Annotated in this window: 51 protein-coding genes, 2 rRNA genes, 4 pseudogenes and 1 other annotated feature (2 of these 58 running past the window's edge); of the genes and pseudogenes, 38 read left to right on the top strand and 19 right to left on the bottom strand. The window is 38.9% G+C overall.

The genetic code is table 11. The annotated features are described in order from the left end of the window. Positions 1 to 125, bottom strand: partial view of a TetR/AcrR family transcriptional regulator gene (locus tag NSR00_RS09900; RefSeq protein ID WP_063388407.1) — the start only. 460 nt of this gene lie to the left of the window's left edge; only the first 125 of its 585 coding nucleotides appear in the window; it begins with the start codon at positions 123 to 125; its stop codon lies beyond the left edge, outside the window. 225 nt (positions 126 to 350) lie between these two features. On the opposite strand from NSR00_RS09900, the gene NSR00_RS09895 reads away from it, so the two are divergent. Together NSR00_RS09895 and NSR00_RS09890 are read left to right on the top strand one after the other, a co-directional pair. Next, the gene (locus NSR00_RS09895) at positions 351 to 671 is read left to right on the top strand and encodes a MazG nucleotide pyrophosphohydrolase domain-containing protein (RefSeq protein ID WP_063388408.1); all 321 of its coding nucleotides are present in this window, start codon (positions 351 to 353) and stop codon (positions 669 to 671) included. Between the two features lie 1,058 nt (positions 672 to 1,729). Beyond that, entirely contained in the window at positions 1,730 to 2,782 is a 1,053-nt protein-coding gene (locus NSR00_RS09890) for a 2,3-butanediol dehydrogenase (RefSeq protein ID WP_340788411.1), read from the top strand. A gap of 239 nt (positions 2,783 to 3,021) precedes the next feature. Here the strand turns inward: NSR00_RS09890 and NSR00_RS09885 are convergent. After that, positions 3,022 to 4,041 (bottom strand): annotated as a pseudogene (locus tag NSR00_RS09885) (class II aldolase/adducin family protein); the annotation flags it as partial. A 460-nt stretch (positions 4,042 to 4,501) separates the two neighbouring features. On the opposite strand from NSR00_RS09885, the gene NSR00_RS09880 reads away from it, so the two are divergent. The 6 genes and pseudogenes from NSR00_RS09880 to NSR00_RS09855 all read left to right on the top strand — a co-directional run. Then, positions 4,502 to 5,020, top strand: a complete 519-nt coding sequence (locus tag NSR00_RS09880; protein WP_144598223.1) for a general stress protein — start codon at positions 4,502 to 4,504, stop codon at positions 5,018 to 5,020. A 30-nt stretch (positions 5,021 to 5,050) separates the two neighbouring features. Beyond that, on the top strand, positions 5,051 to 5,881 hold the full coding sequence (locus NSR00_RS09875) for a DUF1835 domain-containing protein (protein WP_340788409.1): 831 nt from the start codon (positions 5,051 to 5,053) through the stop codon (positions 5,879 to 5,881). Between the two features lie 14 nt (positions 5,882 to 5,895). Further along, the gene (locus NSR00_RS09870; RefSeq protein WP_044895977.1) at positions 5,896 to 6,222 is read left to right on the top strand and encodes a YnfA family protein; all 327 of its coding nucleotides are present in this window, start codon (positions 5,896 to 5,898) and stop codon (positions 6,220 to 6,222) included. Between the two features lie 535 nt (positions 6,223 to 6,757). Beyond that, complete coding sequence (locus tag NSR00_RS09865) at positions 6,758 to 8,473, top strand: M56 family metallopeptidase (RefSeq protein ID WP_340788402.1); 1,716 nt, start codon at positions 6,758 to 6,760, stop codon at positions 8,471 to 8,473. Positions 8,474 to 8,933: 460 nt separating this feature from the next. Next, positions 8,934 to 10,289, top strand: a complete 1,356-nt coding sequence (locus NSR00_RS09860) for an MFS transporter (protein ID WP_063388360.1) — start codon at positions 8,934 to 8,936, stop codon at positions 10,287 to 10,289. A gap of 405 nt (positions 10,290 to 10,694) precedes the next feature. Beyond that, a pseudogene (locus NSR00_RS09855) lies at positions 10,695 to 10,772 on the top strand (DinB family protein); the annotation flags it as partial. A 41-nt stretch (positions 10,773 to 10,813) separates the two neighbouring features. On the opposite strand, the gene NSR00_RS09850 reads toward NSR00_RS09855, so the two are convergent. Together NSR00_RS09850 and NSR00_RS09845 are read right to left on the bottom strand one after the other, a co-directional pair. Beyond that, entirely contained in the window at positions 10,814 to 11,302 is a 489-nt protein-coding gene (locus NSR00_RS09850) for a DUF1648 domain-containing protein (protein ID WP_063388359.1), read from the bottom strand. Positions 11,303 to 11,389: 87 nt separating this feature from the next. Then, entirely contained in the window at positions 11,390 to 12,016 is a 627-nt protein-coding gene (locus NSR00_RS09845; protein ID WP_130157412.1) for a hypothetical protein, read from the bottom strand. 254 nt (positions 12,017 to 12,270) lie between these two features. Here NSR00_RS09845 and NSR00_RS09840 point away from each other — a divergent pair, with 254 nt between their 5' ends. Next, entirely contained in the window at positions 12,271 to 13,029 is a 759-nt protein-coding gene (locus NSR00_RS09840; protein WP_340788396.1) for a MerR family transcriptional regulator, read from the top strand. A 667-nt stretch (positions 13,030 to 13,696) separates the two neighbouring features. Here NSR00_RS09840 and NSR00_RS09830 read toward each other — a convergent pair. From NSR00_RS09830 to NSR00_RS09805, 6 genes are all read right to left on the bottom strand, one after another. Then, positions 13,697 to 13,984 (bottom strand): helix-turn-helix domain-containing protein, encoded by a 288-nt coding sequence (locus NSR00_RS09830; protein WP_340788393.1) that lies wholly within the window; start codon positions 13,982 to 13,984, stop codon positions 13,697 to 13,699. A 36-nt stretch (positions 13,985 to 14,020) separates the two neighbouring features. Further along, positions 14,021 to 14,425 (bottom strand): transposase, encoded by a 405-nt coding sequence (locus NSR00_RS09825; RefSeq protein WP_340788391.1) that lies wholly within the window; start codon positions 14,423 to 14,425, stop codon positions 14,021 to 14,023. A gap of 96 nt (positions 14,426 to 14,521) precedes the next feature. Then, positions 14,522 to 15,157, bottom strand: coding sequence for an FMN-dependent NADH-azoreductase (locus tag NSR00_RS09820; RefSeq protein WP_340788388.1), 636 nt, complete (start codon positions 15,155 to 15,157; stop codon positions 14,522 to 14,524). Between the two features lie 405 nt (positions 15,158 to 15,562). Continuing rightward, positions 15,563 to 15,766 (bottom strand): hypothetical protein, encoded by a 204-nt coding sequence (locus NSR00_RS09815; RefSeq protein ID WP_063386282.1) that lies wholly within the window; start codon positions 15,764 to 15,766, stop codon positions 15,563 to 15,565. A 6-nt stretch (positions 15,767 to 15,772) separates the two neighbouring features. Further along, positions 15,773 to 15,988, bottom strand: coding sequence for a hypothetical protein (locus NSR00_RS09810; RefSeq protein ID WP_063386281.1), 216 nt, complete (start codon positions 15,986 to 15,988; stop codon positions 15,773 to 15,775). Positions 15,989 to 16,704: 716 nt separating this feature from the next. After that, complete coding sequence (locus NSR00_RS09805) at positions 16,705 to 17,907, bottom strand: trans-sulfuration enzyme family protein (protein WP_375338759.1); 1,203 nt, start codon at positions 17,905 to 17,907, stop codon at positions 16,705 to 16,707. Positions 17,908 to 18,057: 150 nt separating this feature from the next. Between NSR00_RS09805 and NSR00_RS09800 the strand changes: the two genes are divergently transcribed. From NSR00_RS09800 to NSR00_RS09745, 12 genes and pseudogenes are all read left to right on the top strand, one after another. Beyond that, entirely contained in the window at positions 18,058 to 18,381 is a 324-nt protein-coding gene (locus NSR00_RS09800; protein ID WP_340788385.1) for an antibiotic biosynthesis monooxygenase family protein, read from the top strand. Positions 18,382 to 18,599: 218 nt separating this feature from the next. Continuing rightward, positions 18,600 to 19,574: a bile acid:sodium symporter family protein gene (locus tag NSR00_RS09795; protein WP_063386278.1), complete on the top strand. Its 975-nt coding sequence runs from the start codon at positions 18,600 to 18,602 to the stop codon at positions 19,572 to 19,574. A gap of 343 nt (positions 19,575 to 19,917) precedes the next feature. Continuing rightward, a pseudogene (locus NSR00_RS09790) lies at positions 19,918 to 20,352 on the top strand (phosphoglycerate dehydrogenase); the annotation flags it as partial. A gap of 43 nt (positions 20,353 to 20,395) precedes the next feature. Continuing rightward, positions 20,396 to 21,568 carry an MFS transporter gene (locus NSR00_RS09785; protein ID WP_340788381.1) on the top strand — a complete coding sequence of 391 codons (1,173 nt, stop codon included), beginning with the start codon at positions 20,396 to 20,398 and terminating at the stop codon, positions 21,566 to 21,568. 105 nt (positions 21,569 to 21,673) lie between these two features. Next, positions 21,674 to 22,597, top strand: a complete 924-nt coding sequence (glsA, locus tag NSR00_RS09780) for a glutaminase A (protein WP_066247321.1) — start codon at positions 21,674 to 21,676, stop codon at positions 22,595 to 22,597. Between the two features lie 21 nt (positions 22,598 to 22,618). Further along, positions 22,619 to 23,023 carry a cytosolic protein gene (locus NSR00_RS09775; RefSeq protein ID WP_340788379.1) on the top strand — a complete coding sequence of 135 codons (405 nt, stop codon included), beginning with the start codon at positions 22,619 to 22,621 and terminating at the stop codon, positions 23,021 to 23,023. A 357-nt stretch (positions 23,024 to 23,380) separates the two neighbouring features. Next, positions 23,381 to 24,622 (top strand): S1C family serine protease, encoded by a 1,242-nt coding sequence (locus tag NSR00_RS09770; protein WP_340788375.1) that lies wholly within the window; start codon positions 23,381 to 23,383, stop codon positions 24,620 to 24,622. A gap of 760 nt (positions 24,623 to 25,382) precedes the next feature. Further along, entirely contained in the window at positions 25,383 to 26,864 is a 1,482-nt protein-coding gene (locus tag NSR00_RS09765) for an aldehyde dehydrogenase family protein (protein ID WP_340788373.1), read from the top strand. Positions 26,865 to 27,159: 295 nt separating this feature from the next. Further along, a complete protein-coding gene (locus NSR00_RS09760) occupies positions 27,160 to 27,852 on the top strand; it encodes a TerC family protein (RefSeq protein ID WP_063386365.1) in 693 nt (230 codons plus the stop codon). Between the two features lie 497 nt (positions 27,853 to 28,349). Next, entirely contained in the window at positions 28,350 to 28,841 is a 492-nt protein-coding gene (locus NSR00_RS09755; protein ID WP_066247308.1) for a DoxX family protein, read from the top strand. A 58-nt stretch (positions 28,842 to 28,899) separates the two neighbouring features. Continuing rightward, positions 28,900 to 29,115: a binding site (T-box leader), on the top strand. Positions 29,116 to 29,172: 57 nt separating this feature from the next. Beyond that, positions 29,173 to 30,300 (top strand): glutamate 5-kinase, encoded by a 1,128-nt coding sequence (proB, locus tag NSR00_RS09750; protein WP_340788371.1) that lies wholly within the window; start codon positions 29,173 to 29,175, stop codon positions 30,298 to 30,300. Further along, positions 30,297 to 31,544 carry a glutamate-5-semialdehyde dehydrogenase gene (locus tag NSR00_RS09745; protein ID WP_340788368.1) on the top strand — a complete coding sequence of 416 codons (1,248 nt, stop codon included), beginning with the start codon at positions 30,297 to 30,299 and terminating at the stop codon, positions 31,542 to 31,544. Before proB ends, NSR00_RS09745 begins: the two co-directional genes overlap by 4 nt. 59 nt (positions 31,545 to 31,603) lie before the next feature. On the opposite strand, the gene NSR00_RS09740 is transcribed toward NSR00_RS09745, so the two are convergent. Continuing rightward, positions 31,604 to 32,155, bottom strand: coding sequence for a GNAT family N-acetyltransferase (locus NSR00_RS09740; RefSeq protein ID WP_340788365.1), 552 nt, complete (start codon positions 32,153 to 32,155; stop codon positions 31,604 to 31,606). A 594-nt stretch (positions 32,156 to 32,749) separates the two neighbouring features. Between NSR00_RS09740 and recX the strand changes: the two genes are divergently transcribed. Both recX and NSR00_RS09730 read left to right on the top strand, forming a co-directional pair. After that, positions 32,750 to 33,565 carry a recombination regulator RecX gene (gene recX, locus NSR00_RS09735; protein WP_340788362.1) on the top strand — a complete coding sequence of 272 codons (816 nt, stop codon included), beginning with the start codon at positions 32,750 to 32,752 and terminating at the stop codon, positions 33,563 to 33,565. Positions 33,566 to 33,568: 3 nt separating this feature from the next. Next, positions 33,569 to 33,901, top strand: a complete 333-nt coding sequence (locus NSR00_RS09730; RefSeq protein WP_063386265.1) for a YfhH family protein — start codon at positions 33,569 to 33,571, stop codon at positions 33,899 to 33,901. Between the two features lie 384 nt (positions 33,902 to 34,285). Here NSR00_RS09730 and NSR00_RS09725 read toward each other — a convergent pair whose 3' ends face one another. The 3 genes from NSR00_RS09725 to NSR00_RS09715 all read right to left on the bottom strand — a co-directional run bounded on the left by NSR00_RS09725 (position 34,286) and on the right by NSR00_RS09715 (position 35,711). Continuing rightward, the gene (locus tag NSR00_RS09725) at positions 34,286 to 34,441 is read right to left on the bottom strand and encodes a YpzG family protein (protein WP_082829369.1); all 156 of its coding nucleotides are present in this window, start codon (positions 34,439 to 34,441) and stop codon (positions 34,286 to 34,288) included. Between the two features lie 28 nt (positions 34,442 to 34,469). After that, positions 34,470 to 34,628 carry a small, acid-soluble spore protein K gene (locus tag NSR00_RS09720; RefSeq protein WP_063386264.1) on the bottom strand — a complete coding sequence of 53 codons (159 nt, stop codon included), beginning with the start codon at positions 34,626 to 34,628 and terminating at the stop codon, positions 34,470 to 34,472. 102 nt (positions 34,629 to 34,730) lie between these two features. Beyond that, positions 34,731 to 35,711: a metal-dependent hydrolase gene (locus NSR00_RS09715; protein WP_340788357.1), complete on the bottom strand. Its 981-nt coding sequence runs from the start codon at positions 35,709 to 35,711 to the stop codon at positions 34,731 to 34,733. A gap of 179 nt (positions 35,712 to 35,890) precedes the next feature. Between NSR00_RS09715 and mutY the strand changes: the two genes are divergently transcribed. Then, on the top strand, positions 35,891 to 36,997 hold the full coding sequence (mutY, locus tag NSR00_RS09710) for an A/G-specific adenine glycosylase (protein WP_340788354.1): 1,107 nt from the start codon (positions 35,891 to 35,893) through the stop codon (positions 36,995 to 36,997). A gap of 75 nt (positions 36,998 to 37,072) precedes the next feature. On the opposite strand, the gene NSR00_RS09705 is transcribed toward mutY, so the two are convergent. After that, positions 37,073 to 37,240, bottom strand: coding sequence for a cytosolic protein (locus NSR00_RS09705; protein ID WP_340789204.1), 168 nt, complete (start codon positions 37,238 to 37,240; stop codon positions 37,073 to 37,075). Between the two features lie 103 nt (positions 37,241 to 37,343). Between NSR00_RS09705 and fabL the strand changes: the two genes are divergently transcribed. Both fabL and NSR00_RS09695 read left to right on the top strand, forming a co-directional pair. Then, positions 37,344 to 38,093, top strand: coding sequence for an enoyl-[acyl-carrier-protein] reductase FabL (gene fabL, locus NSR00_RS09700; RefSeq protein ID WP_340788351.1), 750 nt, complete (start codon positions 37,344 to 37,346; stop codon positions 38,091 to 38,093). Positions 38,094 to 38,177: 84 nt separating this feature from the next. Then, a pseudogene (locus tag NSR00_RS09695) lies at positions 38,178 to 38,321 on the top strand (gamma-type small acid-soluble spore protein); the annotation flags it as partial. Between the two features lie 73 nt (positions 38,322 to 38,394). On the opposite strand, the gene NSR00_RS09690 reads toward NSR00_RS09695, so the two are convergent. Then, positions 38,395 to 39,210 carry an undecaprenyl-diphosphate phosphatase gene (locus tag NSR00_RS09690; RefSeq protein ID WP_144598206.1) on the bottom strand — a complete coding sequence of 272 codons (816 nt, stop codon included), beginning with the start codon at positions 39,208 to 39,210 and terminating at the stop codon, positions 38,395 to 38,397. 214 nt (positions 39,211 to 39,424) lie between these two features. Between NSR00_RS09690 and NSR00_RS09685 the strand changes: the two genes are divergently transcribed. From NSR00_RS09685 to NSR00_RS09670, 4 genes are all read left to right on the top strand, one after another. Next, the gene (locus NSR00_RS09685; RefSeq protein ID WP_232515610.1) at positions 39,425 to 39,697 is read left to right on the top strand and encodes a YgaB family protein; all 273 of its coding nucleotides are present in this window, start codon (positions 39,425 to 39,427) and stop codon (positions 39,695 to 39,697) included. Positions 39,698 to 39,801: 104 nt separating this feature from the next. Then, positions 39,802 to 40,329, top strand: coding sequence for a nucleoside tri-diphosphate phosphatase (gene ntdP, locus NSR00_RS09680; protein ID WP_340788349.1), 528 nt, complete (start codon positions 39,802 to 39,804; stop codon positions 40,327 to 40,329). Between the two features lie 705 nt (positions 40,330 to 41,034). After that, positions 41,035 to 42,783 (top strand): ABC transporter ATP-binding protein, encoded by a 1,749-nt coding sequence (locus NSR00_RS09675; RefSeq protein ID WP_340788346.1) that lies wholly within the window; start codon positions 41,035 to 41,037, stop codon positions 42,781 to 42,783. A gap of 178 nt (positions 42,784 to 42,961) precedes the next feature. Continuing rightward, positions 42,962 to 45,682, top strand: a complete 2,721-nt coding sequence (locus NSR00_RS09670) for a tetratricopeptide repeat protein (protein WP_340788344.1) — start codon at positions 42,962 to 42,964, stop codon at positions 45,680 to 45,682. A gap of 685 nt (positions 45,683 to 46,367) precedes the next feature. On the opposite strand, the gene NSR00_RS09665 is transcribed toward NSR00_RS09670, so the two are convergent. Together NSR00_RS09665 and NSR00_RS09660 are read right to left on the bottom strand one after the other, a co-directional pair. After that, entirely contained in the window at positions 46,368 to 47,441 is a 1,074-nt protein-coding gene (locus tag NSR00_RS09665; RefSeq protein WP_066247279.1) for an FUSC family protein, read from the bottom strand. Between the two features lie 339 nt (positions 47,442 to 47,780). Beyond that, positions 47,781 to 49,082, bottom strand: coding sequence for a glutamate-1-semialdehyde 2,1-aminomutase (locus NSR00_RS09660; RefSeq protein ID WP_130158649.1), 1,302 nt, complete (start codon positions 49,080 to 49,082; stop codon positions 47,781 to 47,783). Positions 49,083 to 49,244: 162 nt separating this feature from the next. Here NSR00_RS09660 and NSR00_RS09655 point away from each other — a divergent pair, with 162 nt between their 5' ends. The 6 genes from NSR00_RS09655 (at position 49,245) to perR (ending at position 53,618) form a co-directional block, all read left to right on the top strand. Next, positions 49,245 to 50,279 (top strand): ABC transporter ATP-binding protein, encoded by a 1,035-nt coding sequence (locus NSR00_RS09655; protein WP_063386255.1) that lies wholly within the window; start codon positions 49,245 to 49,247, stop codon positions 50,277 to 50,279. Further along, positions 50,272 to 51,063 (top strand): ABC transporter permease, encoded by a 792-nt coding sequence (locus NSR00_RS09650; protein ID WP_144598203.1) that lies wholly within the window; start codon positions 50,272 to 50,274, stop codon positions 51,061 to 51,063. Before NSR00_RS09655 ends, NSR00_RS09650 begins: the two co-directional genes overlap by 8 nt. 4 nt (positions 51,064 to 51,067) lie before the next feature. Next, positions 51,068 to 51,853: an ABC transporter permease gene (locus tag NSR00_RS09645; RefSeq protein ID WP_063386253.1), complete on the top strand. Its 786-nt coding sequence runs from the start codon at positions 51,068 to 51,070 to the stop codon at positions 51,851 to 51,853. Positions 51,854 to 51,991: 138 nt separating this feature from the next. Further along, positions 51,992 to 52,396: an ion channel gene (locus tag NSR00_RS09640; RefSeq protein ID WP_063386252.1), complete on the top strand. Its 405-nt coding sequence runs from the start codon at positions 51,992 to 51,994 to the stop codon at positions 52,394 to 52,396. Positions 52,397 to 52,457: 61 nt separating this feature from the next. Further along, complete coding sequence (gene bcp, locus NSR00_RS09635; protein WP_063386251.1) at positions 52,458 to 52,928, top strand: thioredoxin-dependent thiol peroxidase; 471 nt, start codon at positions 52,458 to 52,460, stop codon at positions 52,926 to 52,928. Between the two features lie 246 nt (positions 52,929 to 53,174). Next, positions 53,175 to 53,618, top strand: coding sequence for a peroxide-responsive transcriptional repressor PerR (perR, locus tag NSR00_RS09630; protein ID WP_186439264.1), 444 nt, complete (start codon positions 53,175 to 53,177; stop codon positions 53,616 to 53,618). A 24-nt stretch (positions 53,619 to 53,642) separates the two neighbouring features. On the opposite strand, the gene NSR00_RS09625 is transcribed toward perR, so the two are convergent. Then, positions 53,643 to 54,005: a YgzB family protein gene (locus NSR00_RS09625; RefSeq protein ID WP_311066455.1), complete on the bottom strand. Its 363-nt coding sequence runs from the start codon at positions 54,003 to 54,005 to the stop codon at positions 53,643 to 53,645. A 1,211-nt stretch (positions 54,006 to 55,216) separates the two neighbouring features. Here NSR00_RS09625 and NSR00_RS09620 point away from each other — a divergent pair. Further along, positions 55,217 to 56,770 (top strand): 16S ribosomal RNA (locus NSR00_RS09620). Between the two features lie 138 nt (positions 56,771 to 56,908). After that, positions 56,909 to 57,671 (top strand): 23S ribosomal RNA (locus NSR00_RS09615); it runs 2,207 nt beyond the window's last position. The 16S and 23S rRNA genes sit together here, the layout of an rRNA operon.

The following is a 57,671-nucleotide window of genomic DNA, read 5'->3' as shown; positions in this document are numbered from 1 at the left end:
CCCTGCGTAACCCCTGCCGTTTCGGCGACTGCCCTCAATGTGAACTTTTCAATTCCGTTTTTGACTAAACACTTCTTCGCGGAACGAATTAATTCATTTTTACTAATAACATTCGGCTTTGCCATATGATCACTCCTTATTAGTTATTCATATAACTAACTTAACTCAAAAAAATTTACCGTTTATTCACTGATTCATTTTAGATTATACAAAATTCTTGACAGTACCACAATATAAAATGGTCATAATTACTATCTTTTCAAAAGTCATTTGAATTCTCTAATTTGAATATTGACAAGAAAAGAGTTTTCATGTGACTCTTTTTAAGAGAGAAAGGGCAGGTGAACAAAATGGATATCAATGAGTTTCAACAATGGGTGAAGGAGTATTATGACAGCAGGGGCTGGGCTGAATTAGATATTTTTGTCCGCATTGGATTTTTAGCCGAAGAAACAGGGGAAGTTGCCCGAGCTATAAGAGCGCTTGAAATTGGCAGAGACAGACCAGACGAATCAACAGGTTCAGTTGAGGAAAATAAACAGGCATTAATCGAAGAGCTGGGAGATGTGTTAGGAAACATCATAGTGATTGCAAACAAATACAATATTCCTTTGGAAGAAGTATTTCATTCACATAAAAAGAAGCTGTTAGATCGTTATTCTACTGTTTAAGTTTTATGTCTTAAAAATTCCGTAATAAGGTAAAATTGCGGCATCGCTGTTTCACGTGGTGAACGGATTCTTCCGTATTCTTTGATGCCGCAAACGATTGTTGAATAGATTGTGAAATCCATTTCTTTTTATGGTCGACCAATTGCAAATAAACTTTCTTTTCCGGGCAATAGGGGGGATGCCCAATTTTCAAAAGTCATTAGCGATAAAAACGATTCCAAGGTTATTAGATAAAAGGCAGTGTTCGCATCAGAGGATGACGATTCTGCGTAAAACGGTCCCGAACTTATATAGCTTGATATTCACATAAGGGAGATGCCGTTTTTATTTGGTTATAAAAATTTTTGAAGTTTAACTGAAAGGCTTTTATATTAATCAAGGTCGCGCATTATCCAATCTCTTTTATGCATTCTTAAACTAGCATTTCATTTCTGCCGATTCACCCCGCACCTTTAAATGTAATGAAGGGGAGAGGAATCAGGTTTTTTTATCATGATATTCTTGAAATACCTTCCTATATTGTAATAAAATGAAAATAGATTCATAGAACTTTAGTTCTATCAGGAGGTGGGATTTGGAAAAACTTGGGGCTTTTGATATGTGGTCAGGGAGATGAGAAATTCCTTTTTCAACCGGCATGATCCGGTAAGGAAGGGAATTTGCAAACCCTAAAACCTGTGAAAAATGTGCTTGCCCTCATAACAGTGTGTTCATGCTGCAGACAGTTGGCAGAAACCTATATGATTGATCAAATATCACTAAATTCAGGTAAAGAGGCATTTGGCAAATAGAACATTTGAAAGAAGAGGGCTGACTTTTATAATGAGATATTTTTGTAATTTAAGGCTTAAGCTGACCTCATGATCATGGTAGTAATTGCCGCATGACAAATATGCCCCTGTTCCATGAAGCTTGTACATATCATAGTTTGAAAAAGAGCCAATCACAAAATAAGCAATTTCTTTTATAAAATAATTTCGAATTTTTTCGATATGATAAAAATAGGACTAAATAATGATACAATGAAAGCGATTATAAAATTTGGGAGGGGAAATGAAATGAAAGCAGCAAGATGGCACAACGCTAGAGACATTCGAGTAGAGGAAGTAGAAGAACCGAAAGCAGGGAAAGGAAAAGTAAAAATTAAAGTAGAATGGGCAGGAATTTGCGGAAGCGATTTACACGAATATGCGGCAGGTCCAATTTTTGTTCCTGTTCAAGAGCCTCATCCTGTCAGTAAAGATGTGGCGCCTATTATCATGGGCCACGAATTTTCTGGTCAAGTAGTTGAAGTTGGAGAAGGCGTTACAAAAGTAAAGGTTGGGGATTCTGTCGTTGTAGAACCTATTCTTCGCTGTGGAGAATGCCCAGCTTGTAAAAAAGGTAAGTACAATCTTTGCGAATCTTTAGGATTCCACGGTTTATCCGGTGGCGGCGGCGGATTCTCTGAGTATACTGTCGTTGATGAGCATATGGTGCATAAAATGCCTGAAGGTCTTTCTTATGAACAAGGAGCATTGGTGGAGCCTGCGGCTGTAGCCTTGCATGCTGTTAGATTAAGCAAAATCAAACCTGGCGATAAAGCCGCTGTGTTTGGAACAGGTCCTATAGGTCTTCTTGTGATTGAAGCATTAAAAGCAGCTGGCGCTTCAGAAATTTATGCTGTAGAAGTTTCCAAAGAACGTTTGCAAAAAGCGAAAGAACTCGGTGCTACATCTGTCATCAATCCAATAGAGGAAGATCCGGTTCAAAAGCTTCATGAATTAACCGATGGCGGAGTCGACGTTGCGTTTGAAGTAACGGGAATACCGGCTGTTTTACAACAAGCTATTGACAGCACTGCATTTGAAGGAGAAACAGTCATCGTTAGCATATGGGAAAAAGAAGCGGGCATTCAGCCAAATAATATCGTATTAAAAGAAAGAAACGTAAAAGGAATTATTGCATACCGTGATATCTTCCCTGCTGTAATGGAATTAATGAAACGAGGCTACTTCCAAGCAGAAAAACTCGTTACGAAACGAATTAAGCTAGATGATATAGTAGCAGAAGGATTTGAAACGCTGATAAAAGAAAAAGACCAAGTGAAAATTTTGGTAAAACCAGAATAAACATTTAAACAGAGTAGGGAGAAAACGGTGCGGACAAGCTGAAGCTTCAATAGATGGATGCAATGCGAAAAACGCGTGCACCGTTTGGCAAGCAGGGAGAAAGTTGCAGGGGATTTGCCGATGCTTGAAAATATATACAAACAAATAAGTAAGGTTAAATCCCCTCTCTCTATCCAAATTTTTTCATGAGCCTTTATCATTCCATAAAAATTCCGTTGGTTCAAAAACATGTAAATACGTTAAGACATCGGTACTTGAGGGATAATTTTGCCTTCGATACGTTCAAAGATGTCATCTAAATCAGTGCCAGTTATGGTTAGTCCATGGTTTTTAAGACCAATAATAGCTTTAGAAGGCTCTTTTGAAGCTCGGACAAGTTCAGCCACCGTTTTTGCAAGTTCAATTGTTCCACAAGGATAGTTAATCTCTGTAGCCTTTATGCCGTCCATCCAAGCATGAACATGTACAATCGCTCCTACCTCCGGGTGCTCTTTATAAATCATCCAGTGCTCAATAGCGTCGACAGATGCCCTTTTTGGTGTTATATTCGGAGGAACGCTTACTTTCATGGCATTTTTATCAGGATCGTATCCACTTATTAAGAGAAAATCTTCACCAACTGTTTTCATATCTGCTTTGTTAATTCCGCTTGCACTCATCCAAAAGCTTTCACTGTCCCGTCTGGCACTGAGGTTTCCATAGCTTAGACCTCCTAATCCGTAAAGTTTTTTTAGATGACGGAGATCACGAGGTGTAAGGTATTCCTCCAATGGAAATGGGGCGGGAAGTAAATTCATGCGGTCAAGCTTTTTTCCGGATTCGCTTAATGATCTCGTAATCTCATCTCCGTTCCACATCTCTTCCGGAAGATCATCATAAAAATTATTGTCAATGACTAACTGCGAAGCTGCGAGCGGTTCCAATCTTTCAAAAATTTGTTTAAAAAATGTTGCTTCTTCTCCTTTTCTATACTCCAATTTATAAAAACCTTGTTCAGGTGTAAGAAAATAAATATCTGTTGTTTCATTATCGTTATGTAAGATATACATTAAATGATTTGCTAAAGACCTGATTAAATACGGATAGGCTGATTTGTGTATGTTTTCGGATTTTTCCGATGTTTCCATAACAGAAACGACAAACGTTGCTTGGGCCTTTCTTCGGTAGGGCCGTGGTTTTTCAGGATCAATAAAATGAAACACAAGTTTTATATTTTCTTTAGGAATGTGATAAAACATATAGCCTCTTGATATAAACTCCTACTTTATTTAGAACGAGAATATGTTCGTGGATCCAAAATAATGTTTTGCTCACTTCTCATTGTAAAATTGTTGCAATTTAAATTATTTGCCAATAAATAGTTTGAAGAGAAGGCTCTTGATCGTTCAATCAAAAAATAGGTGAAGTAAAAAAATGGTAAAACATTTTCGTGGAAAAGGGCAATGAATCAATTCAGAGTTTTAACCCATTTTTTATTAGAAAATAAAGTACCTTAGTCAATTTTTAAACACTGCGATTCAAGTTGTGTCCTAGATGTTGGCAATGGAAAATTAGGATTGTTCGGTGCGAAAAGCACATAAAGTTTCTCCGTTAAATATCAATGAATACAGCATCTAGTGAAACAAAACAAGAGCTGAGACGTATGAAAATGGTGCTATACCGTATTTACATCCTTAACGATTAATCAGCCATCCGAGACGAAGGAACTAGGTGATGCACTTGAGGGGAAAATTGGAGAAGAGATTTTTCTATTTATATACTGGGGAGGCAATGGCAGCAGTCATTTTTTTTATCATTAGTTTCATTTGGAATAAAGTCTTTGCCCATTTGCATTTATATTCGCTGTACTCTTTTTGGATTTCGTTTTTTCTGTTAGAGTTTCTCTTATTTCAGGGTAGTGTGTATTGGTTTGCAAAATGGAAGCGATTAAAAAAAGAAAATACTGCCATAACTCCTGCTTATATCGTCCATCGATTAAAAAATATAAAGAAATGGAATACACTGTTTATCATTATTTCGCCTTTCATGTTTTTTGTCGATCTAGTCAGATGGTATCCGTCGGTACCTGCAACAGGATTGTACATAGCGGGATTTATTTATGTTTTTGCCATACTTGAGTATATAAACTATTTTCATATTCAGCTTTCATATGACAATTTTTCTGATATGAAATACCTCTTAAAGTCGAAAAAGCTGAAAAAATCGTGTTTACGTAAAGACTTTGAAAGATTAGGATAAAGTAATAAGATAGCGGAAGGAAGATTATAAATGATACATATTCTGCTTGGCGCTTCACCTTCGGGGAGTTTAAAAATGGTCTTAAGGGATTTAGATGTGGAGAAAAAAGAGCGCGTCATTTCTTTTTGGGAAACATTCTCGGTGGGTCCGATCTGGAGACTGCATGAAGACATTGGAAAAGAAGCGAGATGTAATTGGATAAAAAATAATTTGACGGATGCATACAATGAGTTTCATGAGTATGAACAAAACTTTCAAAAAACAGTCAATGAAATAACAGCAATTCCAGAAGGATCACCTATTATGATATGGATTTCTGACAACGCTCATGAACAGACCGGATTGCGATTTGTTTTATATCTATTGAAGAATAAAAATAATGACATCTTCCTCATCAACACGACAAAGGTATATGGCGAGCTTTTTAAGAAACGAAAAGAAAAATATACTGTTTTGGATACAGGTGAAATTCCTCCTGAAAAGCTTCGATTCATATATGAACAAAGTAAAAATGAACCGCCTCTTTCCCAGCATGAAAGAGAGAATTTTGAAAAGGAATGGCTCGCTCTTGCAAATACTCGCGAAGTATTGCGAATTTGGCAAAACGGAACGATACACAGCGTTTCGGAAGATTATTATGATCTTTTCATAATAAACAGAGCGAAAAAGCTGCATAACGAAATGAAGACGAAGGATTTTATAAAATCAGTTAGACTAATCGGTGAAGTACTGGGGCATCTAGACCAATATGTAGGAGATGAATTCTTGGAATATCGGCTAAGAAAGCTGATTGAAAAGAGAGCTTTTGAAATGGAAGGCAGTCTGGAAGCTATGGCCTTCTATAGTGTTAAATTGCGATAGGAAAGTGGTGAAATATGATTTACGCCATTATTTTATTTATTCTTGCTGGTTTAGCTGAAATTGGCGGAGGGTACTTAGTCTGGCTATGGATACGTGAAGGAAAACACTACTTGTACGGAGTTATTGGCAGTATGATCTTGGTTCTATATGGGCTGATCCCTACTTTGCAAAACTTTCCTACATTCGGTAGAGTATATGCCGCTTATGGCGGCGTGTTTATTATTCTTTCTGTTTTGTGGGGATGGTGGGTCGATAAAAAAACTCCTGATATTTACGATTGGATCGGAGCAGGTATTTGTTTAATTGGAGTTTCCATCATGCTTTGGGGTCCAAGACATTAGACTGTCCATTCTGATAGGGATTTTTAATAGAATAGCTGCAATTAAATAATGTGCGAGTGAGTAAGCTTTCTCGGAACATATCGAGCATGAGCAAGACAACTTCCGTATAGGGAGTATGGCATCCTAATTAATTGACAGTTTTAGCGTTATGCTGAATGACTTTTTTCCGGTGATGCCGATAATGTGCGATTTTTTAATAAAGGCTTCAGCTTGCCGTTACACTTCAGAGATATTACAGGCTCTGAATAATGGCAACAAGCGTGGCAGGAAGGTGCAATCAAAATGATTTTTTTGTTTTATTTGAATTACAGATCGCTCCCATTCCCGGCCAATCCAACGAGTCTTTAAAAAATGGACGAAAATCGCCTTAATGTCAAGCCATTGCAATTTTTTTAGTATATAAAAAGATTGCTGGCGTTCTTAGGAAGCCCCTGCTGTTGAATTGGTGAAGCGAGGAATTCAATTTTTTAGAAACTTTTATAGGAAAAAAACGTTAATACATATGTAAGGAATATAAAAAAAACGGGGTGTGCTCATGATCTGGGCGTTGGTATTGATTATGCTTGGAGGAGTGTTAGCTGGTTTTTTGCATGTTTGGTTGAAAAAGCGGATATCCTTTTTTCCGTTATTGGTGATAGAAATCGTACTGTTATCTGTTCTTGCAGTCTATTTATTTATAGCATATGAATTAGGTTTTACAATTAGAGCGATGTCTAGCTTTGGATACTCTTTTCTTATGTGTTTAATCACGTTTTCCCATGAATCGGGTTACGAAAAAATAAAAAATGAAGCAAACAGAGTGGAAATTGAAAAGATTGAACTCAATAAACATTCGAGTCGGGTTTGGATTGATGCGGCATTTGCGATGACATTCATTGGTCTATCTGTCTTATATTTTGTTTTCAATTCATACGATTCTGTTTGGTCTCTTATTTTGTTATATACGAATGTTGTAATGATTTGTCAATTGTTAAAAAAAGCTGTTCTTTATCGAAACCTTGAAGTGTATTTCAGTAAAGAAACAAATTGTATTTACATATTATCGAACATCACAGCGAAACGATATCCGCTTTCAGAACTTTCAGAAGCAAAGCTCGAGTCAAATGTTGATGTACTTAAATTATTCCCATTATTTACGATGTTTTCAACAAATGAAGATTTCACGACAAGTATGGGAAAAACATTAAAGCTAGTATTTTCAGGCGAAACTGTCTATTTTAATGCTAAAAACACTTCTTGGCTTACGACCATTGAAAGCCGGGAAGAAAAGGAACTACCGTCGGAAATTGCACAAGTTGAAGTGCTTCCATTTTATCATAAAAAAAATATAAAAAGACTTCTCGGCAAAATGTACTTTGCCATTTCCGTCAAAGGAGTCGGCGCCTACACGACATTGACTGTTATCTTATCACTGCTAAAGGTTCCTATTTGGGCGATCACGATTGCGGTCATTGTTTTTTGGATATTTAATCTTTACATTTCTGATCGATTATTAAAAATTGCATTAGACGTGAAAGAGATAGATGATCCAAATGTTTTAGCTGTTGCAGACAAAGTGCTAAGTCGGGCTGGAATTTCTGATGTGAAAGTTTTTCAAACAGAGGCGAATGAATTAAACGGTTTTGCAGCTGGGGCAAACATCGGTCGATCAATGATCGTATTAACGTCGGAAACGTTAAAGCTTCCGTTGGAAGCAATCGAAGCGGTTTTTGCTCATGAAGCTGTGCATGTAAAAAAACGGGATGTCATGATCGGTCAAATTATACGTATACTTGCGCTTTTAGTAATTGTTTTATTTATTTACTGGTTATACCATTCTTTTCTACTAAGAAATGAGTCTCTTCTTTTTTACATTGTTTTTGTTCTTATTTTATTCCTTCCTCTTATCCAGTCTCTTCTTTTGCAATGGATGGAAGTGCGGGCAGATCATTTAGGGGCTATATGGCTTGACAACGGAAATGATCAAATGGCAGACGGTTTAACTGCTTTAGCTGTAAAACAAGATGAGTTGACATACAAAGCAGAACGCTACAATTTAAGTAATGAAGAAAAAAATTCATCGATTGAGCGGGATTCATGGTTTTTCAGATTTCTAGAATTTCAATTTATGATCCACCCGCCAATGTATTGGCGTATTCAATCTTTAAAGGAAACTGGAACGGAATGGAACATGAAAAAAATACGAAAGTGGTGGAAAGAGCGTTTTTACGAATCGCTTCCTGATAAAAAGAATAAAATGGAAAGCATGTGAATCATTTTTATCGTTTGAAATGCTTATTAAAAATTAAACGATACAAACATAACCCCCATACGAGAAAATGTGACGAATTTTCATATTGAGTCGGCATTTTGAGTGCCGGCTTTTTGTATTTTAAGGGTATCCGCTGATCATAATCTTTTTGTCTTCACCTTTTCCCAATGCCGGGAAAATCGTAATGGAAGACGAAAACCAATTTGGTCCGCTAGCAGTCAGAGTGAGAAATAGAAGAGTATTTGTCAATCTTCTTTTCTGCAGATTTGACCACATAATTTAGGAAAATGAATGTGTTTTTTTCTACAATAAGTAGATAACAATTATGATAATGAGATGCTACAATCAACTTAAAGATAATTCAAAATATTAAGTAAAAGAGAGGTGTTTCAGATAAATTGCAAACGCTTACTTAAAATGTGAAATACAAAAAATTTTTGATGAGGAGGTCTATCATAATATGAAACGGATTAACCCAATGAACGTAATTGACAACAGCCGCATTCATTCATTCCATATTTGGCTGATTTTCTGGTTATTTATCGTTATTATGTTTGACGGATTTGATGTTGTCATTTACGGTGCTTCTGTCCCGCTGCTTATTAAGGAATGGGGAATTTCGGATGTCACTGCCGGGGCTATTGGCAGCTATACAGTTGTCGGAACAGCAATCGGTGCTGTTTTGTTTGGATTGCTATCGGATAAAATAGGGCGAAAAAATATTATTTTGTTGACTACGTTCTTGTTTAGCTTTTTCACGCTGCTCGCAGGTTTTGCAGCAAATCCTGTCTTATTTACGATCTTTCGCGTCATTGCAGGTGTTGGTCTGGGCGGAGTTATGCCTAATGTCGTTGCAATAGCAACTGAATATTCACCGCGACGGGTTCGCACAGCAATTGTTTCATTCATTTTTTGCGGTTATTCTGCAGGAGCTATTCTAGCAGCGCTTACAAGCAGGCAGCTCCTTCCTACAGTTGGATGGGAGTCAGTATATTGGGTAGGCGGGATTCCTTTATTGTTCATTCCTTTCTTGTTGAAAAGTGTTCCAGAATCCATCGACTTTCTTTTGGAAAAAGGAAAGGAAGAAGAAGCTAAAAAAATTCTTGCCAAAATTGAGCCGGGAATTAGCAGCGATGGGGAATTTGAAAAAAAGGAAAAAGTGAAAGAAGCGGGATCGCCTATTGTCAGTTTGTTTGAGGAAAAACGTGCATTCAGCACCGTTATGTTCTGGATTTCCTGCTTTAGCGCATTTGTATTGATTTATTCCATGAATACATGGCTGCCGCGCCTTATGATGGAAGTTGGCTATGATTTAAGCTCAAGCCTTGCATTTACTGCTGTCATGCAAATTGGAGCGATTGTCGGAACAGTTGTTTTCGGCCCTATAGTTGACCGGCTAGGCTTTAAAAAAGTGCTTGTTCCATTGTTTTTCTGTGGAGCCATTGCACTATCTTTAATCGGTTTTGCCAACAGTACATTCATCGCTTTTGCCCTGATTTCTGTTATTGGTGCAGCATCCGTCGGGGTTCAAAATATGGCGAACGCATTCGTTTCTCAATATTATCCTACTAATATGCGTTCAACAGCTGTAGGAAGTACAATGGCATTTGGCCGTTTAGGCGGAATAGTTGCCCCTACATTTGTTGGGATTTTACTTTCATTAAATTTACAGCCGCAATATAATTTTGCAGCTATTGCCAGTGCAGCAGTGCTTGGCGGTTTAGCAGTATTGTTCATTCAAGAGCAGCATTCAGTCTATTATAAAGAGAAAAAACAATCTGAGTTAATAAATGAAGATGTAGCCGTCGAAAAATAATTTTTGTAAAATCCCGAGGAGATGGTCTCTTCGGGATTCTTATATAAAGGGATACCTATGATTCGTACGAATCGGTTTGTTCAGTACTTTTTGGCTCATCGAAATGTGACATAGAACGGATGATAAAATGAAACAAGAGCATTATAACTATAAGCCTGCGCCGACATCGATGCCTGTGAAAGATCTTGTGTTTCAAATGTTATCGATTTGCAAAAACAGTGAAATCCGGATGCATTTGTCAAAAAATTGAAAGAGATGGAAAAAGACTTAAAAAAACTGGCAGAAATATATATCGAAAGTACAAAAAGTCTGTTAGAATCCGTGATGAATGAGGATCTTTAGCGCCAAGTCGATCTTTCCAAAATTTTTAATTCGAAAATGTCTGGATTGCAATGATTTCAAACTGCGATGGCTCATGAAATCCACCATAAAGGGCAGCTTTTCGTCTATGTACGGGAAATACGGATCTTCCACGTTATGTGATGCGCAGCTGATGAAAGGAACCAGATGATTATCGAACAGAGTCACCTCGTTTCTTTCAGGACTTTGTTTGTGCGGAAAGCAAAATAAATCGATGTCCCTAATATGACAATTAAGAAAATATAAAGCGGATAGACTCCAAGACCATCTGCTTTTCCGAGTGCAACTTGAGCAGTTCGCCAGACCCCGAATAAAAAGAAATAAACTATTTCTGCTTGCAATAAACGGATGTAAATCCTTCCTTGATTATAAAGAAGCTTTTTTTGTTCTTTTGTAGCATTGTACTGATAATAAAATGCGTCGGGAATGCGGGACAATAATGTTGTCAAGATAAATATTCCTAGTCCTGTAAAAGGCAGAACAAGAATGAAGCCTTTTCCGCCGAATCCATCCGGTTCGCCTTTGAAATTGAAATGCCGTGGTATAGTATCCGGCAAATGCTCCCAAATGAAAATGACGTAAATGAACATTGCTGAAAGCCCAATAATTGAAAGTGTCAAAAGAACATTTTCAATTTTCTTTTTTTTCTCCACAGAGAAAACCTCCGTTTTCCATTATCGATGTTTTCATACGTATTCACCGTTTGTTTTGTTTCATTTAATCGCAGCTGCAGGATTCTATTATTCATTTACATCCCAAGTAACTGTAAAGCTTCCTTTCAGCTTGTCGCCTGTGACGATGATATGGTAGATGCTTTTTTCTGCCGCTTTGATTTGATATGTGCTTTCGTCGACTTCTTTCATGGCGACAACGTCGCCGTCTTTGTTCAATACATGAAAACCATGTCCGCCTCCGTTATTGTTTTGAATTTTAACGGAAAACGTAATCGTTTGACCTTTTTCCGCATAAATCGGAATGGCGTGTTCTCCGTGGAAATAGTCGAAAAGTGCGATATAGCTTGAATTCCTTTTCCATTCGCGCCAATCTTTTTTTACAGTAAAATCCGTGTTTAAAATAATACACAAAATAAACGGAGCACAGATTGCAAAAATATATTTAAAAAATACGTTTTTTCGCGCCATGTATGTTCCAAAATAAAAAACTAATGAACAAAGAGCTCCGACTGTTCCGCCAACAATCACCATCATCCATCCGAAAGGCAAAAAAATGAGATATCCTGCCAAAACGTAAAAGGCAATTTTAATGGTTCCAGTGATTTTAGGAATTTTCACAGCCAGCAGGTCAATAAAAATAGAACAAATTATTCCGTATCCGTAAAAAATGCTCCAAAGAAAAGGGTTATTCAAATCTTTTGAAACTCCATACAAGTCAAAATCAGCTGCAATGAAAAAAACAGTAAAAAAAATAAACAGCGAGAATCCGGCGCCGGTTAATTTGGGTTTAACATAAGAAATAGCATTGAGGATATTTTTTTGTAAAAACACTAAGTGATCACAGCCTTATATTATTTTCTCAATATTATGTTTATTATAACATTAATTTTTCTCTGTACATTGACGTTGCGTAAAGGTTTATGATGATCTTGTCAGGAGGTGAAAGGATGGAATATACGGTAAAACAATTAGCAGAATTGACCGGAGTTACAACACGGACATTGCGATATTACAATGAAATTGGGCTTCTTATGCCAGCGAAAATCAATTCATCCGGATATCGCATATATGGGGAAAAAGAGGTTGATAAACTGCAGCAAATTCTTTTTTATCGAGAGCTTGGAGTTGATTTAGATACAATTAAAAAAATCATCAATTCACCATCCTTCGACAGCATGAAAGCTTTAAAGGAACACCGCGAAAAGCTTCTTGCAAAACGCAGGCAGCTAGATTCATTAATCGCAAATGTGGAGAAAACAATAGCGGCAAAGGAAGGAAGGATCACGATGAACGATAAAGAGAAATTTGAAGCTTTTAAACAAAAATTAATTGAAGAAAATGAAAGAAAATATGGGCATGAAGTTAGAGAAAAATATGGAGACGAAGTCGTCGATCGATCTAATCAAAAACTGAAAAACATGACAAAAGAGCAGTTCGAACAGCTGAAACAGCTTGAGGAAGAGGTCTTGAATACACTGAATAAAGCATTTGTAACTGGAGATCCAGCGAGCGAGCTGGCACAGAAGGCAGCTGATTTGCATCGTCAATGGCTCTGCTATTTTTGGGATCATTATACGAAGGAAGCTCATAGAGGAGTAACAGAGATGTATGTAGCAGATAAAAGATTTAAAGCGTATTATGATAAAAAACATCTTGGAGCAGCGGAATTTTTAAGGGATGCAGTTCGAATTTATACCATGAATTGAAAAGAATTTTTTACAATTCGGTCTTTGGAATGCTTTCTTTGATGAACCATATTTTAATTCTGTGACATCAGCTACCCATTTTTCATTTGGCTTTTCCGCTGTGAATTCACGATTCAATATATTTTCTGCAACATGTTGAGGAGTAGATCGCTTATAAGATTTCTGCTTTTTTCGAATAACAGATTGTATAGTGGCAACTTTCATCAGTCTTTATGATTGAAGTTCTGACCAAGCTTTCGATTTATATTCAACGTCATTCGACGGTAACCATAGATGCCGTCAACTTGTTTTTTGCAAAATAAAAGTGAAATCCTTATGCAGTGATTTGCAATGGGGCTTTACATGGAGGAGGAGCCATGATAACCTTTTTTGGTTTTGCCAAAACTGTTGAAGCTGGCGCTTGGCTAAAGAATCATGGCAACAGAGGATCCATGTCAAGCCCTTGATGGATAGATCACATATCTGTATATTTATTCAAAATTTTGATAAAGATATACTGCAACACTCTGTATTTTTTCTTGCAGAAAACAGTCAACTTTCTCATGGAGAACTTTCATCTCTTTTACGATTTCTTCATTCTGAAGTTCTCGGGAGGAAGGCGAACGTTTTAACCGCTTATAGTAAGCAGCTCGTGAAATACCGGCGATTTCACATAATAAGATTATGCTTAGGTTTTCTTTCTCATGAAGTTCCCGGATTGCGATATACTTGTCTTCAAAACGGATTTGGTTTGCTTTCGCCTCCTTTCGATTTCCTCTAACTTTCTTAAAAATAGATTCTCCGCACGTAAGCGTTCATTTTCTCTTTCTAACTTTTTCATCTCCAGTTTCATTTTTTCTTCTGGAGATAACTCTGCTTCTTCTTTTTTTCTTCCTCGTTTGTCTTTCAGCGCTTCTTCTCCACCATTTTCATACTTCTTCACCCATTGATATACTTTGTTGATAAGAAACTTCATAAGTCTCTGCTGTTTTTTTATAATCTTTTCCGTTCCCTAACCAATCAAGCACAATTTGTATCCGTTCATTGCAAGTCGTTTTTCTTCCTTTAGCCATAGAGTTTGTTTTTCCTTCGACGTATCCTGTAAATCTCTATGGCTATTATACTTCTTCATCCATCGTTGAAGTACCGATCTACTTGAAATACCATATGTCCTGACAATCTCGTATTGTGAGAACTCACCAGATAAATAATCTTTTACAACTGCTTCCTTAAAACCTTTCCAAGAATTTGAACGTTCTAAACCCTCTATTCCAAATTCCTCAAATTCATTTATCCATTGCCTTAAAGAATATTTAGTAATTTGATACCTTTTACAAAGCTCTTGAATAGTACATTCTCGGTTTTCATATGCAAGTAAAACTTCAAGTTTGAACTCTGTAGTATATTGCTTATACATAGAAAACTCCCCCTAAGGTAAAACAGATGTTTTATATTTTAATCTGTCTACCTTAAGGGGAGCATATCATGAAAGATCAGCCTCTTTATTTTTTACTTAAAACGTATGCGCTAAATCTTTTGCTCTCACAATTGCGTTTTGTTTAATTTCCTCTGCCTTTTCAGGTTGAGCAGCGTGTCCTTCTACAAACAAGCCTTCAAATGAAGGAACACCGAAAAATTGCATCACAACAGCCAAATAGCGGTGACCCATTTCCATTTGAGCTGCTGGACCTTCTGAATAAATGCCTCCACGCGCTTGAATATGCAGGGCTTTTTTATCAGTCAATAACCCAACAGATCCTTGTTCAGTGTATTTAAACGTTTTGCCTGCAACTGCAACTGCATCAATATATGCTTTCAAGACAGGCGGAAATGAAAAATTCCATAAAGGTGTAACAAAAACGTATTTATCCGCTTCAATAAATTGTTCACAAAGCTCTGAAAGACGTCCAACTTTCGCTTTTTCCTCGGAAGTAAGCTCATCTAAGCTTTTTCCGGATCTCAGTTTCCCCCAGCCATTTAATACATCAGCATCGATTTGGGGAATATATTCTTTATATAAATCAAGGTGAATTACTTCATGGTCAGGATTCGCTTCTTTATAGGTTTCGATAAAAGCCTTTCCTGCTGCCAAACTGTAAGATTGGGTGTCATCAAGTGGATGTGCTGTAATGTACAATACTTTTGTCAACGTAAACCTTCCTCTCTTGGTGCAATTTTAGTTTTTAGTGAAAAAATAAAATTTATAAATTTTTATTTTGAAAATATTTATTTCGAGATAATTTTATAGGAATTTGTTTTAGATTTCAAATGATTTGTTTGCAAAAAATTTATCCAAATTTAGTCAAATAATTTGTTTTCAGCTGTCTAATTTGTTTTTCACGTCTTATCGGTCAATAAACATGGCTGATCTACGAATGAGCCTTGATCAGTTATTGTTGATTTTGAACGCTTTCGTCGTGAAAACCGTTTTTCATCCATTTGTTTGGAATATAATTTATTATTCCCTGTAATGTGAAGCTTAGCTATTGCCATTTTCTCCTCAAATGATAAGGCAGCATTTTCTTTACGGAAAGGCTGAGTAAATGCCCGTTTCTTAAATTCTTTTCCAATAATCCCATCGTCCTTCATTTATTTCTTTTTCGATTGTTTTAATATATTTCTTTAGTTCAACGGGCATCTCGTCATTTTCCAGCTCATCCATTGTAAAAGTAATCATTTGCGCACCGCTGAAATCCATGACCTGTACAACTCTTTGCCGACCTTTAAAATATGTTAGCATAATGTGATATCTACCCATTTCGTTTCACCCTATTTTTCGTTTTTTTATGGGACCAATTGAAAGAATGTTGGATCGTTTAAACGTTCGGAAAGTTTTTCGAAAGTGGCAGTAAGCGCGAATGTATTTATCGTTAAAGTCTTTTACCGTAATCAATCTTTCAGTTATTACCCCTTGATCGGTCATGTAGATCATCTTTAAAGCAAAACCGTACTTTTTGGCATTCAGCAGCAAACCGTTCATGATTTTCACCTCACAAAAAAGAACATTTGTTCTATTTTTATTATATGCGAATATATGTTCTGATATGAAGAAGAAAATTTTGGAACGATTCATTTTTTTGGGCATCTTTCTTTAGAATGGAATGGCAGAGATTGAAATCACATGGAGAAGGGAATGCTGTTTTTTTCGAGAAGCGTGCAAGTGGGGAAGTTAAAATCATTTTAAATAAAAAATAGCTGTCAAGCGGGCCTCTATATCGATGATTTATTGACAACACATGCTGTCTTGGAGTGCGTATGTAAAACAAATCAGCTTAACTTTAAGAAGCGAGGCGGAGTGCTGTGTTGACATAACTCATCTGCTCCAAGGATGGGGAGAAACTAATCTTATTTACTATTAATACGGCAAAATTTACATCCCATTAAATAGAACTGATGAAGCAGTTATTTTTTATCATAAGCTGCCAAAGCTTGTTCAGGCAGTGTGTTCAATAGTGATATTTAGAAATGATAGATATCGAGTGTTTCAAATTGCAAGATGTATGTTTAATAAAATCAAGATTTTTCTGCAAGCACTAGCTCCTAAAATGAAATGCATTTTTAATTGAGGCTGTACAGAAAGTCAAATCTCCATTGAAAACAAAAAATCATAAACTTTCAAAAAGATGAAAGGGGGCGTCAATAAGCAGATAAAACGGCTTATTAGACAGCCCCCGCCATTGTCCGCACATTCCTTCATTAAATTTTTTGCAGAGCTTGTCTGACATCTTCTTTTAAATCTTCGATATGTTCTATGCCGACAGAGAAGCGCACGAAGTTTGCCGGGATTCCTGCAAGCTGCATTTGTTCTTCGTTCATTGTTCCTTCCCACATCGCTGCTGTATGTACAACGAGAGACTCGACTCCGCCAAGGCTTACAGCGTTAGGAGGAAGCTTTAATGCGGAAACAAAGCGCTGTGTTTCCGCATAACCGCCCTTAATGGAAAAGGCAATAACGGCACCAAAGCCTTTCATTTGCCGCTTAGCAAGCTCGTGCTGCGGATGGCTTGGCAGCCCCGGATAATATACCCGTTCAACTTGAGGCTGATTCTCAAGAAATTCGGCTAACGCCAAAGCGTTCGCGTTAATCCGTTCGATTCGCATAGGAAGCGTGCGCAAGCCTCTCAGCAACAGCCAACCATCCATTGGCGAAAGCACTGAACCGATGGAAATATGCGTATTCCAAATACGTTCAGCTAATTCCTCGTTTGTGCAAATTACGCCAGCTGTCAAATCATGATGGCCGCCCATGTATTTTGTTGCACTATGGACAACAACATCAACCCCAAAGTCATGTGGACGCTGATTGATAGGGGAAGCAAACGTATTATCTGCGACAACGATAATTCCATGCTGGCGGGCAAGATCACACACTGCAGCTAAATCTGTCAATACCAATGTAGGATTGGCAGGCGTCTCAACCATAATAAGTTTTGTATTCGGACGAATTGCCTTTTCAAACGCAGAAGTGTCGGATTGGTCAACGAACGTCACGTCAACACCAAATTTCGGCAGCAGCTCATCCATAATTTTCGTTGTGCTCATATAATGATTTTTTTGGGCAATCACATGATCGCCTGCTGCTACAAGCGATAAAATAGTTGTCGCTATCGCTCCCATACCAGAGCCGGTTACTAAGGCTGTTTCAGTTCCTTCAAGATCTGCTACAATTTTTTGAACCCGTTCATGCACTGGGTTTCCGTAACGTGTGTAATATCGCGGATGACGAGGTGTTCCAGCAATTTCAGAAAATTCGCTTGCACTATGTGCCTGGAATGTTGCGGAATAGTAAATAGCAGGATTGACTCCTTTTTCGTCCGTTATAGAATCGTCGCCATGGATGACAATTGTTTCATCTCTGAGTGCTTGAGGATTCCGTTGTTCTTGTTCATTTCTTTTCATTATTTATTTCTCCCTTAAATCAAAGTAATTTTATAGATATTATATATCTATTATTAAAAAAAATAAAACTAGTTTGAGAATTCATTTTTGTTCATTATATGATAAAACAGTATGAAACTTTTCGTTTTGATAAGAAAGGGGGCTTGAAAAATGAATTATACAAAACGTTTAAACGAGTATTACGCCGTGATTTTCACATCGGAAAGAACAGAAGGGGACAATGGTTATGAAGAAATGGCAAAGGAAATGGATCAATTGGTGTCCAAACAGCCCGGTTTTTTAGGAGCAGAGAGTGCAAGAAATGAGAATGGGTACGGAATTACAGTTTCATATTGGGAATCATTGGATGATATCAAACGCTGGAACGAAAATGCTTTGCATAAAGCGGCGCAGGATAAAGGCAGGAAGGAATGGTATAAACGTTATACAATCAGAATTTGCAAAGTAGAAGAGGAAAGGGTTTTCCATATTTGATAGATACTATAGCCCAGAAGAATGGCCGCTTCCCTAAAAAACAAAACCAAGGGAAAAGCATGAGACTAGGTTCATAGTAACTTTGCAAAATGTTTTGACATAGCGCTGGATTGGTGAGAAAAAATTGCATATTATATAATGAAGTAAAGATTGTTCACTATTTGTGAACATTAGGATTGCGCAACTTTTCATTTTAGCTTAACACTGGAGAGAGAAAAATGTTAAAAAACATAAACAGCATAATGGAAAAGATGCTTCCTTTTTTAACCCCGTCAAGTGTTGTGATCGGGATTGTATTTTCAACTATATTTGACGATTTTTCTCAGCTTGTTCCGTGGATTTTTGCTTTTATTACGTTTGCGGGCAGTTTAAATCTTAGTTTTCATGCGTTTAAGCAGGCTCTTTTGCATCCGCTGCCGATTTTCGTCGTTCTTTTGCTGCTTCATCTTTTCATCCCGCTTTGGGCGTTTGCTGTCGGCCATCTTGCTTTTCAAGAAGACAGCTTCACAATCATTGGTTTAGTTTTGGCCGTGATCATTCCAACTGGTGTTACAAGCTTTATTTGGGTATCAATCCATAAAGGAAATTTGGCTTTAGCTCTTGCTGTTATATTAATAGATACGTTTATTTCTCCTTTTGTCGTTCCTGCCAGTTTATTAGTATTGGTGGGGAGAACGGTAGAAATCGACGTATGGAATATGATGTCTGGCTTATTTTTCATGATTATCCTGCCTTCCATTTTAGGAATGCTTGTAAATGAGTGGACGAAAAAAGAATTGAAACAGCGTATTGCAGCCGTTTTAAGTCCGTTTTCGAAAATAGCCTTATCGCTTGTAGTGATCATCAACAGCGCGATAGTAGCTCCTTATTTGGCGAACCCGAATAAAAAATTAATTTTGATTGGGTTTTTCGTTTTTTTGATTGCTACAAGCGGCTACTTTTTTTCATGGATGGCCGGGCGTCTATTAAAATTTCAACAGGATGATATCATCACTTTAACGTTTACGGGCGGAATGAGGAATATTAGCGCCGGTGCAGTGCTTGCGATCACTTATTTTCCGCCGCAAGTGGCGGTACCGGTTGTCTTAGGCATGCTTTTTCAGCAGGTTTTAGCTTCTTTTTATGGACGCATGCTTGAAAAAGTTTATCACCATGCGCTTACTGAAAAAAAGTATGCGGCAAATGCAAAATGAACGCTTTTATGCAAAAAAGCATTTATAAAACGTTATGTGAGCATCCCCTTCAATTAAGGCATTTCTGCCTATATTGAAGGGGTTTTTTAAGGGCAATTTCAGGCATTGATGCGTTAATTATTTTATTCGCCAATTGGACGCAGAACCGGTAAGGAGCATCAATAATGACGTTACATGAATCAGCATTTTTTAACAGTGTTTTAGTAATATTTACAACTCAAACTATATATAAATTAACAAAAATTAACTTTTTTTACAAGGGAAATAAAAAGCAAATATAGAATTGATTTGGTAAGCGTACGCTAATAGATCCTAAAAATAAATTACAGAAGGTATTTAAACAATGTTTCGGCTACTAGTCTCTGACAAAGTGAACAATGAAGGACTGAAACCGTTGATAGAATCAGAAGCGGTTGAAGTTGTCCAAAAAAGTGTATCGGAAGCAGAAGATGAACTAAATCTTTTTGATGCTCTTTTGGTGAGGAGCAGCACAAAAGTAACGAAAGAGCTTTTAGGAAAGAGGACCTCTTTAAAAATTATCGGAAGAGTCGGAGTCGGTGTAGATAACATTGATATTGATGAGGAAACAAAGCAAGGAGTAATTGTCATTAATGCTCCCAATGGAATTACCATTTCGGTAGCCGAGCATACACTAGTGATGATTTCTTCTTTGATGAGGCACATTCCGCAAGCGAATATTTCAGTTAAAGCAAAAGAGTGGAATCGGTCAGCATTTGTTGGATCTGAACTTTACGGGAAGATCTTAGGCATTATCGGGTTTTGCATAAAGATAATCCCGTAAAAATGGAGGCTAAGTTATTATGCAAAAAGTTTTTCTCTTGACGATCGGTATGTTCGCTCTTGGGTTTGATGCTTATGTGATAGCTGGTTTGCTTCCGGATATCGGTGCAACTTTTCATATAACCCCTTCACAAACAGGGCAAGCCGTGAGCGTCTTTACGCTTTGTTATGCACTGGCCGCTCCGGTATTTGCAACACTGCTTGCTGGAAAACCGATGCGCAATATTTTATTGTTGGCGCTCGCAGTATTCTCGATAGGCAACGGGATAAGTGCACTAGCTTCAAATTTTTCCATGCTGCTGATTGCACGGGCAATTGCAGGCATCGGCGCCGGACTTTACTCTCCGCTAGCATCAGCAGCTGCAGCATCACTAGTGCCCGAACAGAAACGCGGCAGAGCACTTGGCATGACTCTTGGGGGCATGAGCACTGGAACAGTCATAGGAGTCCCTCTTGGACTGGTGATTGCGGAACATCTGAAGTGGAATGGAACTCTTTGGGTGATCACTGCACTAGGCTTAATTGCCATGATGGGAATTGCCATCTGGTTTCCACATTTTGCAGCTTCAGCTCCACCTTCACTCCGCCAGCGCGTCGAAATGATGACAAATGGACGGGTTGCAGCAATTGTTGGCATCACTTTTATGACCAGTGTTGCCAGCTTGGGTCTTTACACATATATTGCTGTTATTTTGAATAACTTGGCGGACATTTCCAACAACACGCCATATCTTTGGGCATGGGGAATTGGCGGCGTAGTTGGCAGTTTTTCCATCGGCGCTTTGATTGACCGGACAGGCAAACCGGGTTTGCTCATGGCAGGAATTTTGGCCATAATGGCTTTGTCCATGTTCAGTGTGCCATTCGCCCTTTCATTTCCGATCCTGTCATTTCTGCCTTTTATTCTATGGGGGGCGATGGGCTGGGCATCGCAAGCCCCGCAGCAGCATGAATTGCTTCACATACAGCCTAATCAAGGTGCAGCGGCCGTTGCTTTGAACAGTTCCGCAAATTATTTGGGCAGTGCAATAGGTTCTCTTCTTGGAGGGATAGTGATGCTGGCTGGATTGGCTCCTTCCCAACTTCCGTTTGCCGCCGGCGGCCTTGCATTAGTGACATTACTGGGACAATGGGGGATTTTATCAAGCAAAAGAAAGCATGGAAGTGAGAGAAAACAATCTATGCAACAATGACTATCTCCAGATTGAATAAACATATCATACTCATTTGTCAAATATCAAAGGGGTTGTTTATAAAATTTTATACAGCGAGCCATACTAAATAATGGTGATGGCTGAATGTACGAAAAAGAAGAATTGATCCGCTTTGTCCAAGAAGCGAAAAAGTATGGGCATCAGGGGAAAGTTGCCAGTTACATACCGGCTCTTGGCAAAGCAAATCCAAATGATTTATCTATTGCTATATATATGCCTGATGGGAGAATCATTGACGCGGGGGATGTAACGGTAAAAGTGACGCTTCAAAGCATTTCAAAAATTATCGCTTTAGCTCTTGTCATTATGGATCACGGTGAAAAGGAGGTATTCAAAAAAGTCGGGATGGAGCCGACGGGCGATCCGTTTCATTCCATTGCCAAGCTTGAGGAAACACAGCCTACAAAGCCGCTGAATCCGATGATCAATGCCGGTGCACTTGCCGTAACGCATATGATTTCGGGAAGAACGGTGAAAGAACGGCTGCAGAGACTCATTCGTTTTGTCCGCAAGCTAACAGGAAATCCAACCATTTCTTATTCGCAAGAAGTCGCTCAATCCGAATTTGAAACCGCGTTTTTAAACCGCTCCTTATGTTATTTTCTTCGACAGCATAATATTATAAACGAAGATGTCGAAGATCTGATGGAGCTTTACACGAAGCAATGCGCCATTGAAATGACATGCATCGATTTGGCGCGCATCGGCCTCGTTTTTGCGATGGATGGGCGAGATCCGTTTACAGAAGAGGAAATCATGCCGCTTGATGTAGCGCGTATTTGCAAAACGTTTATGGTCACCTGCGGCATGTATAATGCTTCGGGAGAATTTGCGATTAAAATCGGGATTCCGGCAAAAAGCGGCGTCTCAGGAGGCATACTCGCATCTGTTCCAAAAAGATGCGGCATCGGCATATTCGGTCCAGCATTGGATGACAAAGGCAATAGTCTGACCGGCATCAAACTGCTTGAATTTTTATCTAAAACATATTCATTAAGTATTTTCTAATATTTGAGGAGGAGACATACGATGCGTGAATTCACTGTTAAATTTCACCTTGAAGATGATATGGAAGAAATGAAAGTGCAAAAGCTGAGCCCGGATGATTTTGAAAGGGTGACAGAAGGAGGGACAAGACATTTGTTTGATCTCGATACAAACGTTGGTTTTTTCGTCTTTTTTGACGCTGAGGACAGCGTTGGCAATATGTCTTATCTTTCCCTTCGCTACGAGGAGGACGAGGAAGATCCGAGCGAATGCTACCGGTTTGAACTAAAAGACTTTTATGAATTTATAGCTCTTTATCTAAATGACTTAGAATTCGGTGATGAAGTGATGGCGGAGCAGGAGGAAGAGGAAATATACAGCCCCATTCAGCATCTTGCTCATCTTCTTTTCCATGTTGCTGAAGAAGGGAAAACAGTTGAAGTTTGAATACGTTGAATGAAATCCGGGGCATGCATACGAATTCAAATGCCAATTTTTCAGAAAGGCTTATTTTCAATCAACAACATCTATGTGTTTCAGAATTGCATTTTTTGTAATAAATGAAAGTACAGCGGGCGATCCGGATTGATGTTCACCGTTTCGTTAGGGCTTGGCAGGAGAACCGATTTTTGAAAAGTGCTTTTGAACTATGGATTTGGCGAAAAGGTAAGAGGCGCATAATATCGAGTGGCGTCCGATCTTTTTTATATTTCAATGTTTTTTTACCTTTTGTTCATCGTTTCGTCATATTTTTTGCCTAGTATGTCAATAAGACAAACGATGAAGAAGAGGAGGGCTTTTGCTATGGGATATTATGATGAAATAGATCAAAACAATCGTGTGGAAAGAAAAAAGAACAGTTTGTTGAAGTCGGTTCTTTCTTCTTTAATCAGCGGTGTTTTGGGCGGAGCTGTTGTATACGGTGCGTTGACCTACTTGCCATTCCAAGATCATAACAAAGCTTCAAATGAAACAGAGCATATAGCGGTCAGTCAAAATACAAACGATCAGGAAGCATCTGTTAATGTTGCGAAGATTTCCAATCAAGGCGATATTGCAGAAATTGCTGAAAAACTTTCACCAGCGATTGTCGGCATTTCTAATTTGCAGCAGCAAAGGACAGATTGGTTTGGATCGCGCCAAGATTCTTCCAGCGAAGAAGTGGAAAGCGGAAGCGGAACAGGAATTATCTTTAAAAAGTCCGGCAATGATGTTTTTATTGTTACAAATAACCATGTTATCGAAGGGGCTTCTTCATTGGAGGTAACGCTTTCCAATGGCGATAAGGAAAAAGCAGAAGTAGTCGGTGCTGACTCATTGACAGACTTGGCCGTCATAAAAATTAATAACAATAGTGTTAACACAGTAGCTGAGTTTGGTGATTCCGATAATATACGAGTCGGCGATCAGGTCATTGCAATCGGGAATCCGCTTGGCAGCGATCTTTCTAGAACTGTAACAGAAGGGATTATCAGCGGAGTCAATCGCACAGTGACGATTACAACTTCTGAAGGAGACTGGGCGCTTGATGTCATTCAAACTGATGCAGCGATCAATCCAGGAAACAGCGGAGGCCCTTTAATTAACATGGATGGGAAAGTCATCGGCGTCAGCAGTATGAAAATCAGCCAGGAAGGTGTGGAAGGGCTCGGATTTGCTATTCCAAGCAATGATGTTGTGAAAGCGATCAATCAATTAATGGAAAAAGGAAAAATTGACCGTCCGTTTCTTGGAGTTGCATTATTAAATGTAAGCGAGCTTCCTGAGTATTTCCTTAGAGACACACTCAATTTGCCATCTGACGTTAAAGAAGGTGCGGTAGTTGGAAGAGTTCAGGCAAATTCTCCCGCCGATCAGGCCGGATTGCAGGAAAAGGATGTGATCGTCGCATTGGATGGGCAAAGCATTCACAACACGAGTGAGTTAAGAAAATATTTGTACAGTGAAAAGAAATCAGGAGACTCAGTCAAAGTCAAATTATATCGGGACGGAAAAGAAAAGACCGTCACAGTTACCCTTTCAAGTCAAGACTTATCGCAAACTTGATGTGAGTTCGTAATTTTGCCGTCGTTAAAGTATATTTAACGACTACTTCCTTTTATTCCTCCCAAAAATGGATGGAGCGGATAAATTTTGTTCAAAACGTATTTTGGAAACACGCCGTGCCAGCGCGCAAATCAAACTGATCCATGGTAAAATGCTGTATGATTAGAAGAGGTCGTGAAGCCGCCTTTTAGAGCGGCTGTACATGTCTTGAGGAAATATTTGATGAAAGCATATTTGTTGCAATACAACCTATAGTGTAATATCGTTATCTTGAACCAAAGATAATTTATTTAAAAATATTTTGGTTCAAGATTTTTTTTTGAAAGGAAGGTTGTGAAATGACAGAAGCTTTTACATAATAAGACCAAATCCATTAAAGATTTAATCATATAAGAGATTGCATGGCAGAAAAAAACGGAAGATCTTTCTCCATTGTTCCGATTTTCCAAACGGGAAATCTTGGCCTGCTGTCAGAGTATTGCAAGATGAAATTTATTTCAGGAAAACAAATAGAATCGGCAAGTATAACCGCTGTTCATAAAAATGTGATTCAGAAATCATCACGGGAATTCTTAATCTTTCTGTATTTTTTGACTGAATCACCCAAAAAAATGGAATAAAATACAATTGAACAGGAAAAGAATAAACGCAATAATTTTAAAAACAATAGTTTGTAGAAAGAATAACAAAATATTTAATAAAAGACTTTTTAGCAACAACAATAAATGTTGAAATTTTGAAAGCAAAGGAAGTGCGTGTCATGTCAAACGAACCGATTGTTATCGAGGCTATTATCAACGGAGAAAAATATAGAACCGAAAAAACGGCTCCCCGTGAAAATCCCGCTCGTCCAAATGAGATTGTCGGTTATGCTCCGGTCAACACCCGTGAAGATGCGATCCGGGCTATTGATGCGGCGTATGAACAATTTCCTCTTTGGGCTAAAACTTCAATCGATGAACGTATAGAACGGATGAGAAGGGCGATCCAAAAAATAAAGGATGCAACACCTGAAATTGCCGAACTGCTGTCTCGTGAGCATGGAAAGCCGCTTTACGACTCAAAAGGTGAAATAGCCGTTTCTTTAATGTGGATGGAGTATGCATGTGATAACGTAAAAGAAGTTTTAAAAGAGGATGTACAGGAACATGATAATGGCAAAACGATCGTGACAAAAGATCCGATAGGGGTTGTTTCCGCAATTACACCTTGGAATTATCCGATCTCGCTTTCGACTATAAAAATTGCTCCTGCTCTTTTGGCAGGCAACACGATGGTGCTGAAGCCAAGCCCATTAGCTCCGCTGGCAGCTAGTAAAGTAGTTGAGATCATTGCCGATGAATTTCCTCCTGGTGTATTAAATTTGGTTCATGGGGAAGCCGATGTCGGTATAGAATTAACAACGAATCCGAAAGTGGCAAAAATCGCCTTTACCGGCGGAACTCAAACAGCTAAACATATTATGAAATCGGCTGCTGAAACAATAAAACATATGACGCTTGAATTAGGCGGAAATGATGCCGCAATCGTTCTAAATGATTTTGATGTGAATGACGAAAAAGCGATGCGCCGCCTCGTGATTTCCAATTTCTTAACGGCAGGGCAAATATGCATGATTGCGAAAAGAATTTACGTTCATAAATCGATTTACGATCAGTTTGTTGAAAAATATATTGAAGCAGCAAATAAATGGATTCGCGTAGGGGATCCGTTTGATGAAAGAGTTACAGTAGGTCCGGTAAATAATAAAAAGCAAGTTCAGTATGTACAAAGTTTGATTGATGATGCAGAAAGCCGGGGAGCTAAAGTAATAAAACTCGGAAAGGTACTGGTGGATGAAACTTTATTTAAAAACGGCTATTACATGCAGCCGACTGTTGTTCTAGGCGCTGGCTATAATGATCCGATTGTCGTGGAAGAACAGTTTGGCCCAACCGTTCCTATATTGCCTTTTGATGACGATGAACAAGCAATCAATTTGGCCAATGACAGCATTTATGGCCTTACTAGTTCTGTTTGGGGAGAACAGGAACATGCATTAAAGGTTGCCAAACGTATTCAAGCAGGAACGACAATGATCAATACAGCAGCAGTTCAAGGACTGGACGTTCGTTTCCCATTCGGCGGCGTTAAACAATCAGGAATTGGACGTGAATATGGCAGGGAAGGCCTTCTTACCTATACTGAAACGCATGTCATCAATGTTCCAAAAAATCTTGATTTGCCTTATATCCCCGAGTAAGATTTTGATGAAGGAGCTGTCCTAACTGGCCAGGCTAGCTGGCTTGGACGGCTCCTTTCCGATTTTAAGGATTTCGGTAGTTTCGCTTTGAGAAACTCTCCCTGTTCGCATCTTTAATATCTTCAACTGTGTTCATCCCCCTCCAATGTATAAGAATGGTTGACAGTTACCTATAACCGAAATTTTTCAGCAAAATCTTAAAATTGTGTTTGCCTCTAAATAGAGGTACAATGGACGTGTATATTTTTTTCATGTTATAAAGGAGCGAACACAATTGGATTTATTTTCAGTTGGTATATCTATTTCATCTGACGCCATCATTGCCTTATTAAAAATTATTGCAATCGATATTATTTTATCCGGCGATAACGCAGTTGTAATTGCAATGGCAACGAGAAATCTGCCGAAAGAACAGCAAAACAGAGCTATATTCTGGGGGACTGGAGGTGCGGTCGCATTACGGATTTTGTTTGCATCCGTTATTGTTGTCCTGTTGAAAATCCCATTTGTCAACATTGTCGGCGGATTTTTGCTGCTTTGGATTGCTTATAAAGTTTTGGTAGATGACGGAGAAGCTGCGCATGTCCAATCTCAAAGCAGTCTGCTTAAAGCTATTCAAACGATCATTCTTGCAGATGCCGTCATGAGTTTGGATAATGTGGTTGCAGTAGCAGGTGCGGCACACGGCCATATCGGCATGATTGCGGTTGGAGTTTTGATCAGTATTCCAATTATGATTTTTGGATCAAAAGCGATCGTAAAATTAATGAACAAATTTCAATGGATTGTATATGTTGGATCTGGAATTTTAGCTTGGACCGCCGGTGAGATGATCTTTAAGGATAAACATATTGAACAATGGTTTCACATCCAAAACTTGTGGATCGAATATTTACTTATCGGAATTATGACATTGATTGTGTTAGCGATCGGTTATGAGAAAAATAAGCGTGCAGAGAAAGAAAATAAATTGCAGCATAGTGCTTAGCAGGCGGCTGTTGAAACGGCGCCTGTTTTTTATGAAAAGAAATTCCACGTTTTAATAGATTTAGTTATGTCTAAAATTTTTGTTATCGGCAAATATGCACACTTCTGTAAAATGACGGTTTCTTTTACAACAGCTCTAATTTGCATGTAAATTCGAGGGATCGTTCTTGTGTATAAGCATTCATCGTCCAGAGAAGGTGAGTGCTTTTTTATTTTATCCACAGATATTTCAGACAATTCACAACTTATACACATTATCCATACTGTTTTTGTGGATATTATGTAACTGTTGGAGCTTAAGAAGCTGGATTTTTTTCATAAAATCCTACTATGAATGTGGATAACTATAGTAATTGTTAACAATTTGTGAAATATTTCACAAATATATTGAAGTTAAATTCAGAAAATTATATATTGAAATTGAAGAGGTTAGTGAAATATTTCACAAACTTCTCCGAAAAATAAAAGTGTAAAAACAAACAAAGGAGATGGTTGAAGATGGAATGGCTGAAAGGTCCAAAAATGGCGGTTGTCTGGGCGGCTCTTAGAATTTGGCTCGGTTATCAATGGTTTGTCGCGGGAGTCGAAAAGCTGGGTGGATTTGATGCGACAGGATTTTTAAAAGGGGCGATTGCTAAAGCAACCGGAGAACATCCGGCCGTTCAAGGATGGTATGCAGCGTTCCTTGAAAACTTTGCTCTTCCGAATGTAGAACTTTTTAATTTTATTATTCCAATTGGAGAAGTGTTAGTTGGCATCGGACTGATTTTGGGGTTGTTTACAACTCCTGCATTAATTGCTGGTGCGTTTATGAACTTGAATTTTATGTTAGCTGGAACAACAAGCACGAATCCGATTATGTACACTGAAGCAATCATTTTAATGGCAGTAGGTGCAGCTGCGTATTATTGGGGAGCTGACCGGTTTATCCTGCCGTATTTGAGAGATAAATTTACAAACAAAAAATTCAATCAACAAGCAAATGTTTAAATGCAGCAATCATCTTGACTTTTAAAAATTTTTGAAACATAATTTTAAAAAAAGTATATTTTCGGCGTTGAAAGGGGCCAGTAAATAGACTTTAGGCGAAAAAGAGAGTGAAACCCTATGGCTGAAAGGTTTCATCGCTGATAAGCTATTGAACCTACCCCTGGAGCTGTCAGGCTCATAACCTGACCGTATCCTTCGTTACAGGCTAAAGGGAGCACTAAACTAGTGCTAAAAAAGGTGGTACCGCGGATATAGACTCATATTCGTCCTTTTTCGAAAGGATGATATGAGTCTTTTTTATGACTGTCAAGCAATGAAGAGGTGTTTTTTAGTGAGGAAAAAGCGAGTGGTCGTAAAAATAGGAAGCAGTTCTTTAACAGATGACAACGGGGGACTCAGTAAAGAAAAGCTGCACGAGCATGTTGAAGCGATTGCTAGATTGAAGGAAGCAGGGTATGAAGTAATTTTAATTTCGTCAGGAGCGGTATCAGCAGGGTATGGAGATCTTGGATATCCTTCTAGGCCTGTGACAATTAGAGGAAAACAGGCGGCTGCGGCAGTGGGCCAAGGGCTGCTTATCCAGGCTTATACAGAAGCATTTAAAAAATACGGCATTGTATGTGCCCAACTTTTGATGACAAGGAGCAATTTTCAGCATAAAGAGCAATATCAAAACGCATACGCCACCTTATCGGAGCTTCTAAAGCGGCAAGTGCTCCCGATCATCAATGAAAATGATTCGGTTTCGATTGAGGAATTGACGTTTGGAGACAACGATATGCTGTCAGCTCTTGTGAGCGGATTATTGCATGCCGATTTTCTTATTATTTTGACGGATATTAACGGTTTATATGAAGAAGATCCTACTAAAAATCCGAATGCAAAACGATTTGATTTTTTGCCGGAAGTAACAGATGAATTAATTGAACAAACAGAGGCAACATCCGGTTCGAAAGTTGGAACAGGCGGTATGAAATCAAAGCTCATGGCGGCAAAAACGGCACTTGCCCTCGGTGTATCCGTATTTATCGGGAAAGGACAAGGAAAAGAGAAATTAATCGAAATTTTAAATGGGAACGGTGACGGAACATATATTGGCAAAAACGATTTAAGTGCTGTTCGTAATTCAAAAGCATGGATTGCTCTTCATTCGATCATATCTGGTGATGTGGAAGTCGATGATGGAGCAGTAACGGCTATTTTGAAGGAAGGGAAATCGCTCCTTCCTGCTGGCGTTAAGCGTGTCAGCGGCAACTTTCAATCCGGAGACGTGGTGCAAATTTTAAACAAGGAACAAAAGCTGATCGGAAAAGGCATAGTCAATTATTCATCTGAAGAATTAAAAGAAATTATGGGCATGCCGAGTCAAAAAGCGATGGAAATGACAAAGCGCATACATCCTGAAGTGGTTCACCGTGATCAATTTGTAGCGATAACGAGTAAGGAGATGATGATATGAGTGAAGTGTTGACAAAAGGGAAGCTGGCAAAAGAAGCTGCTACCAAGCTGGTTGCAAAAACTACTGAAGAAAAAAACAACGCATTATCAATCATCGCTGAACAATTGCAAAAAGAAACGCCTTATATTTTAAAAGAAAATGAAAAAGACATTGAAAACGGGAAAGCGAATGGTTTATCCGACGCTCTTATTGACCGTCTTCTTTTAAACGAAGAACGAATTAACGGAATGATTGAATCGTTAAGACAATTGATTTATTTGCAAGATCCAGTTGGGGAAGTGCTGGAAAGCTGGACTCGTCCGAACGGTTTACAAATTGAAAAAGTTCGGGTGCCGCTCGGCGTTGTTGGAATGATTTACGAAGCCAGACCAAATGTGACAATTGATGCCTCAAGCCTTTGCTTAAAAACAGGGAACGCTGTTCTTCTTCGCGGCAGCTCATCCGCCTTGCATTCAAATATGGCGATCGTAAAGGTGATACGAGAGGCGTTAGAAAAAGCGAATTTTCCTGCCGACAGTGTACAGCTTCTGGAAGATACCAGCAGGGAAACGGCAGCGGAAATGTTCAAATTAAATGATTATTTAGATGTGTTAATTCCTCGCGGAGGGAAAAATCTGATTAAAACAGTTGTTGAAAATTCATCTGTCCCTGTGTTAGAAACGGGCGCAGGCAATTGTCATGTGTTTATTGATGAATCAGCAGACAAAAAGATGGCGATTGATATAACTGTAAACGCAAAAACACAAAGACCTTCCGTCTGCAATGCAGCCGAAACTCTTCTCATCCATGAAAATTGGAATAAGGAATATATTCGCGAGCTCATTGAAAAGCTCGAGGAGAAAAATGTGGAGTTGCGAGTCGATCAAGCATTGTACAATGAATTCCCGCATTTGAAATTAGCGACAGAAGAAGATTGGGAAACGGAATATTTAGATTATACAATGGCAGTGAAACTTGTTTCGAATGTAGATGAAGCAATCGAGCATATTAATCGTTACGGAACAAACCATTCTGAGGCAATTATCACAGAAAATGCCGCAAATGTAGAAAAGTTTTTCAAATTAGTTGATTCCGCAGCTCTTTACCACAACGCATCGACGCGCTTTACAGACGGATTTGAATTTGGGTTTGGCGCAGAAATCGGGATCAGCACGCAAAAGCTCCATGCCAGAGGACCGATGGGACTGCCTGCACTGACTTCTACAAAATATATTATTAAAGGAAGCGGACAGATTAGAGAATAAGAAATGATAAAAAATGGAAGCAGACATCTTGATTCGTTCGGATGTCTTCTTCCAATTTTTTATGCTTCCTTCAATCTGCTTTCTTCGTCTGTCATGAAACCGTTTCGTTTTGTATACAGTGTGTACATATCCTTTGAAATTTCAAAGATGTTGTATAAGTTTTTGTTTTCAATATGGGGAAGCTGACGAGATTCATCGGCAAGGGAGACATATGGAAGCTTCTGCGCGGCTTTCATGGAACGTTCATTGTCTTTCCGTATTTTCATAAAGATCGTTTGAATTCCAAATTCATAAAAAATCTCTTGAAAAAAAGCGTCCTTAGCAAGCTGATTATATCCTTTACCATGGTACGGCTTGCCGAGCCAAGTTCCAAGAAATCCCGTTTGATCAAAAATATCATACAAGCTGATTGTTCCAATAGGAGAGCCCCATTCATCCAAAATGGTGCGGGAAATTAATTCCCCTCGTTCCTCTGCTTCAATCAACTGTTTTGTTATAAACATGTATTCTTCAATCGACATTGCTTTATGACGAACATAAGGGAAGACTTCTGGATGAACCATAAGTTCGAACAACTCTTGACAATCCGCTAGATCACGTTTTTTTAACATGCTCATCCTCCTCTATCAACGAGGGCGGTTACCACGAAATCTAACGGATCCCACCCTCGAAATTTTTATTTATCAAGTAAAAATTTCGGGGTGGGAATCGAACCCACTAGAACCGGTCAAAGACCGGTGGCGCACCATTTGCCTTCCCTTAAAAACAAGTAAATTTAATTGTCAGCATTTCTTCTAGTATCATACTTGATTTCTATGGAAAAGAAAACAAAAATTTTGTAAAAAGATTATTAAGAAAATTTTACTTTTTTCTTACTACTATAAGAGTTTCTATAAGAAGTGAATAGGACAAAATTACAATATTTTCTTTGACAATATTTTTTTCCTATTGCTTTGATGCAATAACAGTGAGGACCGCATTTCTTGACTGAAGCAGATTTGCCTGCTGCCAGCAAAATATTTAGAAATCATAATAAGAACGGTTGAATTTTGCTTCATAGTTTTATAGCATCAACGGCTAGAAAAGTCAGCAAAATGTTCCTTACAAGCTGAAAAATCTATTGTTACAGTATTCATACACTTTCATGCTTAAAACTTCCATTTATTTATTTTTTCTATGGTACTATAAAAATGAGGTGTCTGTACATGTTTATTGTAAAAATAGAAGTTCAACCTAAAAAGAAAAATCGTTTTAATATTTACGTCGATAGAGGAAACGGTGAAATATTTGCTTTTAGCGTCGGGGAAGATGTTTTAATTAAGCACGGGCTAAGAAAAGGGATGGAGCTTGATGAGCTGGATATAGATGCGATTTTGCACGAGGATCAAATAAAAGCAGCATTCAACAAAGCTTTAACTTTTCTTGGCTATCGAATGAGATCGGAAAAAGAGGTCCGTGACTATCTTGTAAGTCAAGGTATAGATGAGCGGATTATTGAACGTGTAATGGTTGAGCTTCAATTAAAAAATTATGTAAATGACAAGGAGTTTGCGGAAGCCTTTGTAAGAACGCAAATGAAAACCACTTTGAAAGGGCCCGGCATAATAAAAGCAGAACTGGGACAAAAAGGGATTGAGAGCGATTTGATAGAAGCAGCTCTTCATCATTTCACGAAAGAAAGACAAATAGAAGCAGCGTATAAATTAGCTGAAAAGCAATTGGGAAAAAAAGCGAACATATCTATGTCGCAGCTAAAGCAAAAAATAGAGCAGGCAATGTTTAGGAAAGGTTTTTCATCCGAAGTGATTCAAGCTGTTTTGGAGATGCTGCCTTTACATGAACGTCATGACCAAGAATGGGAAGCATTATTAATACAAGGCGAAAAAGGGAAAAAAAAGTATTCCCATTTAGATATGTACACATATCGTCAAAAGCTTGCGCAATTTTTATATCGAAAAGGTTTTTCGCAAGAACTTATTCAGCAATATTTGCAAAAACACTTAGAGAAAAGCGAGGAATAGGAAATGGAAAAACGGTACAGTGAAATGACGGAATACGAGCTAAAAAATGAAATTGCCCGATTAAAAGAAAAAGCGCGCAAAGCGGAACAGCACGGAATGATCAACGAATATGCTGTCCTGGAAAGGAAAATTGCTATGGCAAAAGCATATATGTTGAATCCTGACGATTTTCCGCCAGGTGAGACGTATGAAATCGATGGAGCGCCTGGTGAATATTTCAAAGTTGAATATTTAAAAGGAGTTTTCGCTTGGGGGTATCGGTTATCATCTCCTTTAAAGGAGGAAGCACTGCCGATATCGATGTTGATTAAAAAAAGTAATATAAATGAGAAATAAGTTGAGAACGAAAAATGAAGGAAGTTGGGGAAAAGTGGCCGCTGATTTCTTTCAATCGTTTTTTATCTTTCTGTTCGTGGCTATGCTTCATCGCGCCTAACTTTGCATTATAGTTATCAAACTGAATACTCTCTCAATTGACCTTGAAAGGATACGGATTTCGTTTTTAGCTTGAAATCTTTTGTTAACAAATAGTATCAAAAAATAAGGAGAATAATGGAAATTTGTTTACTCAAGCAATGTTGAAGCTAAATATTTTCTTTATTAAATTTAATCGAGGAAATCATAGTTGAGTTTTGAATCTAGGCGATTATTTTTAAAAATTAAAAAAGGTCTGTATAAACAAGATCATGCCAAATAATGGCATGATCTCGTATTATTTATTTATGAACGTTTTCGCATTTCGTTTTCCAAAATGATTAAGCTTTGGGTTTGCTGGGTTTCCCCGTTTACTTGACGGAATGAATGTTTCGGTTTTCCCCAAGCTCCTAAAAATTCGTTTTTCTGCTTTTTTGATAAGGATGATCGGTTAGTGTCCATTAGTAAACACCTCTTGAAAGGTCAATGGTTATGAAAAATTTTTATCCCGTTCTCCTGAAGCTTTCATCCTCTCTTGAGGGTGTGTGTTAATGGTTCCGTTCGCACGACGTGACGCGAATTCCGCTTTAGCACGTGGCTCACCGTCAAATTTTTCATGCTTCGGAAATCCTTTTGCTTTATTGCGCATCGCAGATCCTCCAAGGAGAAAAAAATTTGCGCTATTGGACGCGCATAAATAGTATTTGCTTATTAGAAGCCAATATAAAAGAAAATTAAGGAAATGTCATAATCAATCAATTAGCGGTTTAAGTTTTTTCTTCATTCTTTTTTTACTGAAAATCCAACCTGTGTACGAACGAACAATGTTGAGGTCTTTATCGAGCTGTGCAACTGCTACAAAGGGATAATGACCTTTGCTGAAATAACGCAAGTCAACCAAACGGATTTCGGTATAATCAAGCTGCTCTTTTATTTGCCAATGGAAAACAGGGGAAAAATGCAAAAATGCTGAAATATTCCGGTCTTTTTTTGCGGCTTCCATTGCAGGGTGATTCGGCAGCTCTTTGCGCTCAAATTGGTCGACGATTTGAATTTCGGTAAAATTTGAATATGCAACGTAATAATGTTCTTTTGTCACAATGACGAGCTGCCACTTGCGGAATTTCATTGTTGGGTTAAATATGACGTTTTCAACATTTTTCCATCTGTTTAAGATTTTTTTCTTAATCGATCTTTGCATTAGAAGTCTAACGACATAATATAAAGCGATTATGCAATAAATAATTAAAAAGGTATAGCCCCCATGGGCGCCGGAAAGCCAAATGCCAATGCCGACAATATGAGCGATGAAGATAAACGAATCAAACGTATTAATTGTGCCCAGCGCAATCCACTTTTCAGAAAAAGGTCTGAGAGCTTGAGTGCCGTAGCCGTTGAAAATGTCGACAACAACATGAAGAACAACAGCTAATAACGTCCAAATCCATACATGGATGAGGCTGCTGCTTGGCATTAGAAAATGAATTGCTCCAGTGATTAACAGCGACCATAATAAAACTGCGGGAATTGAATGAGTTATTCCACGATGATTTTTTAAATAAGCTGCATTATTTTTAAATTTAAGAACCGTATCAAGATCTGGTGCTTGTGAACCGATAATCGTGCCAACAAGAACTGCCTTGCTTGTCAGAAAGGAACCGCCGACAGCCGGATCCAAAGTTGCTAAACCTCCCAATGCGATTCCCATGACGAAATGTGTACCTGTATCCAAAGCCATCCTCCTTAGCTGAAAAAACAATCGTTATGATGATATTTGAATTTTTTCCATTGAACGCAAAAAACATAAATTCATTTTTTCTTTCATGCCAAAAAAAAATAATGTACGATAAATTCATAAGTTCTTTTTAGTGTAACATATTTTGAAGTGCATAATGGAGGAAATATTGAAAAATGGGTCAATCACTGCAAAAAATTGAGAATTTCGATATTAAAACATTTCAGGAGGACCTGATCGGCTGGTATATACGGGAAAAAAGAGATTTGCCCTGGAGAAAGGACCAAGATCCATACAAAGTATGGGTATCTGAAATAATGCTTCAGCAAACACGGGTGGAAACGGTTATACCGTACTTTAATAATTTTATTAAAAAATTCCCGAATGTTGAGGAGCTGGCAAATGCGGATGAAGAAGAGGTTTTAAAGGCATGGGAAGGCCTAGGCTATTATTCGCGCGCCCGAAATTTGCACAGTGCAGTGAAAGAGGTGGCAGCAAAATACGGAGGAAAACTTCCGGATGACCCGAAGCAGCTTGGAAAATTAAAAGGAATTGGGCCTTATACGAAAGGAGCAATATTAAGCATTGCTTATAACAAGCCTGAGCCTGCTGTTGACGGCAATGTGATGAGAGTGCTGTCAAGAATTTTACTGATTGAAGAAGATATAGCAAAGCCAAAAACAAGAAGAATATTTGAAGAAGCGGCTGCAAATCTTATTTCAAAAGAACGTCCTTCCGATTTTAATCAAGCATTAATGGAATTGGGAGCAATGGTTTGTACGCCGACTTCTCCGTCCTGTTTGCTTTGTCCTGTACAGGAGCATTGTCTTGCCTTTTCAGAAGGATTACAGGAAAAGCTGCCAGTAAAAACACGAAGCAAATCAACAAAGCAAGTTTCGATTGCTTGCGCGGTTTTAGTGCAAAACAACGATTTATATATTCATAAAAGACCTGACACAGGACTGCTTGCGAATTTGTGGGAATTTCCAAATTGCGAAGTTCGCACAAACAGAATTCCTAAAAGGATATATCTAGAAAATTTTTTGCGGGAAGAATACGGTGTTGAAGCGGAATTAAGCGAGCTAAAAGGAACGATTCAGCATGTTTTTTCCCATTTGACATGGAATATTAATGTTTATTTCGGCAAAGTTTGTAGCGATGAATCAATGAAAGAGCTTGAAAAAGTTTTCATCAAGGATATTGATCGATATGCTTTTCCTGTACCTCATCAAAAAATATTTGCTCTTTATAAGGAAAAAGCTGGCATACAAGTGGAGCCGTAATTCCATTGGGAAGTGAATGAAAATGCAATCGGCATGTACCGATTGCATCCATTATGCCTCTAAAAATTGGTTTAATCAGTCTTTGTTAATACCGCCGCGCGCTTCAATTTCTTCTATCATTTCACGGTGAATAGTATGGCCTTCTATATTCAGGTAAGGCATAATTTGTTGAAAGGCGCGGTGATAATACTGAAGCTCTTCACTGCTCCAAGCTTGCTTCGAGATCATGGAGAGCTCTGTCATATCACGTATAGGCAATTTACAAAAACTCCTTTTTATATGTTTTTCTATATCTATTCTTTGTTACGATAGAAATAACTATTCAATACATAAGGAGATGTAAAATATGAATCAAAAAGTAGCGCTTGTCACAGGATCTTCAAGAGGAATCGGCAAAGCTATTGCCTTGAGGCTTGCTGAAAAAGGGTATCACATCGTCATTAATTATGCTCGCAGCAAATCGAAGGCGATCGAAACCGCGGAAGAAATTGAACGTCTTGGTGTGAAAACGCTTGTGGTGAAGGCAAACGTCGGAAAACCTGAAAAAATAAAGGAAATGTTTGCAGAAATTGACAAAACGTTTGGACGGCTTGATATTTTAGTAAACAATGCAGCATCTGGAGTTTTACGCCCTCTAATGGAAATTGAAGAATCCCATTGGGATTGGACGATGGATATTAATGCAAAAGCACTTCTTTTTTGTGCGCAGGAAGCAGCAAAATTGATGGAAAAACACGGCGGCGGACACATCGTGAGCATCAGCTCTTTAGGGTCTATTCGCTATTTAAAAAATTACACGACAGTAGGGGTTTCTAAAGCAGCTCTTGAAGCTTTAACTAGATATTTAGCAGTTGAATTAGCACCGAAAAATATTGTAGTAAATGCGGTTTCCGGCGCAGCTGTCGATACGGATGCATTGACACATTTTCCGAACAGGGAGGAAATTTTAAACGAAGCAAAAGAAAAGACTCCGGCTGGAAGAATGATTGAAAAAGAGGATATCGTAAATGCAGTTGAATTTTTGCTCTCTGAAAAAGCTTTTATGATAAGAGGACAAACTTTGATCGTAGATGGAGGCATTTCCTTATTGCTGTAACTGCAAATTTTTTTGGATAAGTTTTTTCCCTCCTGGACATGATATATGACGTGGAGGTGAAAAATGATGGCAAAACAACAGCAAAACAAAACAAATGCTCAACAAGTGAGAAAGCAAAACCAACAATCAGCTCAAGGATTTGGAACAGAATTTGCTGCTGAAACAGATGCACAACAAGTAAGACAACAAAATCAACAATCTGAACAAAATAAACAACAAAATTCTTAACTATTAATTTTGCATGTTCTTTCAAAGAGCCAAGCAAAAAGCGGAGAACGTTTCAGCTCTCCGCTTTCTTTCATTAAAGGAAAAAAACATAGATGATGATCGCCAAAATGATCCGATAAATAGCAAATGGTGTAAGTTTAATGCGGTTGATCAACTGCAAAAAGAATCTTATGGCCAAAAGCGCGAAAATAAACGCACTGATGAATCCGGCGATAAAAAACGGCAGGACGTCGATCGTGAAATGCTCCCAATTTTTAATAAGAGAAAGACCGCTCGCCCCCGCCATTATCGGCACAGCCATAATAAACGTAAAATCGGAAGCTGCACGATGGCTTAAACCGGCTAAAACCCCGCCGGAAATCGTTGAACCGGAACGCGAAAAACCAGGCCAAAGGGAAATGCATTGGATGAGGCCGATGGTTAGCGCTTGTTTGTATGTAATTTGATCAACCGTTTCTGCTTTCGGTTTTCTTGGACCAAATAGGTCTGCTGCAATCATTAATAATGCCCCTAACACAAGGCCGACTAATACGCTATGAGCGGAAAACAAGTACGTATCAATATAGTCTTCAAATAAAAAACCTAAGACGGCAGCAGGAAGAAGTCCTGTGATGACAAGGCCAAGCGTTAATCTTTGACCGTTTTGATGCTGCATTTTCTTAATCTGTAATAAATCGAAAAAGCGATCTTTAAATACGATCACCGCTGCTAGTATTGATCCAAGCTGAATGACGACTTTAAAAGAGTTGGCGACAGGCTCTGAATATATTTCTTTAGATTTTAGAAGAATGTCATCAACAAGAATCATATGTCCAGTAGAAGAAACAGGGGCAAATTCCGTTAACCCTTCAACAATGCCTAAAATGACTGCTGTGATGATTTCCCACACGATATAGTAACTTCCTTTCTCTCTTAAAAAATCAAAGTTTGTAATGATTCAATCTTGTCAGATTGTACATAATGAATGAATGGAGAGTCAATAATAATTTTGACCTAAGCGTTCATACGACAAAACTTCTTAATTGTCTACATAACTTGTCAAAGGAATCAAGTGAAATAGTTAGAATATGTATCCATAAACATTTTATTAGGGAGGGATTCATTTGAATACATATAACCGCTTTGATCTGCTAGTTGGCGAACAGCTTGAAACGATGGATAAGCTTGTATCGCTTCAATCTAAAATAGAGCATTATCAACAAATGGAATTGGAATTTTTGAGACAAAATGATGATAAGAAATTGCGTTCTGTGCAAAAAGAAATTGAAAAAATGAAAAATGAGTTGATAGACATTCAAAAAACGTTTGAAAAGCAAACGGAAGAAGTTATTAAAATGTACCAAATCGAAATGTATGACTCGAGTCAGCCATTTTAGCGGCATGGCTCTTTTATTTTCTTTTTGAATATCAAACGTTATAATAAAGAAAAATGATTTTTTCGGATTTGAAGTGAACTGTTCATTAGAAAGTAGGGAACAAAATGGTGCTGCCAAAGGAAGGAGATATCATTCAAATACACAGTTATAAACATAATGGATGCATTCATCGTGTTTGGGAGGAAACGACCGTTTTAAAAGGATCGCAAAACTGTATTATTGGCGGCAACGATCGAACAACGGTTACCGAAGCTGACGGCAGAACTTGGATTACAAGGGAGCCGGCGATTTGTTATTTTCATGCACGTCATTGGTTTAATGTAATTGGAATGATTCGTGGTGACGGCATTTATTATTATTGCAACATCAGTTCTCCTTTTGTTTGGGATAATGAGGCATTAAAGTATATTGATTATGATTTGGATATTAAAGTGTTCCCGGATATGACCTATACACTGTTAGATGAAGATGAATATGAACGGCATAAGAAATCAATGAAATATCCGCAAGTCATTGACCGTATCTTAAAGAATAATGTGAACAAATTAATTTATTGGATACGCGGTAGAAAAGGTCCGTTTTCCCCTGAATTTATCGATCAGTGGTATGAAAGATATTTAACATATTTATGATGGAAAAGTCTGTTGGAATATCAACAGACTTTTCGCTTTGCATGTGCGCCCGGCATGGGTGTAATCTATAGGGTGAAAGTCCCGAGCTGCGAAGGCAGAAGTAGCAGTTAGCTTAACGCAAGGGTGTCCGTGGTGACGCGGAATCTGAAGGAAGCGAGCGGCAAACTTCCGGTCTGAGGAACACGAACTTCATATGAGGCTAGGTATCACTGGGTGAGTTTGCATGACAAAACAAAGCCCTTTCTGCCGAAGGTGATACAGAGTAAATGAAGCAGATGGATGGAAGGAAAGATTACACTCTTACCCGGGGAGGTCTGGCTGGCACGCCAAGTAACCTTGGTAACCTATCTAGTGATAGATAGCTGAACAGTCAGAAGTCAGCAGAGGTCATAGTATTAGTTGGTCTAGAACAACTAAGAAGGACCGAACAATTAAGAGAGAATAGCCCTTGGCATTCAGTGAGTCATGATGAACACAGAAAACGTAGTACCTCACTTGAGGGAGGAAGCGGTGAATCCCGTGGGAGATCTCTTGGAGGGTGGAGTGACCACTGGCATAAAGAGAACAGCTATTCACGGAAGTTATAAAGACTTGCGTCAATTATCTTAATTGAACCGCCGTATACGGAACCGTACGTACGGTGGTGTGAGAGGACGGGAGTTAATCGCTCCCTCCTACTCGATTGATCTGAAAGGAGAGAAATGGTTGGGTTCGATTAAACGCTATTTTCAATTTGTAAAACCATATAAAAAACAAATTTTTTTAACGATTTTCATCGGGATTATAAAGTTTGGCATTCCTTTGTTAATTCCGCTCGTATTGAAATATATCGTCGACAATATTTTAAACGGATCATTATCAAATGACGTAAAGATAGAGATGCTTCTTTTTTTAATGGGCATCATGTTGTTTATATTCCTCGTCATACGGCCGCCGATCGAGTATTATCGGCAATATTTTGCGCAATGGACGGGAAGCAAAATTTTATATGACATTCGCGATCAATTGTTTACTCATCTTCAGCGGCTGAGCTTAAGATATTATTCAAACAATCGTGCGGGAGAAATTATTTCGCGGGTGATTAATGATGTTGAACAAACAAAGACGTTTGTTATTACGGGCCTTATGAATCTATGGCTTGACCTTTTTACTATTATATTTGCCATTGGGATTATGTTTACGATGGATGTCACGTTGACCATTGTATCGATTATGTTGCTTCCTATATACGGATTGTCAGTTAAATATTTTTACGGCAGGCTTCGTCATTTGACAAGAGTTAGGTCGCAGGCGCTGGCAGAGGTGCAGGGGCATTTGCATGAGAGGGTCAGCGGAATGGCTGTCATTCAAAGCTTTGCGAATGAAGAGCATGAACAAAAAGAATTTGATCGTGAAAATCGCAATTTTCTTGAAAGGGCGATTGATCATACAAAATGGAACGCAAAAACGTTTGCTGTTGTTAACACCGTTACTGACCTAGCGCCTCTTTTCGTCATTTTTTACGGGGCTTATGAAGTGATACAAGGGAATTTAACGATCGGGACGATGGTTGCCTTTACAGCCTATATTGATCGGTTGTACAATCCTCTTCGCCGTTTGATCAATTCATCAACTACCTTAACACAGGCTTTCGCTTCAATGGACAGAGTATTTGAGTTTCTTGACGAACCTTACGATATTGTTGATAAACAGGATGCAATAACAGCAGACAAACTTTCGGGGGAAATTATTTTTGACAAAGTATCCTTTCGCTATCATGACAACGAAGAATTTGTACTAAAGGATATTCATTTAACGATTCAAAAAGGGGAGACGGTCGCTTTTGTCGGGATGAGCGGAGGGGGAAAATCCACCCTTGTGAGTCTTGTTCCGAGGTTTTGGGATGTAACGGAAGGAAAAATTTTGTTGGACGGCATTGACGTTAGAGATTATAAAGTGCAAAGCGTCAGGGAGCAGATCGGCATAGTTTTGCAGGATCCTTTTTTATTCAGTGAATCGATAAAAACGAATATTTTAATTGGCAAACCAAATGCAACGGATGAAGAGGTCATAAAAGCGGCCAAAGCAGCTAACGCTCACGAGTTTATTATGAGTTTGCCTGATGGCTATGATACGAAAGTGGGCGAAAGAGGCGTGAAGTTATCCGGCGGTCAAAAACAGCGAATTGCAATTGCCCGAGTATTTTTAAAAAATCCGCCGATTTTCATTTTGGATGAAGCTACGTCTGCTTTGGATTTAGAAAGTGAACAATTTATCCAAGAAGCCCTTGATAAACTGGCAAAAAACCGTACGACCTTAATTGTTGCCCATCGTCTGTCTACAATTACTCATGCAGATAAAATTGTACTAATTGAAAACGGGAAAATTGTTGAAACCGGAACTCATGAAGAACTAATGAAAAAGCGCGGACATTACTATAAACTATTTCAAATTCAGCAATTGGGTGAATGGTAAAAAATACCGCAGTAAAATGGGTAATTAGTCATTTGCTTTGAAATCCATAATATACTTTAATTTTAGCAAGACTTTTGCCAGTCAAGTTTTTCATAAATTTTTGATTCAATCCCTTTTGAAAAAACGATTTTGGTAGAATAAAAGAAAAGACTAAATTCGTATAAGAACGGAGGTTGTCATGGCGGCGGAAAAGCAGTTAATTGAAAAAAACTTTTATCAAACATTATTAAAAGAAAATGAAACGAAACATCCGATCCAACTGCTTGGGGAGCTTTTTCAAGAAGAACAAAAAAAGGTCGCATATGATCTGTCTTATGTACGCTATGCTCAAGGAGAAGTATATTTCCACCACAAAGATTATGAAGCGGCGATTTTTAAATGGGAAAATATAGAGAATGAGCTGGCGCCATGGGCGAGAAAAAATATCGGAGATGCATATTTTGAATTAGGATTATTTTCATCTGCGGAAGAAATGTACCGTTCCATTGAAACGGATTCAAAAGTTCTTAAAGCAGAAGCATCGCTAAAGCTGTTTTCGCTTCACCGTCTTCAAGGAGAAAAAGAAAAGGCGTATGAGGCGATTCGTGATGCGGTATCGATCAACCCTGACCATGGTCAAGCATCCACCATCGCTATTCAATTTTATGAAGAACAGGAAGATTGGGACAAAGCTGTCCATCTTACGGTTGAAGAATTAATTCGGACTGAAAAAGCGGAATGGTTTCAGCGTTTGATCAATTATGTTGAACAAGGTTTTGTCAAAGAAAAAGAGCCGGATTATTTCTTTAAAGCATTAACGGTTTTATACAGAACCGACGTAGAGCAATTCGAGAAGCTTGCTGTTTCGCTGTGGCGATGCTATAAACACGATCAAAAATATTTTATTCCATGGTTAAAAACGATAAACAATCTAATTTTCAATGTGAAAGTGGACGAATTTCAGCATTGGGATGAAATATCGCGCTTTTATGAAGAATCCTATAATAAGCTTCTTGGCGGATCATATTTACTAAAAGAGCTTCAAGATATTATGCCGGACATTTTAGCCAATTGGCTGAAACTATCGACAGGAAAACAACTATCGACCGCTGCAGCAGCTGTCGTTGCATGGAGTGAAATTTACCGTTCAAGCTTAGATGAGAAAGTGATAGAAGAAGCGGAGCACGTTTTGGCATCAGGTAGTCATGATCGTGCTGATGGTCATGAAGCCAAAAAACGGCTATTTGCGAAGCTGGCCGATTGGGCGGAAATAAATCAAGTAAATCTTGGGCAGAAATATCATTGGATATTAAAAAAGATTTTTGAACAAAACGAACATTATTTGCTCATTGTTGGAGAAAGCGGTTTTGCCCGATCGCTGCTTGGCCATTCTCTTCCAAGCATTCCTTCATCAAAAATTACAATTTACTGCCATGAAGACCGGACAGACATAAAGCAAATAAATAATGAAAGCATAACAGATGTATTCGCTGAAGAAGATGCGGCAGTTCGTGAAGATGGAACAATTGTTGCGGTATGTGCGCCTAATGATTTGTTAAACGATCATAAGCTAAGTTTAATAGAAGTACCTGACATAGAGCATGTTGATCAAGAGGAGCTAAAGGAATATATACAACTGGCTGATGGGTTGGTATATGTCCATCCAGAGCATCAACCTGCTTCAGTTGAGAAAATGGTAGAAAGCCTGGCATCGATTGCTTTAAAAAAGGAGCTTCCAATTTACTTTTTGCTTGAAGATAGCGGCATGCTTCATAATCATTTTAAAGAACAAATACTTGACTTTTTCCCGGAAGCTGAATTTTTCCCATTCCCTTCAAGAAATGAAGGAGAGAAGCGGAAACAGTCCTTCGCTGAATTTATTCATTCACGTTTTCCGTTTCATCAAGATAACAAAACGGATAAGCTGTTGTTTTTCTTGAAAAAAGCTATTAAATATGCTTATAGCAAACGGATGGAATTAGAGCAGCATTTAGAAGAAAGCATCGAAAAAAATAAAGAAATCGTGTCTCGATTAAAAGGATTAATACACAGCCTTGGCGATATGGAAAATGAAAAAGCTAAGGAATTGAGGCAGTCACTCCGCTCCACATTGGAAGAAATAAAAAAGGATCTTCATGATGAGTTAAGGACTATTTTGCGATCTGCATCGAAATTCATAACGGAAAACAGCGATTTCAGCCATTTACACATAGAATTGAACAAAAAAATGAACGATCAGGTGAAGGCGCATTTTGCTGAAACGCTGCTTCCAAAAATGTCGCAAAAAATGGGAGAATGGGTTTCATTTGCTGAAAGCGAGCTAAAACAATGCCAAGTCTATTTAGATGAAATGTGTGAATCGTTTAATTCATTGTACGGTCATGACCGTGTGAAGCTTATGTCTGATTTCAAAGTAGTGGATGATTGGCGGCGGGATATTGATCGTCTGACAACAGTGGTGAACATCGAAGAAGAAAATATTATGAACCGCTTTAAGCCTGCGCAAGTTATATTAAAAGGAGCAGGAAAGCTGTTTTCGTCCATTGGGAAAAACAAGCTGTTTATCGCACAGCAATACAAAAAATACATTGAAACTGAAACATTCGATGATGCGATTCAATCGATGATCCGAAAATTTTTTGCTCAATTCGACTTATTTGAAAAAGGAATTGAACGAGATGTGAAAATGTTTTTCCGTGAACCTGTTCACAACCTTGAACAAATTGTGCAAGAAGGAGAGCAGCAAATTTGGACAGATCAACAACAATTGGACAGCTTGAAAACAAACCCAGAGATTTATTATGATCCGCTGACAGTTTTTGAATTAAACTTAAGACAATGTGAAATATTGAATGAATACCATTCCTTAAACAATAAAGCGGTCGAAACGAATATAAATAAGTTTTCTAGCGGAGATTAAAGCAATGCTTAGCACATTTTTAGATTAGGGGCTGTCCATAAAGTCAAATCCCCATTGAAAAACAAAAAAATCATAGACATCGATATATCAACGTTTCTAAAACATTAAAGGGGGCGTCTATAAGCCGAAAAAACGACTTATTAGACAGCTCCTATTTTATTAGTAGAAGTGAAACGCAGGTCGAGACTGTCTGAGAGCTTTGAGCTCAAAAAGCTGACCGTGATTCTAAAGGAGCCTCCTTGTGATAACATCCAACAAAGCTTTGAGTTGGAAAGCTGAGAAAATACAGCTGTTCCAAATGATATAAAACTTGCCTGCGCTTGGATGATACAGACGATTTCAATTTAACAAGATGAAGCGGTTTGGAAACAGCATTTCGGCGGGGAGCAGTTGGATGATCTTGAAGACAAATTAAAACGCAGCCTTTATCTGCAAAGCTGCGTCCATGAAATTCCAGTTATCATTTGCAGAGGATAAAAATGAAATAAGATTTATTTCCAAGGCAGAAAAGCTCCCGATACTTTTCTGAGAGAAGAGAGGTCATTCAGCTTCTCAAATAAATGAAATGATTGTCTTAAAAAAGATGAAAGACTACAGAATTTATGAATGAAATTCTGTAGTCTTTTACAATTTTTTGCTTTTTTCATCGCCTTCTGAAGGCTGTAAGACACGGAGATGAACTTGTTTACTCTTCATCCTCCACATGAATTTTATTTTCTTTTTTATGGAAATGTTGAAAGCTGTTAATCAATGTATCTAAATGCTCCAATTGATCGTGATAATCAACGATGGCGGAGACTAAAGATAGTATTTGGTAAAACGAATCGGAATCTTCCGCTTCTTTTTCAAATTTCAAAAACGCTTGAATGAATTCTTTTCGATTAAATTTGTCATAAGGAAGCAGGTCTTCATCGTGATTGTTTTTAATTTTTTTTGTTATTTTTAACAGCGCCTGCTCATGCAAAATTAATAAAAAGTCAAGCTCTGATATAAGCATTTCATGGAGCTTTCTAGGTATTTGCCGAAGTTCGTTTTCCAAGCAGTGAATTTGGCGCAATGTGTAAAATGCCCTGTTCGTTGTGATAATCATCTGTCTATACAGGACAAGTTTTCTTGATTTTGGCAATACCTTCGCTTTAGAATAAGTTCGCTCTTCTTTGTAAAGTAAAAATAAATGATCAAGTTTTATCAGCTGATCTTTGATTTTGTCTATTTCCTCTTTAAGAGGGGCAAACTCAGATTTATTTCGAATATTGATCCGAATCCATTTCATAATCTCATGGGAAATTTCGGTGATTTTATGGTAAAGCTTTGTTTCGTATTTTGGCGGCATAAATATCAAATTAACAAAAAAAGCTGATAAAACCCCAAGTAAAATCGTTAAAAACCGTATGGTAGCAAACTGTACAAAATCGTCACCTGTTGTTTCAAGTATCGCAATAACCGTTACTAAAGCAATTGCAATTGTGTTTTCAATCTTTAATTTTAAACAAATAGCAATGGTAATCACTGCTGTAAGACCAATAATAAACGGGTTTGTTCCGAAAGAAATCCCGAATAAAACTGCGACAACAGCGCCGATTATATTTGCCTGAACTTGTTCAATGACGGTTAAATATGATCTATATATTGACGGCTGTATCGCAAAGATAGCTGCAATCCCTGCAAATGCTGGAGATGGAAAATGAAGCATCTCTGCCAGCATTAATGCCAGTGTAATTGCAATACCTGTTTTTAAGATACGGGCTCCAAGTTTCATGTTGAATAAAAATTTTTCCTTCCTTTCATCAAAAAGGTTGTAAGCTATTCAGACTATACATTGTTTAACACGAATATTCAAGGTTATTTTAAGATAAAGGAAAAAATTAACACTCTTGTAATATGATATGATCCTTTAATATAGACAGACCAAATAGTTACGTTGTGATCGAGCGAACTTTTGCACTTTTTTCGTACAACTGAAGAGGCGGCAGTTTTACATCACCTCCATCGTTTCCAAAAGAAATAAACAACCTGAGTCCATAAATATCGGGCTCAGGCTGCTTAAAGATTTACTTTTTCATTCTGCCTGCTTGTGCAGTAGGCGCTTTAGTAAGACTCATTTTTTGTCATGTGAAAGCTGTTTAAACGATTGTTCGACTGCCGAAATGGTTTTTTTAATGTCCTCTTCTGTATGAGCGATTGTAATAAACCAGGCCTCATATTTAGACGGCGCCAAATTAATGCCTTGATGAAGCATCAGTTTAAAAAATTTAGCAAACATTTCTCCGTCTGTTTTTTCGGCTTGCTCATAATTCGTCACCTTTTCGCGTGTAAAATATACTGTTAATGCACCTTTTAAACGGTTGATGGTGATCGGTATATTATATGATCTTCCAGCGTTTAAAATGCCTTCTTCAAGCATCCTGCCGAGCTTATCAAGATAGTCATAAACTCCTTCTTCGCTCAGCACTTCCAAACAAGCAATTCCTGCTAAAATCGATGCAGGGTTTCCTGCCATCGTCCCTGCCTGATAAGCCGGTCCTAATGGCGCCACCTGCTCCATAATTTCTTTACGGCCGCCGTAAGCTCCGATCGGAAGGCCTCCGCCGATAATTTTTCCAAGTGCGGTTAAATCAGGCTCTACATGAAGCAGATTTTGGGCACCGCCGTACATAAATCGAAACGCTGTAATAACTTCGTCAAAAATAAGCAGCGCGCCTGCTTTGTGAGTAAGCTGTTTGACTGTTTCTAAAAATCCTTCCTTAGGTTCCACAATACCAAAGTTTCCGACAATTGGTTCAACTAAAACGGCTGCAACTTCATTTCCCCATCTATGAATAGCTTGTTCAAACGCCTCCACATCATTAAAAGGTACAGTGATAACTTCTTGAGCAATGCTTTTTGGTACCCCTGCGGAATCAGGCGTTCCAAGGGTAGATGGACCTGATCCTGCTGCGACAAGCACCAAATCGGAATGTCCATGGTAGCACCCGGCAAATTTAATGATTTTATCCCTTCCTGTGTATGCACGGGCAACTCGAATTGTTGTCATTACTGCTTCTGTTCCAGAATTGACGAAGCGGACCTTTTCTAGAGAAGGGATAGCTTCTTTTAACATTTTTGCAAATTTGATTTCATGAGGCGTCGGTGTTCCATATAGGACGCCTGTCTCGGCAGCGTGCTTGATTGCTTTTGTAATATGAGGGTGTGCATGGCCGGTGATGATCGGGCCATATGCTGCTAAGTAATCGATATATTTGTTGCCATCAACATCCCAAAAATAGGCGCCCTGCGCCCGCTCCATTACAACAGGTGCTCCTCCGCCGACAGCTTTATAAGAACGGGACGGGCTATTTACCCCTCCTACAATATGTTCGAGCGCTTCTTTATGCAGCTGTTCTGATTTTGTAAAATTCATTGTTTCACCTTCTTTTTTACTTAACTGTACAGCCAAAAATATTCAAGCATCCTCGTTTATTCTAGCACTTTTCATAAAAAAGAAAAAAGGTGCATGCAAATTGTTAATTTCAAATAATTCGAGTAAACTAATGTTTGTGATTGATCGATGGAGGTTACAGCTATGAATGTCATTGAAGTAGAGAATTTGCGCAAAGAATTTAAGAGCTATTCAAGCCGCTCTGGATTAAAGGGGGCTTTTCGCGATTTATTCACTAGAAACTATAAAATCAACAGAGCTGTTAATGATATTTCCTTTACAGTGAAACAGGGAGAAATGGTGGGTTATATAGGTGAAAACGGCGCAGGAAAATCGACAACGATCAAAATGCTAACAGGGATTTTAACACCGACATCAGGGAAGGTCTTGGTGAACAATATGAATCCTCATAAGGAACGGGAAAAGTTTGTCCGGACAATCGGTGTTGTATTCGGACAGCGTTCACAGCTTTGGTGGGATATTGCTGTTCAAGAGTCATTCAGGCTTTTAAAAAAGGTATATAAAGTGTCCGATCAAGATTATAACGAACATATGGATCATGTCATTAAAACGCTGGATATCGGCCCTTTGTTAGATAAGCCGGTGCGAAAGCTGTCATTAGGGCAGCGGATGAGATGCGAGCTTGCCGCAGCATTAATTCATAATCCTCCTCTTTTATTTTTGGATGAGCCGACGATCGGCTTGGACGTTTTAGTCAAGCTGAAAATTCGTGAATTTTTGAAAGAGATAAATGCAAAATACAAAACAACTATTTTGCTGACGACACATGATATTGCGGATATAGAAGCATTGTGTGAACGCGTCATAATGCTTGATGAAGGAAAAATTATATATGACGGCTCTTTGGACCATTTGCGCGGGAATTGGGGAAAAGGGAAGCAAATTGAATTTCAATTTGCCTCTTCTGTTGATGAATCCCTTTTATTGCAATTAACGAGTGGTTTTCACGTGCAATGGATGAAGGGAGATAAAAGCAATGTTTGGATCGCGCAAATTGCGAATCATGAGGAAATGCCGGAAATCATTAGCCGCGTCATGAAGGCTCAAACTATCGTGGATCTAAGCATTAAAGAAATATCAACGGAGGAGATTATACGCAACATTTATGAAAAAGGTGATGCGAACAGTAACTTAGAAAAGGTGATCATGAATGTCTAAATATTTGGAAATGATCCGCATCCGTTTTTTAATGATGCTCGCTTACAGGACAAACTATTATTCTGGAATTCTCATATACAGCATTAATATCGGTGCTTACTACTTTTTATGGACAGCCATTTATGGGGGAAAAGAAAGCATTCAAGGTTTAGATGCAGCGCAAATGGTGACATACGTGGCAATTTCATGGATGGCAAGAGCATTTTATTTTAACAACATCGACAGGGAAATCGCAATGGAAATTAGAGAAGGAAAAGTGGCAGTGGAGCTGATTCGTCCCTACAATTATCTTGGCATGAAAACGATGCAGGCGTTTGGAGAAGGCGTTTTTCGCCTTTTCTTTTTTTCCATGCCTGGAATGGTGATTGTAAGCTTTATTTTTCCGCTCGAATTGCCGCTTGATTGGCAGGCGTGGTGTTTTTTTGCCATTTCCATATTTTTTAGTTTTGTTATTAATACAGAAATTAATTTATTGACAGGAATCTCAGCTTTTTTCTTATTTAACAACGACGGACTAATGAGAGCGAAACGCGTCATCATTGACTTGTTTTCCGGACTGCTGCTCCCCATTAGCTTCTACCCAGTTTGGGCTCAAGAAATAATGGAATATTTGCCTTTTCAAGCAATCAGTTATATTCCAAGCATGATCTTTACAAAAGGATTCCAAGAGGCTGAAATTACAGACGCTATTCTTTTTCAATTGTTTTGGTCCATTTTATTGATCATTCCAATTTGTGCTATGTGGGCGGTTGCGAAAAGAAAAATGATTATTCAAGGGGGGTGAAAAGATGTTTTATGTGTCAATGTTTTTTCAATATATCGCTCAATATTTAAAAACAAGGATGGAATACAGAGCGGATATGATTGTAGAGATATTGTCTGATCTATTGTTTCAGGCAGTAAATTTAGTTTTCATTCTCGTCGTATTTGGACATACAGAATCGCTTGGCGGCTGGCAAAGAGATGAAATTATTTTCATTTATGGCTTTTTCTTAGTTCCTTATGCTTTATTCAGCACCTTTTTTAACATTTGGGATTTTAATGAACGATATATTGTAAACGGTGAAATGGATCGCATTTTAACGAGACCGATCCACAGTTTGTTTCAGGTGATATTGGAGAGAATGGAGCTTGAATCGCTTTTTGGCGTTATTACAGGGCTTGTTGTCATGGGGTATGCAGCAGCCCGGCTGAATCTTACTTTTCATTGGTATGACATTTTTATTTTTATTCTATTTGTATTTGGCGGCACCCTTGTCTGCGGCAGTATTTTTGTTGCGCTTGCATCGATTGGGTTTTGGTCGGATGCAAAAACATCGATTATGCCAATGATGTATAACATTGGAAACTACGGCCGCTATCCAGTAAATATTTACAACGATGTAATACGTTTTATTTTAACGTGGATTTTGCCGTTTGCCTTTGTGGGAGTTTATCCGGCTTCCTATTTTTTACGAAAAACGGATTGGTATATTTACGCTTTTTTAACTCCTGTGATAGGCCTTCTGTTTTTTATTTTGTCGGTTATTATTTGGAATATTGGAGTGAAGCGATATCGAGGGGCAGGAAGCTGATCATAGTTTCCTTTCGTTAAGCGATAAAATTCAAAGGTTGTTGACATCGGTTTGGTTGACGAACAAGTTTCCTTTAGCTAGTGATAAAATTCAATAAGGCTGAATAACATGTACAAACAATAATTTTCGGGGGAAATTATGGCGATTGTCGTAGGAACAGGGATAATGTTCTGTTTGGTTATGAGCATTCGAACGATGTTTTCTGCTGTGAAAAGAGGTACGTTCCTTACGTTTGAAACTGTATATTTAATTGCTTTAGTATATGCCTCTTTTTTGTTAGGATTTGGTGTGATTTATTTAATTTTAACTCAATACGGCTTTCCGATTTTAGCTGAATCTGGGCGGCCTCTTTATGGGACGTATTTAGAAAATTTAACCACCTGCTTATACTTTAGTGCAGTTACGCTGTTTTCTGTAGGCTATGGGGATATCACTCCTTTCGGCATTGGAAGGTGGATTGCAATTGTACAGGCGATGATTGGCTACATATTGCCTACGGTTGTTGTTGCCAAAACAATGATTGATATTGAGAAGAAACAATAGTTGTAACATGAAGCGAAATTCGGTACGCTGAAGATAAAATGAACAACTGGAGGGATTAGATATGGCAGCTGAAGTGGGAAAGCCTGCACCAGATTTTGAGCTGACTGCTGATACTGGAGAAAAAGTAAAACTTTCTGATTTTAAAGGAAAATATGTAGTGCTGTATTTTTACCCGAAAGATATGACTCCGGGATGCACAACGGAAGCGTGCGATTTTCGCGATAAATATGAGAGCTTTCAAGAGCTTGATGCCGTCATTTTAGGAGTAAGCCCTGATCCGCAGGAACGACATCAAAAATTTAAAGAGAAGCACGGGCTCCCTTTTTTGCTTCTCGTTGATGAAGATCATAAAGTTGCGGAACAATACGGAGTATGGAAATTAAAGAAAAACTTTGGAAAAGAATACATGGGAATCGAACGATCTACTTTTATTATAGACAAACAAGGAATATTAGTGAAAGAATGGCGAAAAGTAAAAGTGAAAGGACATGTTGAAGAAGCTCTCACATTTATTCAAAATAGAGAAGAATGACAGCAAATGATTTGCTCTGTTCACCCTATGTTGTCAAGGCGGGCATTTGTGCCCGCTTTTTCCCGTGCAAAAGCGAAAATCTTTTTCTTAAATTGGTGCATTTTTTCAATGGATAGATAAAATGTTCTACTAAATTAAACGCTCCCATTGACAAAAGTCTTATAATCAATGTACACTAATTATAAATATTATAAAGTAATAATGATACAAAATAAGAATGTTTTTTGAGAAATGAGGTGCATGGCGATGTCAGACAATACGTTAAAGGAAGCTCTTGAAATTTTAAAACAAACGGGAGTCCGCATCACTCCGCAGCGTCATGCGATTTTGGAGTATTTAGTTAATTCAATGAATCATCCAACTGCTGATGATATATATAAAGCGTTAGAAGGTAAGTTTCCAAACATGAGTGTTGCAACTGTTTATAACAACCTTCGGGTATTTCGTGAAGTTGGACTGGTAAAAGAATTAACGTATGGCGATGCATCTAGTCGATTCGATTTTGTGACAACGGAGCATTATCATGTCATTTGCGAGGAATGCGGAAAAATCGTTGATTTCCATTATCCAGGTTTAGACGAGGTGGAGGATCTTGCAGAGCATGTAACGAACTTTAAAGTTAGCCACCACCGAATGGAAATATACGGGAAATGCCCTGCGTGTCAGCAAAAAGAAAAAAATATGCACTGAGAAAGCTGGTAGGAAAACAAACTATCAGCTTTCTCTTTTCCTTGTTTTGCGATTGTACTTTTCGTCGAATTCTTTGCCTTCAAGCTCTTTATCAAGAGTCAAAGGCTCTCTGCAATACATGCACATATCCACACGACCGAGCATTTTTGTCACTTTCCCGCATGAAGGACATACAACTTGAACAGCTCTCGTCGATAGCATCCCGATCCAGAAATAGACGACAGTACTTCCGATGATGGATAATAAACCAAGCAGCATGAAAATGGTCATGACCCATACATGTTCTCTGAAAAAGATGCCTATGTACATAATGATAAAACCAACAAATACTAAACTTAAGGCAAAAGTGCGGATTTTATTTATTTTGCTTGTATATTTTTTAGCCATTGTACAAACCTCCTGAACACTACTATAGCATATTTTCACTTTTTTTTCGTCACAGAACGGCCAATTGCTAACTGTATTTCGTTTTTTATTTATAGAAGCTTTTGTTTAATGTGTTTTATTCAGACAGCGGATGAATAAATGATTTGCAGAGAATCTATATACACTTAAAGAAAGGACTCGCCATCCAGATACATTAGCTGTATTATTTAATAGAAAAAGAATGCTGCTTCTCTGCAATCCGATTATTTGGCCTTTGCTTTGCTGTTGTTGTTTATACAAACCTCCGATAAACCTTTGATTATAAAATATTATGGATTACTTAATGAAAAGGCAGCACTCAATATAGCAACAAATTTTTTAGGCAGTAGCCGGAGAATTATCGACTGATGTTTAAATAATGGAAAAATATTGTTTGACTGGAACGAGTATCTTTCCGATCTGAATCGAGCGTTAAAATACATTACCATTTCGGGGCGGAAAAGTTACCATCGTCGAAGATAATCAGGAACTCAACCAGAAGAGAGAAAGTGGAAAAATTCAGTTGAATTTGCAAAATTAATTAGACAGTGTTGGCTAAAGGAAAAGCATTGTTGATGCAAAACGATATCTTTGAAGCATATAATCATATTGTTGCTGCACTGCATCACTTGTAAAGACCGGAAGTGATCGGTTTCTGGCTGCTATATGTGCTCAAGTAAACCAAGCTGTATAAATAATTAAATTAATTGAATATGATAAAGGGCAGTATAAAAACGTTTCAAATTATTTTTATACTGCGTTTGGCTGTTTAATCCGTTCAAAAGCTGATTTCTGTGCGGCTCAAAAAAATGTTTTTCCGAGTTATTTGAACATCTTAAAGTCAGACTGTATTTTGCGGATTAAGTGTGCTGCTGGAATATTTAATCGAGCGGATGCAGTTGTTTAGAATCAAAGGGAACAGGCGTTGGCAGTTTTTATTGATATTTTTTTAAAAAAGTGTTGACACTAAAATTTTATGATGATATATTATAAAGCGTCGCTGTTGAAAAGATGAATAATCTTCGAAACAGCAAAATAATCTATAAATGTAAGTTTAAAAATTTTATTCCGATTGTTGACATAACTTCATTTATCTGCTAGAATAAAAAACCTGATCGGAAATGATCTTTGAAAACTGAACAAAACGAAAAGCGTGCCTGTTGATTCTGACAAGAGCATTTGGTGATAAACTTTTTTTGGAGAGTTTGATCCTGGCTCAGGACGAACGCTGGCGGCGTGCCTAATACATGCAAGTCGAGCGGACCGAAGGGAGCTTGCTCCTTTAGGTTAGCGGCGGACGGGTGAGTAACACGTGGGCAACCTGCCCTGCAGACTGGGATAACTTCGGGAAACCGGAGCTAATACCGGATAACACCGAAAACCGCATGGTTTTCGGTTGAAAGGCGGCTTTTAGCTGTCACTGCAGGATGGGCCCGCGGCGCATTAGCTAGTTGGTGAGGTAACGGCTCACCAAGGCGACGATGCGTAGCCGACCTGAGAGGGTGACCGGCCACACTGGGACTGAGACACGGCCCAGACTCCTACGGGAGGCAGCAGTAGGGAATCTTCCGCAATGGACGAAAGTCTGACGGAGCAACGCCGCGTGAGCGAAGAAGGTCTTCGGATCGTAAAGCTCTGTTGTCAGGGAAGAACAAGTGCCGTTCGAACAGGGCGGTACCTTGACGGTACCTGACGAGGAAGCCACGGCTAACTACGTGCCAGCAGCCGCGGTAATACGTAGGTGGCAAGCGTTGTCCGGAATTATTGGGCGTAAAGCGCGCGCAGGCGGTTCCTTAAGTCTGATGTGAAATCTCGCGGCTCAACCGCGAGCGGCCATTGGAAACTGGGGAACTTGAGTGCAGGAGAGGGGAGCGGAATTCCACGTGTAGCGGTGAAATGCGTAGAGATGTGGAGGAACACCAGTGGCGAAGGCGGCTCTCTGGCCTGTAACTGACGCTGAGGCGCGAAAGCGTGGGGAGCGAACAGGATTAGATACCCTGGTAGTCCACGCCGTAAACGATGAGTGCTAAGTGTTAGAGGGTATCCACCCTTTAGTGCTGCAGCAAACGCATTAAGCACTCCGCCTGGGGAGTACGGCCGCAAGGCTGAAACTCAAAGGAATTGACGGGGACCCGCACAAGCGGTGGAGCATGTGGTTTAATTCGAAGCAACGCGAAGAACCTTACCAGGTCTTGACATCCCCTGACAACCCTAGAGATAGGGCGTTCCCCTTTCGGGGACAGGGTGACAGGTGGTGCATGGTTGTCGTCAGCTCGTGTCGTGAGATGTTGGGTTAAGTCCCGCAACGAGCGCAACCCTTGACCTTAGTTGCCAGCATTCAGTTGGGCACTCTAAGGTGACTGCCGGCTAAAAGTCGGAGGAAGGTGGGGATGACGTCAAATCATCATGCCCCTTATGACCTGGGCTACACACGTGCTACAATGGGTGGTACAAAGGGCAGCGAAACCGCGAGGTGGAGCGAATCCCAAAAAACCACTCTCAGTTCGGATTGCAGGCTGCAACTCGCCTGCATGAAGCCGGAATCGCTAGTAATCGCGGATCAGCATGCCGCGGTGAATACGTTCCCGGGTCTTGTACACACCGCCCGTCACACCACGAGAGTTTGTAACACCCGAAGTCGGTGGGGTAACCCTTACGGGAGCCAGCCGCCGAAGGTGGGACAAATGATTGGGGTGAAGTCGTAACAAGGTAGCCGTATCGGAAGGTGCGGCTGGATCACCTCCTTTCTAAGGATATATACATTGAAATAGGGTGCGCTTTTCCGTTTTGTTTAGTTTTGAAGGATCATATCCTTCTTGATTGTTCTTTGAAAACTGGATAACGGAAAGACATTCACGAATAGATCGCTCATGTTAGGAAGAAACGGTTAAGTTAGAAAGGGCGCACGGTGGATGCCTTGGCACTAGGAGCCGATGAAGGACGGGACAAACACCGAAATGCTTCGGGGAGCTGTAAGTAAGCGTCGATCCGGAGATGTCCGAATGGGGGAACCCACTGTCCGTAATGGGGCAGTATCCATACCTGAATCCATAGGGTATGGAGGGCAACCCGGGGAACTGAAACATCTAAGTACCCGGAGGAAGAGAAAGCAACAGCGATTCCCTGAGTAGCGGCGAGCGAAACGGGAACAGCCCAAACCAAGAGGCGTGCCTCTTGGGGTTGTAGGACACTCGATTAAGGAGTGACAAAGGAACGGGGTAGACGAAGAGGTCTGGAAAGGCCCGTCAGAGAAGGTAACAACCCTGTAGTCGAAACTCCGTTCCCTCCCGAGTGGATCCTGAGTACGGCGGGACACGTGAAATCCCGTCGGAAGCAGGGAGGACCATCTCCCAAGGCTAAATACTCCCTAGTGACCGATAGTGAACCAGTACCGTGAGGGAAAGGTGAAAAGCACCCCGGGAGGGGAGTGAAAGAGAACCTGAAACCGTGTGCCTACAAGTAGTCAGAGCCCTGTTCCCACCCACAAAAGCAGGCTTTTGCGGGGACCCGGGATGGGTGATGGCGTGCCTTTTGTAGAATGAACCGGCGAGTTGCGATTTCGTGCAAGGTTAAGCCGAAAGGCGGAGCCGCAGCGAAAGCGAGTCTGAAGAGGGCGAAATAGTACGAGGTCGCAGACCCGAAACCAGG

The organism is Aeribacillus sp. FSL K6-8394 (assembly GCF_038008865.1).
Taxonomy (GTDB): domain Bacteria; phylum Bacillota; class Bacilli; order Bacillales; family Aeribacillaceae; genus Aeribacillus; species Aeribacillus composti.
This window is presented reverse-complemented; position numbering and strand designations above follow the sequence as displayed.

Excerpts from the sequence above, each read along its gene's own strand:
- NSR00_RS09890 (WP_340788411.1), top strand. The coding sequence starts at position 1,730 with ATGAAAGCAGCAAGATGGCACAACGCTAGAGACATTCGAGTAGAGGAA.
- NSR00_RS09860 (WP_063388360.1), top strand. The coding sequence starts at position 8,934 with ATGAAACGGATTAACCCAATGAACGTAATTGACAACAGCCGCATTCAT.
- NSR00_RS09665 (WP_066247279.1), bottom strand. The coding sequence starts at position 47,441 with ATGAAACTTGGAGCCCGTATCTTAAAAACAGGTATTGCAATTACACTG.
- NSR00_RS09670 (WP_340788344.1), top strand. The coding sequence starts at position 42,962 with ATGGCGGCGGAAAAGCAGTTAATTGAAAAAAACTTTTATCAAACATTA.
- NSR00_RS09815 (WP_063386282.1), bottom strand. The coding sequence starts at position 15,766 with ATGGGTAGATATCACATTATGCTAACATATTTTAAAGGTCGGCAAAGA.
- NSR00_RS09840 (WP_340788396.1), top strand. The coding sequence starts at position 12,271 with ATGGAATATACGGTAAAACAATTAGCAGAATTGACCGGAGTTACAACA.
- NSR00_RS09725 (WP_082829369.1), bottom strand. The coding sequence starts at position 34,441 with ATGGACACTAACCGATCATCCTTATCAAAAAAGCAGAAAAACGAATTT.
- NSR00_RS09755 (WP_066247308.1), top strand. The coding sequence starts at position 28,350 with ATGGAATGGCTGAAAGGTCCAAAAATGGCGGTTGTCTGGGCGGCTCTT.
- NSR00_RS09830 (WP_340788393.1), bottom strand. The coding sequence starts at position 13,984 with ATGAAGTTTCTTATCAACAAAGTATATCAATGGGTGAAGAAGTATGAA.
- NSR00_RS09875 (WP_340788409.1), top strand. The coding sequence starts at position 5,051 with ATGATACATATTCTGCTTGGCGCTTCACCTTCGGGGAGTTTAAAAATG.
- NSR00_RS09765 (WP_340788373.1), top strand. The coding sequence starts at position 25,383 with ATGTCAAACGAACCGATTGTTATCGAGGCTATTATCAACGGAGAAAAA.
- NSR00_RS09660 (WP_130158649.1), bottom strand. The coding sequence starts at position 49,082 with ATGAATTTTACAAAATCAGAACAGCTGCATAAAGAAGCGCTCGAACAT.
- NSR00_RS09795 (WP_063386278.1), top strand. The coding sequence starts at position 18,600 with ATGTTAAAAAACATAAACAGCATAATGGAAAAGATGCTTCCTTTTTTA.
- NSR00_RS09655 (WP_063386255.1), top strand. The coding sequence starts at position 49,245 with ATGAATGTCATTGAAGTAGAGAATTTGCGCAAAGAATTTAAGAGCTAT.
- NSR00_RS09825 (WP_340788391.1), bottom strand. The coding sequence starts at position 14,425 with ATGTATAAGCAATATACTACAGAGTTCAAACTTGAAGTTTTACTTGCA.
- NSR00_RS09740 (WP_340788365.1), bottom strand. The coding sequence starts at position 32,155 with ATGTTAAAAAAACGTGATCTAGCGGATTGTCAAGAGTTGTTCGAACTT.
- fabL (WP_340788351.1), top strand. The coding sequence starts at position 37,344 with ATGAATCAAAAAGTAGCGCTTGTCACAGGATCTTCAAGAGGAATCGGC.
- perR (WP_186439264.1), top strand. The coding sequence starts at position 53,175 with ATGTCAGACAATACGTTAAAGGAAGCTCTTGAAATTTTAAAACAAACG.
- ntdP (WP_340788349.1), top strand. The coding sequence starts at position 39,802 with ATGGTGCTGCCAAAGGAAGGAGATATCATTCAAATACACAGTTATAAA.
- NSR00_RS09775 (WP_340788379.1), top strand. The coding sequence starts at position 22,619 with ATGCGTGAATTCACTGTTAAATTTCACCTTGAAGATGATATGGAAGAA.
- NSR00_RS09785 (WP_340788381.1), top strand. The coding sequence starts at position 20,396 with ATGCAAAAAGTTTTTCTCTTGACGATCGGTATGTTCGCTCTTGGGTTT.
- NSR00_RS09865 (WP_340788402.1), top strand. The coding sequence starts at position 6,758 with ATGATCTGGGCGTTGGTATTGATTATGCTTGGAGGAGTGTTAGCTGGT.
- glsA (WP_066247321.1), top strand. The coding sequence starts at position 21,674 with ATGTACGAAAAAGAAGAATTGATCCGCTTTGTCCAAGAAGCGAAAAAG.
- NSR00_RS09705 (WP_340789204.1), bottom strand. The coding sequence starts at position 37,240 with ATGACAGAGCTCTCCATGATCTCGAAGCAAGCTTGGAGCAGTGAAGAG.
- NSR00_RS09770 (WP_340788375.1), top strand. The coding sequence starts at position 23,381 with ATGGGATATTATGATGAAATAGATCAAAACAATCGTGTGGAAAGAAAA.
- NSR00_RS09805 (WP_375338759.1), bottom strand. The coding sequence starts at position 17,907 with ATGAAAAGAAATGAACAAGAACAACGGAATCCTCAAGCACTCAGAGAT.
- NSR00_RS09650 (WP_144598203.1), top strand. The coding sequence starts at position 50,272 with ATGTCTAAATATTTGGAAATGATCCGCATCCGTTTTTTAATGATGCTC.
- mutY (WP_340788354.1), top strand. The coding sequence starts at position 35,891 with ATGGGTCAATCACTGCAAAAAATTGAGAATTTCGATATTAAAACATTT.
- NSR00_RS09640 (WP_063386252.1), top strand. The coding sequence starts at position 51,992 with ATGGCGATTGTCGTAGGAACAGGGATAATGTTCTGTTTGGTTATGAGC.
- NSR00_RS09720 (WP_063386264.1), bottom strand. The coding sequence starts at position 34,628 with ATGCGCAATAAAGCAAAAGGATTTCCGAAGCATGAAAAATTTGACGGT.
- NSR00_RS09895 (WP_063388408.1), top strand. The coding sequence starts at position 351 with ATGGATATCAATGAGTTTCAACAATGGGTGAAGGAGTATTATGACAGC.
- NSR00_RS09625 (WP_311066455.1), bottom strand. The coding sequence starts at position 54,005 with ATGGCTAAAAAATATACAAGCAAAATAAATAAAATCCGCACTTTTGCC.
- NSR00_RS09800 (WP_340788385.1), top strand. The coding sequence starts at position 18,058 with ATGAATTATACAAAACGTTTAAACGAGTATTACGCCGTGATTTTCACA.
- NSR00_RS09870 (WP_044895977.1), top strand. The coding sequence starts at position 5,896 with ATGATTTACGCCATTATTTTATTTATTCTTGCTGGTTTAGCTGAAATT.
- bcp (WP_063386251.1), top strand. The coding sequence starts at position 52,458 with ATGGCAGCTGAAGTGGGAAAGCCTGCACCAGATTTTGAGCTGACTGCT.
- NSR00_RS09730 (WP_063386265.1), top strand. The coding sequence starts at position 33,569 with ATGGAAAAACGGTACAGTGAAATGACGGAATACGAGCTAAAAAATGAA.
- NSR00_RS09645 (WP_063386253.1), top strand. The coding sequence starts at position 51,068 with ATGTTTTATGTGTCAATGTTTTTTCAATATATCGCTCAATATTTAAAA.
- NSR00_RS09745 (WP_340788368.1), top strand. The coding sequence starts at position 30,297 with ATGAGTGAAGTGTTGACAAAAGGGAAGCTGGCAAAAGAAGCTGCTACC.
- NSR00_RS09810 (WP_063386281.1), bottom strand. The coding sequence starts at position 15,988 with ATGAACGGTTTGCTGCTGAATGCCAAAAAGTACGGTTTTGCTTTAAAG.
- recX (WP_340788362.1), top strand. The coding sequence starts at position 32,750 with ATGTTTATTGTAAAAATAGAAGTTCAACCTAAAAAGAAAAATCGTTTT.